Source organism: Cytobacillus sp., assembly GCF_032154635.1.
In the GTDB taxonomy this organism is placed as follows: Bacteria; Bacillota; Bacilli; order Bacillales; family Cytobacillaceae; genus Cytobacillus.
This window is the reverse complement of record NZ_JALDXW010000013.1, coordinates 57,672-115,342: the sequence shown is the minus strand read 5'-3', so window position 1 is coordinate 115,342 and position 57,671 is coordinate 57,672. Positions and strand designations below refer to the sequence as shown.

General features: G+C 37.0%; 49 protein-coding genes and 1 other annotated feature (2 of these 50 cut by a window edge). Of the genes, 38 read left to right on the top strand and 11 right to left on the bottom strand.

Translation table 11 applies throughout. The annotated features are described in order from the left end of the window. Positions 1-1,024: the 5' portion of a tRNA 2-selenouridine(34) synthase MnmH gene (gene mnmH, locus RUH74_RS11480; protein WP_313800442.1), read on the bottom strand. It extends 35 nt beyond the left edge of the window; 1,024 of the gene's 1,059 nt are visible here — the first part of the coding sequence; the start codon lies at positions 1,022-1,024; the stop codon falls past the left edge of the window. A gap of 187 nt (positions 1,025-1,211) precedes the next feature. Between mnmH and RUH74_RS11475 the strand changes: the two genes are divergently transcribed. From RUH74_RS11475 to RUH74_RS11440, 8 genes are all read left to right on the top strand, one after another. Beyond that, the gene (locus tag RUH74_RS11475) at positions 1,212-2,219 is read left to right on the top strand and encodes an ABC transporter substrate-binding protein (RefSeq protein ID WP_313800441.1); all 1,008 of its coding nucleotides are present in this window, start codon (positions 1,212-1,214) and stop codon (positions 2,217-2,219) included. Next, positions 2,219-4,309, top strand: a complete 2,091-nt coding sequence (locus RUH74_RS11470) for an ATP-binding protein (RefSeq protein WP_313800440.1) — start codon at positions 2,219-2,221, stop codon at positions 4,307-4,309. The genes RUH74_RS11475 and RUH74_RS11470 overlap by 1 nt, the downstream gene beginning before the upstream one ends. Then, positions 4,306-5,640 (top strand): sigma-54-dependent transcriptional regulator, encoded by a 1,335-nt coding sequence (locus tag RUH74_RS11465; protein WP_313800439.1) that lies wholly within the window; start codon positions 4,306-4,308, stop codon positions 5,638-5,640. Before RUH74_RS11470 ends, RUH74_RS11465 begins: the two co-directional genes overlap by 4 nt. Before the next feature lie 194 nt (positions 5,641-5,834). Beyond that, positions 5,835-6,041: a twin-arginine translocase TatA/TatE family subunit gene (gene tatA, locus RUH74_RS11460; RefSeq protein ID WP_313800438.1), complete on the top strand. Its 207-nt coding sequence runs from the start codon at positions 5,835-5,837 to the stop codon at positions 6,039-6,041. Positions 6,042-6,057: 16 nt separating this feature from the next. Then, positions 6,058-6,966, top strand: coding sequence for a 4Fe-4S dicluster domain-containing protein (locus tag RUH74_RS11455; protein ID WP_313800437.1), 909 nt, complete (start codon positions 6,058-6,060; stop codon positions 6,964-6,966). A gap of 39 nt (positions 6,967-7,005) precedes the next feature. Then, positions 7,006-8,286, top strand: a complete 1,281-nt coding sequence (gene nrfD / locus RUH74_RS11450; RefSeq protein WP_313800436.1) for an NrfD/PsrC family molybdoenzyme membrane anchor subunit — start codon at positions 7,006-7,008, stop codon at positions 8,284-8,286. A gap of 2 nt (positions 8,287-8,288) precedes the next feature. After that, positions 8,289-11,387, top strand: coding sequence for a molybdopterin-dependent oxidoreductase (locus RUH74_RS11445; protein WP_313800435.1), 3,099 nt, complete (start codon positions 8,289-8,291; stop codon positions 11,385-11,387). 24 nt (positions 11,388-11,411) lie between these two features. After that, positions 11,412-12,002: a molecular chaperone TorD family protein gene (locus RUH74_RS11440; protein ID WP_313800434.1), complete on the top strand. Its 591-nt coding sequence runs from the start codon at positions 11,412-11,414 to the stop codon at positions 12,000-12,002. A gap of 46 nt (positions 12,003-12,048) precedes the next feature. Here the strand turns inward: RUH74_RS11440 and RUH74_RS11435 are convergent, their stop codons facing one another. Then, positions 12,049-12,276 (bottom strand): DUF1128 domain-containing protein, encoded by a 228-nt coding sequence (locus RUH74_RS11435; RefSeq protein WP_053479034.1) that lies wholly within the window; start codon positions 12,274-12,276, stop codon positions 12,049-12,051. A 222-nt stretch (positions 12,277-12,498) separates the two neighbouring features. Here RUH74_RS11435 and RUH74_RS11430 point away from each other — a divergent pair, with 222 nt between their 5' ends. Genes RUH74_RS11430 through RUH74_RS11420 form a run of 3 tightly spaced genes read left to right on the top strand, consistent with a single transcriptional unit; the run spans position 12,499 to position 14,178 of the window. Continuing rightward, on the top strand, positions 12,499-12,969 hold the full coding sequence (locus RUH74_RS11430) for a low molecular weight protein-tyrosine-phosphatase (RefSeq protein WP_313800433.1): 471 nt from the start codon (positions 12,499-12,501) through the stop codon (positions 12,967-12,969). Between the two features lie 20 nt (positions 12,970-12,989). Then, the gene (locus RUH74_RS11425) at positions 12,990-13,325 is read left to right on the top strand and encodes a YtxH domain-containing protein (protein ID WP_313800432.1); all 336 of its coding nucleotides are present in this window, start codon (positions 12,990-12,992) and stop codon (positions 13,323-13,325) included. A gap of 28 nt (positions 13,326-13,353) precedes the next feature. Continuing rightward, entirely contained in the window at positions 13,354-14,178 is an 825-nt protein-coding gene (locus RUH74_RS11420) for a YihY/virulence factor BrkB family protein (RefSeq protein WP_313800431.1), read from the top strand. Positions 14,179-14,590: 412 nt separating this feature from the next. Here the strand turns inward: RUH74_RS11420 and RUH74_RS11415 are convergent, their stop codons facing one another. Both RUH74_RS11415 and RUH74_RS11410 read right to left on the bottom strand, forming a co-directional pair. Then, the gene (locus RUH74_RS11415) at positions 14,591-16,516 is read right to left on the bottom strand and encodes a heavy metal translocating P-type ATPase (protein ID WP_313800430.1); all 1,926 of its coding nucleotides are present in this window, start codon (positions 16,514-16,516) and stop codon (positions 14,591-14,593) included. 191 nt (positions 16,517-16,707) lie between these two features. After that, positions 16,708-17,889 carry an MFS transporter gene (locus tag RUH74_RS11410; protein ID WP_313800429.1) on the bottom strand — a complete coding sequence of 394 codons (1,182 nt, stop codon included), beginning with the start codon at positions 17,887-17,889 and terminating at the stop codon, positions 16,708-16,710. Between the two features lie 171 nt (positions 17,890-18,060). Here RUH74_RS11410 and cax point away from each other — a divergent pair, with 171 nt between their 5' ends. Both cax and RUH74_RS11400 read left to right on the top strand, forming a co-directional pair. Beyond that, on the top strand, positions 18,061-19,122 hold the full coding sequence (cax, locus tag RUH74_RS11405) for a calcium/proton exchanger (RefSeq protein ID WP_396230006.1): 1,062 nt from the start codon (positions 18,061-18,063) through the stop codon (positions 19,120-19,122). Positions 19,123-19,542: 420 nt separating this feature from the next. Continuing rightward, the gene (locus RUH74_RS11400; RefSeq protein WP_313800427.1) at positions 19,543-20,355 is read left to right on the top strand and encodes a YfkD famly protein; all 813 of its coding nucleotides are present in this window, start codon (positions 19,543-19,545) and stop codon (positions 20,353-20,355) included. A 91-nt stretch (positions 20,356-20,446) separates the two neighbouring features. On the opposite strand, the gene yfkAB is transcribed toward RUH74_RS11400, so the two are convergent. Then, positions 20,447-21,583 (bottom strand): radical SAM/CxCxxxxC motif protein YfkAB, encoded by a 1,137-nt coding sequence (gene yfkAB, locus RUH74_RS11395; RefSeq protein ID WP_313800448.1) that lies wholly within the window; start codon positions 21,581-21,583, stop codon positions 20,447-20,449. A gap of 225 nt (positions 21,584-21,808) precedes the next feature. On the opposite strand from yfkAB, the gene nhaC reads away from it, so the two are divergent. After that, entirely contained in the window at positions 21,809-23,230 is a 1,422-nt protein-coding gene (gene nhaC / locus RUH74_RS11390) for a Na+/H+ antiporter NhaC (protein WP_313800426.1), read from the top strand. Between the two features lie 45 nt (positions 23,231-23,275). On the opposite strand, the gene RUH74_RS11385 is transcribed toward nhaC, so the two are convergent. After that, complete coding sequence (locus tag RUH74_RS11385; RefSeq protein WP_313800425.1) at positions 23,276-24,544, bottom strand: HTH domain-containing protein; 1,269 nt, start codon at positions 24,542-24,544, stop codon at positions 23,276-23,278. 172 nt (positions 24,545-24,716) lie between these two features. On the opposite strand from RUH74_RS11385, the gene RUH74_RS11380 reads away from it, so the two are divergent. The 16 genes from RUH74_RS11380 to RUH74_RS11305 all read left to right on the top strand — a co-directional run bounded on the left by RUH74_RS11380 (position 24,717) and on the right by RUH74_RS11305 (position 43,725). Beyond that, positions 24,717-25,844, top strand: coding sequence for a mandelate racemase/muconate lactonizing enzyme family protein (locus tag RUH74_RS11380; protein WP_313800424.1), 1,128 nt, complete (start codon positions 24,717-24,719; stop codon positions 25,842-25,844). Then, entirely contained in the window at positions 25,841-26,572 is a 732-nt protein-coding gene (locus RUH74_RS11375) for a GNAT family N-acetyltransferase (RefSeq protein WP_313800423.1), read from the top strand. Before RUH74_RS11380 ends, RUH74_RS11375 begins: the two co-directional genes overlap by 4 nt. A 113-nt stretch (positions 26,573-26,685) precedes the next feature. Beyond that, positions 26,686-26,871 carry an SE1561 family protein gene (locus RUH74_RS11370; protein ID WP_313800422.1) on the top strand — a complete coding sequence of 62 codons (186 nt, stop codon included), beginning with the start codon at positions 26,686-26,688 and terminating at the stop codon, positions 26,869-26,871. A gap of 159 nt (positions 26,872-27,030) precedes the next feature. Then, on the top strand, positions 27,031-28,581 hold the full coding sequence (locus RUH74_RS11365; RefSeq protein ID WP_313800421.1) for a fumarate hydratase: 1,551 nt from the start codon (positions 27,031-27,033) through the stop codon (positions 28,579-28,581). A 223-nt stretch (positions 28,582-28,804) separates the two neighbouring features. Beyond that, positions 28,805-29,602, top strand: coding sequence for a delta-lactam-biosynthetic de-N-acetylase (gene pdaA / locus RUH74_RS11360; RefSeq protein ID WP_313800420.1), 798 nt, complete (start codon positions 28,805-28,807; stop codon positions 29,600-29,602). A 174-nt stretch (positions 29,603-29,776) separates the two neighbouring features. Then, positions 29,777-30,637, top strand: a complete 861-nt coding sequence (locus tag RUH74_RS11355; protein ID WP_313800419.1) for a DNA-3-methyladenine glycosylase family protein — start codon at positions 29,777-29,779, stop codon at positions 30,635-30,637. 19 nt (positions 30,638-30,656) lie between these two features. Beyond that, a complete protein-coding gene (gene rlmD, locus RUH74_RS11350) occupies positions 30,657-32,051 on the top strand; it encodes a 23S rRNA (uracil(1939)-C(5))-methyltransferase RlmD (RefSeq protein WP_313800418.1) in 1,395 nt (464 codons plus the stop codon). A 726-nt stretch (positions 32,052-32,777) separates the two neighbouring features. After that, positions 32,778-33,041, top strand: a binding site (T-box leader). Beyond that, entirely contained in the window at positions 33,026-34,333 is a 1,308-nt protein-coding gene (locus tag RUH74_RS11345; protein ID WP_313800417.1) for an MFS transporter, read from the top strand. (Overlaps the previous feature by 16 nt.) A gap of 372 nt (positions 34,334-34,705) precedes the next feature. Next, the gene (locus tag RUH74_RS11340; protein ID WP_313800416.1) at positions 34,706-35,095 is read left to right on the top strand and encodes a hypothetical protein; all 390 of its coding nucleotides are present in this window, start codon (positions 34,706-34,708) and stop codon (positions 35,093-35,095) included. Between the two features lie 335 nt (positions 35,096-35,430). Next, positions 35,431-35,907: a PH domain-containing protein gene (locus RUH74_RS11335; protein WP_313800415.1), complete on the top strand. Its 477-nt coding sequence runs from the start codon at positions 35,431-35,433 to the stop codon at positions 35,905-35,907. Further along, positions 35,891-36,853, top strand: a complete 963-nt coding sequence (locus RUH74_RS11330) for a PH domain-containing protein (RefSeq protein ID WP_313800414.1) — start codon at positions 35,891-35,893, stop codon at positions 36,851-36,853. Before RUH74_RS11335 ends, RUH74_RS11330 begins: the two co-directional genes overlap by 17 nt. Before the next feature lie 984 nt (positions 36,854-37,837). Further along, positions 37,838-38,359 (top strand): hypothetical protein, encoded by a 522-nt coding sequence (locus RUH74_RS11325; protein WP_313800413.1) that lies wholly within the window; start codon positions 37,838-37,840, stop codon positions 38,357-38,359. A gap of 340 nt (positions 38,360-38,699) precedes the next feature. Then, positions 38,700-38,930: a hypothetical protein gene (locus RUH74_RS11320; RefSeq protein ID WP_313800412.1), complete on the top strand. Its 231-nt coding sequence runs from the start codon at positions 38,700-38,702 to the stop codon at positions 38,928-38,930. A gap of 76 nt (positions 38,931-39,006) precedes the next feature. Further along, a complete protein-coding gene (locus RUH74_RS11315; RefSeq protein ID WP_313800411.1) occupies positions 39,007-40,320 on the top strand; it encodes a DUF262 domain-containing protein in 1,314 nt (437 codons plus the stop codon). Further along, entirely contained in the window at positions 40,317-42,113 is a 1,797-nt protein-coding gene (locus RUH74_RS11310) for a DUF262 domain-containing protein (RefSeq protein ID WP_313800410.1), read from the top strand. The genes RUH74_RS11315 and RUH74_RS11310 overlap by 4 nt, the downstream gene beginning before the upstream one ends. 619 nt (positions 42,114-42,732) lie before the next feature. Next, entirely contained in the window at positions 42,733-43,725 is a 993-nt protein-coding gene (locus RUH74_RS11305; protein ID WP_313800409.1) for a tRNA dihydrouridine synthase, read from the top strand. A gap of 107 nt (positions 43,726-43,832) precedes the next feature. Here the strand turns inward: RUH74_RS11305 and RUH74_RS11300 are convergent, their stop codons facing one another. The 5 genes from RUH74_RS11300 to RUH74_RS11280 are packed head-to-tail and all read right to left on the bottom strand — an operon-like array spanning position 43,833 to position 48,502. Next, a complete protein-coding gene (locus RUH74_RS11300) occupies positions 43,833-44,546 on the bottom strand; it encodes a GntR family transcriptional regulator (RefSeq protein WP_313800408.1) in 714 nt (237 codons plus the stop codon). 8 nt (positions 44,547-44,554) lie between these two features. Then, on the bottom strand, positions 44,555-45,571 hold the full coding sequence (locus RUH74_RS11295) for a sugar kinase (protein WP_313800447.1): 1,017 nt from the start codon (positions 45,569-45,571) through the stop codon (positions 44,555-44,557). After that, positions 45,564-46,319: a 2-dehydro-3-deoxy-phosphogluconate aldolase gene (dagF, locus tag RUH74_RS11290; protein ID WP_313800407.1), complete on the bottom strand. Its 756-nt coding sequence runs from the start codon at positions 46,317-46,319 to the stop codon at positions 45,564-45,566. Before dagF ends, RUH74_RS11295 begins: the two co-directional genes overlap by 8 nt. Before the next feature lies 1 nt (position 46,320). Continuing rightward, a complete protein-coding gene (locus RUH74_RS11285) occupies positions 46,321-47,364 on the bottom strand; it encodes a DgaE family pyridoxal phosphate-dependent ammonia lyase (protein WP_313800446.1) in 1,044 nt (347 codons plus the stop codon). A gap of 37 nt (positions 47,365-47,401) precedes the next feature. Continuing rightward, a complete protein-coding gene (locus RUH74_RS11280) occupies positions 47,402-48,502 on the bottom strand; it encodes an amidohydrolase/deacetylase family metallohydrolase (RefSeq protein WP_313800406.1) in 1,101 nt (366 codons plus the stop codon). Positions 48,503-48,880: 378 nt separating this feature from the next. On the opposite strand from RUH74_RS11280, the gene RUH74_RS11275 reads away from it, so the two are divergent. The 8 genes from RUH74_RS11275 to RUH74_RS11240 all read left to right on the top strand — a co-directional run. Further along, entirely contained in the window at positions 48,881-50,179 is a 1,299-nt protein-coding gene (locus tag RUH74_RS11275; RefSeq protein ID WP_313800405.1) for an ABC transporter substrate-binding protein, read from the top strand. Between the two features lie 100 nt (positions 50,180-50,279). Then, positions 50,280-51,143 carry a carbohydrate ABC transporter permease gene (locus RUH74_RS11270; RefSeq protein ID WP_313800404.1) on the top strand — a complete coding sequence of 288 codons (864 nt, stop codon included), beginning with the start codon at positions 50,280-50,282 and terminating at the stop codon, positions 51,141-51,143. A 22-nt stretch (positions 51,144-51,165) separates the two neighbouring features. After that, on the top strand, positions 51,166-52,050 hold the full coding sequence (locus tag RUH74_RS11265; RefSeq protein ID WP_313800403.1) for a carbohydrate ABC transporter permease: 885 nt from the start codon (positions 51,166-51,168) through the stop codon (positions 52,048-52,050). A 43-nt stretch (positions 52,051-52,093) separates the two neighbouring features. Then, on the top strand, positions 52,094-54,004 hold the full coding sequence (locus RUH74_RS11260; RefSeq protein WP_313800402.1) for a beta-N-acetylhexosaminidase: 1,911 nt from the start codon (positions 52,094-52,096) through the stop codon (positions 54,002-54,004). 17 nt (positions 54,005-54,021) lie between these two features. Then, positions 54,022-55,068 carry a lactonase family protein gene (locus RUH74_RS11255; RefSeq protein ID WP_313800401.1) on the top strand — a complete coding sequence of 349 codons (1,047 nt, stop codon included), beginning with the start codon at positions 54,022-54,024 and terminating at the stop codon, positions 55,066-55,068. A 152-nt stretch (positions 55,069-55,220) separates the two neighbouring features. After that, the gene (locus RUH74_RS11250) at positions 55,221-55,766 is read left to right on the top strand and encodes a GNAT family N-acetyltransferase (RefSeq protein WP_313800400.1); all 546 of its coding nucleotides are present in this window, start codon (positions 55,221-55,223) and stop codon (positions 55,764-55,766) included. Positions 55,767-55,784: 18 nt separating this feature from the next. Further along, entirely contained in the window at positions 55,785-56,156 is a 372-nt protein-coding gene (locus tag RUH74_RS11245; protein ID WP_313800399.1) for an MmcQ/YjbR family DNA-binding protein, read from the top strand. Between the two features lie 641 nt (positions 56,157-56,797). Further along, positions 56,798-57,671, top strand: partial view of a sensor histidine kinase gene (locus RUH74_RS11240; RefSeq protein WP_313800398.1) — the 5' portion only. 806 nt of this gene lie beyond the right edge of the window; 874 of the gene's 1,680 nt are visible here — the first part of the coding sequence; its start codon is at positions 56,798-56,800; the stop codon falls past the right edge of the window.

Below are 57,671 nucleotides of genomic sequence, written 5' to 3'. Positions count from 1 at the left end.
CCATAATGTCTAAAACTGCCGATTCCGTATTTTCAGCATCAATAAGATGAAAGGGTTCACTATATTCCATTTGTTTATGTGCGTAGCGGGGGTCATAATACTCTTTAAGAAGAATGAGGATGACAGATTTATATGCTCGCTTCGTAACTGCATCATCTAGAGAAGCATTAATTTCATGACTTTTTATGCGTTTTTTAATATATGAAAGACGTTCAATAACTTTCTCATGGAACCAATCCTCGTCCAAGTACGGCAAACAATAGTCATGATAAATTCGCTCTACCCGTGAGGTCATTGAAGCTTGTAAATAAATATTGGTACCGAGCTGCTTCTTCCTTAAAAGTTCGTCTGGCAACACAACTTTACCAATTCGTTTGCTTTCTGCTTCGATGATGAAGAAGGAAGAGTTGATTATTTCCGTTAATGATTTAAATAAAAGGGAATCAAATGTTTTTTGATTGTTTCCAGGGAACAAACCAAAAGTTCCGAAGATGGATCCTCGATGACCTGCCAATTCTTCTAAATCAATGACAGGCAAACCTTTAGCATGTAAGCCTTTTAACACATCAGTTTTACCAACACCGGTCATTCCATGAAGGGTAACTGCCTTTTCTGGCAGCATGAAAGGTATTTTCTCAAGAATATATTGACGATAAGCCCGATATCCGCCAATTAGCCGTGGAACAGAAATCCCCGCAAAAGCGATAAATGTAGCAACAGCCTTGCTGCGCATTCCACCTCTCCAGCAGTAAATAACTGGCTCAGCTCCTATTTCATGAAGAGCCTTTATATCCTTTAATAACGAAGGAATCTTCGGCGAGACTAATTCCATCGCTTTCCACTTTGCGATATTTGCTCCTTCTTGTTTATAAATAGTACCAATCCTCGCACGCTCTTCATCTGTGAATAATGGTATATTGACGGATCCAGGAATGTGAAATTCTTTAAATTCTCCCGGAGAGCGAACGTCAACTGCAGTTGCATTATTCAATTGGATGAATTGATCAACAGTAATTTCTCTCATAACTTATTCCTTTCGAATCTCCATATATAAAGATTATTTTATCCCTTAATGATACGAAAGAAAACCTCCTGTTAAAAATTGAATGCTTGTATAAAATGGAAGGTTCATAGAATTCTCCTTTTTAGCAAGGGATTAGACCAGTTTTTTCGATATAGTGAAGATGGATGTTCGTGCGAGGTGGTTTACTATGAAAACAAAATGGTATTTATTTTTATTAACGATTATGGCAATTTCTATTGTTACTTATACTTATATAAGCAATAAAGACCAAAAGCCATTGAATATAGGAATAATTATGATCGGAGATAGCAGATATGAAAAGCTAATCGGCCTTAAAAAAGGGATGCAGGAGTTAGGATATGATGATCGGTCAATTAAATATTCGGTAAAAAGCGGGAAAGATCAGGAAAAAACACTTGCCTCTCATATAGACGATTTAATAAATGAAAAGCCAGCGCTTATCGTTGCTTTAGGCGGGATTGAAACGTTGAAGTTGAAGGAAATAATGGAGAGTCAAAATATAAAAATTCCTGTTGTGTTTGCCGGAGTTGCCGCTCCGAAGGAAATGGGGCTAATTGAGGATTATCGTTCACCAGGTGGTCTCTTTACAGGGATTAATAATTACCATACAAGCTTATCAGGAAAAAGGCTGGAAATTTTTCATAATTTAGTTCCTTCCATTAGTAGATTTCATATTCTTTATGATGAAGAGATTAAGGTAAGTAAACTGAGCCTGGAGAATGTGGGTGCAGCAGCTGAAAGACTATCTTTAGAGATCATTTCCTGGAATGTAAGTGATTCAAATAATTTTTTTAGCGAAATGAAAAATGACATACAGGCGAATGATGCAATTTTAGTTATGCCGGGATTTAAGCTGGAGTCATTATCAAAAGAAATTGCTCAATTTTCAAAGGAGAACCATATACCTGTCATGGGGTTATATGAGAATGAAACAGAGGATGGGATTCTAGCGAGCTATGGTACTAGTTATTTTGACCAGGGTTACCAATCTGCAAGATTTGTTAGTTCAATTATTCAAGGAAACTCACCTGCAGACATTCCTGTTGAAATGCCTGACAATATCCGATTTATCGTTAATCAAAAAGTAAAATCTGAATTAGGTATTGAACTTAATAAGGATATTATCCATTTGGCAGAGTTAATTCATCTTAATGCAGAAGGGAAGAGCCAATAATGATGAAGTCAATCATCCATTGGCTTCATTCTCAGCCTATGCGAGTAAAAGTGTTGGTTTTCGGAATTATTATGTCAACCATTCCACTTTTATTAATCAGTTATTACTACTATAGCAATGTTAAGCCAGATCTTGAGGCAAGAATCATAAGTAAACAAGAATTGATGCTCAAAAATCTAACAGGTGAAATTGAATGGGAGTTCAACCAGATCTTTCAGCAAGCTCAATTTTATTCGAGTATAAGAGAAAAAGAAGATAGGCGGACAATATTTTATGATTTATTACTGAAGAATTCCTCAATAGAAGAAGTGGTCATTACGAATGAAAGTGGCAAAGTGGAGGAAAAGGTTTCTAGATATGAACTCAATATTCCAGACACAAATGAGCGCTGGTTTTCAGATGAAATGTGGGTTGCCTTTCGATCAGAAGACCGAATATATGGGAAAGTAGAATTTAATCAGTTTGGACAGCCTGTTATGAAGATTGCTGTAGTTTATTTGGAAAATGGCAGTAGAAATGCTGTTGGTATCACAATACAACTGCAAAAAATTATAGGCCAGATATCATCATTAAAACAAGACAATTTATCTTATATATATTTACTAGACCGTGAAGGGAAGGTAATTGCCCATCAGGACTATAGAAGATTATGGCATCAAATTCCAGATGTAGATAACAAAGAAATGTTAGGTGTAAGAGAAAAACTCACTGATCTAGGGTGGACAATTATAATGGAGCAACCTAAAACAACTGCCTATGAGCCAATCAATGAGATGTTTATGAAAGGCTTAATGGTTGCAGTGTTTGTTACACTTATTGTGAGTTTAATCAGTATTTATGCTGGTCTTTATTTTACAGCACCAATCATTGTTCTTGACAAAGAGATGAGGAAATTAAAGGCTGGATATGTAGTTTCCCCAATTATATTAAATAGAAATGATGAACTAGGACAGCTATCCCAGTCTTTCAATGAAATGAGTCAAGAGCTTCATGAGAAATCACTTCGTTTAAAACAGGAAAAGGAGCGCTTGGATATCGTCGTTAATGGAATTGGTGCGGGATTAGCACTTGTGACAAAAAATTTTCAGGTCACTTGGATGAATCCGTTGCTCGAAGGTTGGATAAATAAGGAGGAAATAAAATTACCCTGCTACACTTTAATTGGTGGAATGACTACTCCATGTGAAAATTGCCCCATTACTTGTCCTGAGCGTAATGAAAATGCCGATACAATCATGAGGATGCAAAAAGGGAAACGAGAGGAACGGCTGTTTAGGCATCGTGTATTTCCGCTTACCCATGCAATAAAGGGGGAAGGGGAGTATTTACTTTTCATTGAAGATGTTACTGAGGAAAAGCAAATGGAAGAAAAGATGATTCAAACAGATAAACTTAGTGCACTAGGCTTAATGGCATCAAGTTTTGCCCATGAGGTGAATAACCCGCTTGCGACGATTCATGTATATGCGGAGGATTTAATAGAACGGCTGGAGCAATCGGATGATGCATTGGATGAGGATGAAATGGCATTGTACTTAAGAAAAATTAAGGAGAATACAGATCGATGTAAGAGAATCACAGAAAATCTACTGAAGTTTTCTAGAAAGTCGAATTGGAATGTATCACATTTTGACATAAAAGAAACCATCCAAAACAGTATTAGTTTGGTTGAGTATTCCTTGAAGAAGAAGAAGATTCTTTTAGATGTATCCATACAAAAAGAAATGCCATGTATGGTTGGAGATAGTATAAAACTAATGCAGGTATTAGTAAATTTAATTAATAATTCAATTGATGCTATTAATCAAGAGGGAACTGTATCCATTTCTGCTGTTCAGCAAAATAGGAGATTTGTTTTTAAAATAAGTGATAATGGCTGTGGAATTCCTGATCAGGATATGCAGAAAATCTTTGACCCATTTTTTACAACAAAGCCAGTCGGAAAAGGGACAGGTTTAGGATTATCTGTTTGTTATGGGATTGTAGAGGAGTTTGGCGGAACGATAATGGTAGAGAGCAGAATAGGGAAAGGAACAACGGTAATAGTTAGCATTCCGGCTGAAACAAGATTTAAGGAGGACAAGCAATGAATTCAGCTCGATTATTAATTGTTGACGATGAAAAGGACTTATTGGAACTTCTAGTCAAAAGGCTTATTCGAAAAGGATATGAAGCAAAAGGTGCAGTAACAGCAGAAGATGCCCTCTTACTATTAAAAAAACATATATTTGATATAGCTATTTACGATATTCGTTTACCGAAAATGGATGGAATTGAACTTTTAAAAGAAACAAAAATCATTCAGCCAGAGACTGAAGTATTAATGTTAACTGGCCATGGAACGATTGAAACAGCGATAGAAGCCATGAAGTTTGGTGCTTTTGATTATTTGACTAAACCGTACAATCTATCAGAACTAGAAATCATCATACAAAAGGCAGAGGAAAGCAGGAAATTAAAGCATAAGAATGATAGTATGAAAGAAATTATTAGACAGCATAATGAGTTTCAAATTATCGGAGAAAGTCCAATATTTACTGAGGTTCTTGAGCTTACCCGCAGGATTGCTGATAGTAATGTGCCAGTTCTGATTGAAGGAGAGAGTGGAACAGGGAAAGAACTGTTTGCAAAAGCGCTTCATTATTGGAGCTGTCGTGCAGATGAACCGTTTGTGGCTGTTAATTCAGGTGCACTTCCTGAACAATTATTAGAAAGTGAATTGTTCGGACATGTGAAAGGTGCTTTTACTGGGGCGAATCATGATAAGAAAGGATTAGTAGAGGCGGCAGATGGTGGAACGTTGTTTTTGGATGAGTTAGGTGAAATGCCATTATTGCTGCAAGTTAAACTGCTGAGATTTCTCGAATCAGGTGAATTTAGGCGTGTGGGTGATGTAAGGGAAAGAAAAGTGACGGTTCGGGTCGTGGCTGCAACAAATAGAAACATGGAAAATGAAGTTGCTGAAGGTCATTTTCGAGAGGATTTATTTTATCGATTAAATGTTGTTAAATTAACAATTCCCCCACTAAGGGATCGAAAAGAAGATATTCCGCTCTTTATTGATTTTTTCATTAATAAAGGAAAAAACCAAGGGAAACGGCTGTCTTCTGAAGCGTTTTTCGAATTACAGAATTACGATTTTCAAGGAAATGTTAGAGAACTACAGCATATTATTGAAAGAGGCATTCTATTATCTAGAACAGAACAAATTGAAGCAGCTGATTTACTTTTGCCAACCCGGAAAATTTCGCCAATAGAAAAGCTGCAATCCACATGCTCCTTAGAGGAATTAGAAATAATGCATATTGAAGGTGTCTTACATAATGTAAATTGGAACAAAACGAAGGCGGCTGAAATTTTGGGTATCAGTGTAAGAAACCTATATCGGAAAATTGAACAATATAAATTAGTAAAAGAATGACAAAATGGCATAAAGCGATTGGTTATAATGTGACAAAAAGGCAATTTTCAAACGGCGGATAGAAAGAAAACTTCTTTCTATCCGTCTTTTTGTGTTTAGGAAAATAGGGGTTCGCTCGTATTTTATAAAAGGTATCATTTTTGGCATGATACTTGCAGGTGTATTAATGAACATAAATAAAAGGATGTGAGGAAATGTTATCAAACATTGGTATTCCAGGATTGATTCTTATTTTAGTTTTGGCACTGATTATTTTTGGTCCGAAAAAGCTCCCTGAAATTGGAAGGGCTGTTGGACAAACATTAAGGGAGTTTAAAAAGTCAGCTCGTGAACTGACAAGTGACATGACTGAGGATGTACAGAAAGATATGAAAGAAGCAAAAGATACAGCATCAAAATAGAAAGGAGCTTATTAATATGGCCATTCAATCGAAAAGTCATTTACAACCTGAAGATTATTCAAAGCTAGCAGATCACTTTGTTCCAAATTCTGATAAAGTATTGGCGACAAGCCCATATGATTCAGAGTTAGGAAAGAATATGGCAAGAGATGCTAGAAAAGTGATTAATGGGAAACTAAAAATTGAAGATTTTCATAGGGTGTATTCTGCATCGCTAATTAAAGAATTTGGTGATCAATATGCAAGCGGACCTAGCGAGTCTAGTCGGAACTCTACAACCTCAGCGGGAACGGGGCCTAAATGGGGGATGGTTATTGATTTAAAAAAATGTGTGGGATGTGATACATGTACTGTCTCCTGCAAAGCGGAAAATAGAACGCCGCCTGGTATGTCTTATAATGTTGTCCTAGAAACGATTAAAGGTGATTATCCGAACTTTTCAATCACTAATTTACCGAAGCCTTGTATGCAGTGTGACAATCCTCCATGTGTTCAAGTATGTCCGACGAGGGCGACATATAAAATGGAGAATGGAATCGTCATCATTGATAATGATCGCTGTATTGGCTGCAGGTATTGCATGGTAGCATGTCCATATGGATCAAGATCTTATGACTTCGGGAACAGTTATGAACAAGAAATGATCGGATATAATGACGTAACAAGCCCAGAATATGGAATAGAGCGCGGGAAACGCAAAAAAGGAGCTGTTCCTGAAGAAACGGTAAGGAAGTGCAGCTTTTGTTATCATCGCCTCCAGCGAGGAGAAGAGCCGGCATGTGTGGAGACTTGTATAGGAGACGCACGCTATTTTGGTGATATGAATGACCCGAATAGTGTGGTTTCAAAGCTTGCCGCAAGTCCTAGAGCATTTCGTTTAAAGGAAGAGCTAGGAACAAAGCCAAGAGTTGTGTATTTAAGATAAGGGAGTATTTTATGACTTTCTAAATGAGGAGTGAATTTTGTGAATACGAAGGCAAACTTAGCTAACAATATGCTCACCCCTGAACATAAGAAAGGGAAGCTTGAAAAAATATACTGGCTTTTCTTATTCATTGTATTTGGTGTAGGGGTGTATTCAATTATTACTGGCTATTTTATGCAAGGAATGGAATCTACTTATCTATCTAATATTGTGCCATGGGGCGGATGGATTGCCTTTTATATATATTTTATTGGCTTAAGTGCTGGTTCGTTTTTATTATCTACATTAGTTTATGGATTTGGCATGGAGAAATTCGAAAAAATCGGTAGAGCTGCTTTGCTTTCAGCGATTGTCTGTATGATTACTGGTATTCTTTTTGTATTTTTGGATATCGGTCGTCCAGATCATGTCATGAATGCTGTAATCTATTGGAATGTAACGAGCACCATGTCGTGGGAAATCCATTTCTATATTGTTTATTTACTTTTACTAGTAGTTGAATTGTATTTTTCTATGAGAAGTGACCTTATTAAAATAGCAAAAAATAATGATTTTAAAGGAAAATTATCACGATACCTCATTTTTAACAAAAGGGAATATTCTGAGACAGATAAGGAGAAGGATAAAAAGCGCTTAAAGATAATGGGGATTATTGGAATCCCGCTTGCGATTTTCGGTGTTCATGGAGGAACAGGCTCCATCTTTGCAGTTCTAAAAGCACAGCCCTATTTAAATTCTGCACTGTTCCCATTAATTTTTATTATATCTGCGTTAGTATCTGGTACAGCCTTATCCATCGCGATCTATGTAATTAAATGTAAAGTGAAAAAACAGCAAGCAGATCATTCAATGATTCGTTCTTTAGGAAGTATGCTTGTCCTATTTATCGGTATTGAAATCATTATGGTATGGTATGAATTTTTAGTTGGATTTTATGGGTTAGAGCATGAGGAACTCGGCACGCTTCAATTAATAATGGGCAGTCCTTACTCATGGTCATTCTGGCTCTTTCAAATGGGATTTGCCTTGTTTTTTCCGCTTATCCTATTAGTCATCAAAAAAACACGAGAATCCATTAATTGGATTCTAGCTGCTTCTGTCATGGTGCTAATTGGTGTGATTGGGGTGCGCTTCAATATGGTGATTCCAACATTAATCATGCCAAAAATGGAAGGAATGCCATATGGAAATTATTATATGAATCTCTCTGAATGGTTAACATCTTTTGGAGTCATTGCCATGTGTCTCATTCTTTATACAATTGGCGAAAAACTATTTCCAATAGATGAATTAGACACTCACAAAAAGGGGAGTGAGTAATTATGAGTAAGGATAAAATGAATCGAAGAGGTTTTCTAAAAGCACTTGGATCAATTGGCGCGGTTGCGATTATTGGTCCTGCATTTATTGGCCCAGTAAAACAGGTCATTAACGGAGTATGGGTAGATGAAGAACATGGAGTTGGCACTGATTATCAAGATTATACAGCAGAGAATGTCATTTTTACATCGTGTCAGCAATGTAATTCCACTTGCACGATTAAAGCTTATATTGTAGCTGGAAGTACTGGAGGAGCATACACATCGATTATTAGAAAAATTGCTGGAAATCAATACAGTCCAATTAATATGGTTCCTTATGGCCATATAAACTATGATACTCCTCTTGAACAAGCGGTAAAAGGAACTGGAGATGTAGCTAGAAGCGGCAGAGGGTTCCGTGGGGGACGTACTTGTTTAAAAGGACAAGCTGGAATACAAACTGCATATGATACATTTCGTGTACAGCATCCATTAAAAAGAGTGGGTGAACGAGGAAGTGGAATATGGAAAACACTAACTTGGGAAGAAGCCTACAAAGAAATTCTAGAAGGCAGCAAGGATTTAAAAACTCCATCCTTAAAAGACTTATGGGCATTTGCTCCAGAGGAAAAAGTCATGGCTGACTGGGATAAAGTAAAAACAGGGGAAATGGAAAAATCAGCTTTTGATCAAAAATATCAAGATCTATTAATCGATACAAATCATCCTGATTTAGGACCAAAATCGAATCAAATTGCAATTATGGCTGGGCATCGAAGGGACTTCATTGAACGTTTAGCAACGAAAAGCTTAGGTACAGCTAATTACTATGACCATGGCGGTTATTGCGGAATCACGAGTGTGATGGGCAACGTTCGTTCTTTCGATGCAACAAAACAGAAAAAACGGATGATCCCAGACTATGAGAAAGTAGAATATGTATTAGTATGGGGTACCAATCCTATGACAGCAAACCGTGGCCCTACTACATTTGCACCACAAATTACAAATGCAATTGAACGTGGGATGAAAATGGTTGTTATTGATCCCCGCTATAGTAAGACAGCTGAAAAAGCAGATGTATGGGTTCCGGTAAAACCAGGTGGTGATGGTGCACTAGCAATGGCCATGTGCAGATGGGTTATTGAGAATAAACGCTATGATGAAATATACTTGCGAAACCCGAATGAAGGAGCTGCACATTTAGATAATGAACCGACATGGAGTGATGCCTCTTATCTTGTTAATGTTGGAGATCCGAAGAGACCGTTTTTAAGAGCGAAGGATTTAGGTTTAGGTGAAGACGAATTTGTTGTTCTTGAGAAAGGAAATCCTGTTCCACATACAAAAGCGACAGATGGTGATTTAGAGGTAAATACCATGATCAATGGAATGAAGGTGAAATCTACTTTTACCATTTTCAAGGAGAAGGCGTTTGAAAAAACATTAGAGGAATATTCGGCCCAGTGTGATGTATCTGTAGAGGTAATTACCCAAATAGCGAAAGAGTTTACTTCACATGGCAAGAAAGTAGGCATTCACTCCTATCGTGGACCAGCCATGCATACGAATGGATATTACAGCAGTCGTGCGATAAATATGTTAAACCATTTAGTGGGCAATCATGATTGGGTTGGAGGCGACACGGCATTAGGTGCAAAATATAAAACAACTGAAGGGCGATATGATTTAGCCTCTGTACCAAATCCAAACATTTCTTGGGGAATACCAGTTACTCGTCATAAAACACCGTATGAAAAAACAACATTATTCGAAAAAGATGGCTATCCGGCTAAAAGACCTTGGTATCCTTTAGGGAACAAACTTATTCAAGATGTTCTCCCGAGTGCTGCAGAGGGTTATCCGTATAAGATTAGAGCGCTTTTCATGAATAGGACATCTCCAATCATGTCTGGCCCAAGGTCAGATATGCAGGAGAAATTCTTAAAAGATACAAAAGTAGTCGAACTTGTAGTATCCTCCGATATTGTAATTGGTGAATCAACAAAATATGCTGATTTTATTTTGCCTGATTTATCCTACCTGGAGAGCTGGAATACAGAGGCAATTTTCCCTATATTGAAATATAAATTTGCAAGTGTTATTCAGCCTGTAACTAGAGTTGTACCAAATGCAAGACAGACTGAACAAGTATATATCGATCTCTTGAAAGAAATGGGATTGCCAGGTGTTGGGGATAATGCGCTTGCTGATGGATCTCCAATTAATTGTCCTGAAGATTATTATTTAAAAATGATTGCGAATATTGCCTTCGATGGAAAGCAGGCTGTAAAGGATGCAAGTCAAGAAGAAATGGAGATTTTCGAGAAAGCTAGGAAACTTGCATTGGGAAAATATTTTGATATAAATAGGCTGAAAAGTTCTGTTAAACCAGATGAATGGAAAAAGGTTGTATATGTCCTAAATCGTGGTGGAAGATATGAGGCTCAGGGAGATGAACATATTGGGCCGCATATTAAATATCAATGGGCGAATCTAGTACATTTTTATGATGAAAAGGCAGCGGGATTTAAAAGCTCCTATACAGGTAAGTTTTTTGAGGGAGTGGCTTTTTCAGATGAAATTAGGAAATATAATGGTGAGGTATATAAATCCAATAAGTCATTTCAGTTTATTAACTGGAAATCAAGGAACATGGGAACACATCGAAATGAAAGTAACGCGTGGCTACGTGAAGTTCGAGATGAGAATTATTTATGGATGAACCCGATAGATGCAAAGAGAAAAGGCATTGAAACAGCTGATTTTGTTCATATCATTTCCAACAATACGAAAGAAAAAGCAAGGGTACTCGTCACACCAGGAATTAAACCAGGAGTTGTAGGTGCAAACTTTAGCTTTGGTCACTATGCATACGGTTCAAGTGAGGAAAAAATTGATGGGAAAACAATAAAACCGGCAGAGAAGTATGGCCACCTCCCATTTAATACGAATACACCAATGCATGAAGAATCAGGATATACGAGAGGACGAGGCCAAGGATTCTCTGTAAATGCATTAGCTGATAAGGATGATAGTTATTTCGAAGGATATTTAGCGGACCTATTAATTGGAGGGCCTGCCCAGCAGGATGTTTTTGTTGACATTGAAAAAGTCTAAATACAAAAGGTGATCATGATGAATATGTCGAAAGAGGAACAATATGGCCAACTTGTTTTAACCAATATTTTGTCTTGTGTTTGGCTAGGAGAATGGGATCGGTATGAAGAAACTTTTTCAAATATGGATGAAGAATTAATAAAGAACTTCCCATTCCACTTTTATTATGAGCGAGAAGAAGTAAATTTATGGCATGAGAATCACTTTTTAATTCCTGGTGACTATTTTGTCTCGCCTTACTTTTCTTCTTATATTAAAAAGGGGCATGATGAACACGAGGAACGGAAGAAAGATTTACTTTGCCTAATTGGATTATACGAGAAGATCGGTTTCCTTTATCCTCTTGAAAAGGAGATTTATCCAGATCATTTTGGATGCCTTACAGCTTTTCTAGGTTCTGTAATTCAAGAAAGCATAGAATCTGATGATGAAAAGGATGAAGAGTATAAATACAAGCTTATTGAATTAAATCAATATATAATTGGACGTTATATTTTCCCGGTTCTGCAAGTACTGAGGAAAAATGCAGAACCAAAGATTAGGCATCCATTTTTTAAAGAATTTCTGAATTTTTATATTCAGATTATGACAGAAGAAAAAGATAATGCTGCTTGAGAAAAAAGATGGTAGTAAAAAATACAGCCTTTAAAGGCTGTATTTTTTACTTGTTTTTTCTTAGACTGCCGAGTTCCTCAACTAAAGCCTGCATTTCGTTCGGACTAAAGGAGTTCTTTTTCATGACAAGGTCATAAATATCCTTTAATTCCTCGTACATTTCCTCATCGAAATGCGATGGTTTTATCGCTCCTAAATTTAAAACCTTAAGCTTATTCTTAATCTCTTCAATCATGTATTCCACATTTTCAGTTGACTTTATAGTAAGATTCACCTAGACATCCCCTCCCAGAATTATCATATTCTACTTGCTGAAAAAAAATTATTTTTATTTCAATAAATTTAACGACAATGTTTGTTCGTAATGATGAGTGTGGAGTTTCCACTTTTCGTATTCCATCTTTCCATGTTCATTACTAAATGTCAACAGTATTATTGATATGGGTTGCAGAAGGCAGCAATTTGAAAGAAAATGATGACAAGGAGGAATTGAAACATGATTAACGTTTTATTTGTATGTTTAGGAAATATTTGCCGGTCGCCGATGGCGGAAGCAATGTTTCGAGACCTTGTAAAGAGGGAAGGATTGGAACATAAAGTCCATATAGATTCAGCGGGTACTGGAGACTGGCATGTTGGCAGTCAGCCGCATGAAGGAACGAGAGGCATTTTGGCAAAATACAATATTCACGCAGAGGGCCTCCGTGCTCGGCAAATGCGAGAAAGTGACTTACAAGATTTTCAATACATAGTGGCGATGGATGCTTCTAATGTTCAAAATATCAGAAAGCTTGTCAAGGAAAACTCTCATGCGCATATTGTAAGACTTCTTGATTATGTTGATGAAAAACAAGACAAGGATATTCCCGATCCTTATTTTACGGGGGATTTTGAGGAAACATATGAGCTTGTGAAAATAGGATGTACAAATTTATTAAAAGAAGTGCGCAGGAACCATAATATATAAGAAAGTGAGTGTGTAAAAAAATGGGGAAATCATTATTTTGGAAAGGTGTATTTTTAGGTGCAATAGCAGGCGGTGCATTAAGTTTATTTGATAAGGATACAAGACAAGCCGTCGCAGCAAATTGTAAAAAGACAACAGGTGAGATTTCACATTATATAAAGCATCCTAACGAGGCGATTAGTCAAGTGAAGGAAATGACCAATAAGGTGAAATCAACGATTGAGCAAGTTACTTCTGATGTCTCTTTTATTGCTAGCAAAGTGGAAGAATTAAAGGAAGGGACGTCAGAAAATACTGGACTAGATGATGATTTTGATGAGTCATACAAAGAGTGGCCTATTGAAGATAAGAATTAAGCGGAAATGAAAGGAGGGAGGTGTTGAAATGGGACAAGCATTCTCGGCTCTTTTTTCGAGATTAATAAGAAGAATATTTAAAAATGATCTATTCGGTCTTGCTGCTCAATTGGCCTATTTCTTCCTGCTATCTCTCTTTCCGTTGCTTTTATTTTTAGTAACTCTCTTGCCCTACTTGCCAATCACTCAGGAGGATATCCTTGGAGTCATCCGTGATTTTGCACCAGGAGATAGTATGCAATTAATTGAAACAAATATTAATGAACTGTCACAAAAAAATGGAAAGCTACTCTCTTTTGGAATTATTGCAACAATCTGGTCTGCCTCGAATGGCATTAATGCCATTGTTAAAGCGCTGAATTCAGCTTATGAAGTAGAGGAAAGCCGTCCATTCCTTATTGCTAGAGGGATGGCCATTTTATTTACCTTTGCGATGCTATTTGTTTTTGTTGTTGCCTTGCTTCTTCCGGTATTTGGAAAGTTGATTGGGATCTATTTATTTGCTAAGTTTGGCCTTTCTGATGAGTTTATGTCGATATGGAATACGCTTAGATGGCTCGTTAGTTCACTCATATTATTTATTGTGTTTACGGGGCTTTATTGGATTGCCCCTAATAAAAAATTAAAGTGTCTAACTGTTGTTCCAGGAGCTATATTTGCTACAGTCGGATGGATTTTATCCTCCTTAGCATTTTCCTATTATGTAACGAATTTTGGCAACTATTCTGCAACCTATGGAAGTATTGGTGCAATCATTGTATTAATGATTTGGTTTTATCTAACAGGGATCATCATCATTATTGGGGGAGAAATCAATGCCATTTTCAGTAAATATAAAAGCGATGATTGTTAAAAAGATGCTATAAGTTTCCTTTGATAAAAACTTGCTTCTGTTAAAGAATAAGATAGGGGAAATGATACATTATTAAAGGAGGCAGCCGAATTGACAAAGCAAACGAAAAAAGATGGCGGAACAAAGCAGAAGGGCAAGAACAAGCCGAAACAAAAAACATCCGGTTCTGCAAACGGACAAAATGGATATCATTAAAGAAAAGCGCAAGCGCCTTGATCATCGCCGTACAAACTGGAAGGACCGCGACTGAAATAAAGGAGACACCAAGAGTGATAGCGAATGGATGTCGACTTATTGCAAGGAGGGGACCTGAAGTTTGATAGGCGATAGGCGCTGGAGCTAGACATTTCTTTAACTCCAAAGTGATAAATACTGGCATCATTAGAAAAGCCCGGGGAATCCCGGGCTGCTTTTATGACTTTAATAATCTTAAGCTATTGAGAATAACTAAAATGGTACTTCCCTCATGAGCGATAACACCGAAAGGAAGATCTACAAATTGAAGAAAGTTGGATGCAATTAAGAACATAATGATGGTGATGGAAAAGACGACATTTTGCTTAATAATGCGATTCATTCGTCTAGAAAGTTCGATGGCATCAGAAATGCGCGGCAAATCGTTTTTCATGAGAACGACATCTGCGGTTTCAAGTGCAACATCAGAGCCTTCCCCCATGGCAATTCCAACATTAGCAGTGGCAAGTGCAGGTGCATCATTAATGCCATCCCCAACCATTGCCACATGGTTATGGGATTCCTTAAGCTTTTTTAAATGCTCCACCTTGTTTTCTGGTAAACATTCGGCAATAAAGTCATCTAAGTGGGCCTCTTTTGCAATGGCTTTCCCTGTTTTTTTGCTGTCACCAGTTAGCATAATTGTATAAATCCCCTTGGCTTTTAATTGATCAATTGCTTTTTTGGTCTCTTCACGGACAACATCCTGCAGAGCGATAAGCGCAGCTATTTCATCATTTTTTTGAACAAAAACAACAGTTTTCCCTTCACTGGCCATTCGTTCCAAGGCACCATTAGAAAAGCTCTCAGCTGCTTCAAGCCCAACAAATGATGCTTTGCCAACTTTCCACTCAGCCTCAAGCAAGAAAGCCTTTACTCCCCAGCCTGGAACATCCTCCATCCTTTCAGGTGTAAGCAATGCCTTATCCAAGGTCTTCTTTGCATAATGAACAATGGCGTTCGCTAATGGATGAGTAGAGTGACTTTCGATGGAGGCAGCGATTAATAAAACTTCATCACTAGAAACGCCATCGGCCGCAAGAATATCGGTTACTTCAGGCTTTCCTTTTGTTAATGTGCCTGTTTTATCAAATGCAATTGCTTTGATGTGACTTAAGTTTTCTAAATGGACGCCTCCTTTAAAAAGAATCCCATGCCTTGCCCCATTTGAAATCGCAGATAAGGTAGCAGGCATAATCGATGCTACTAAAGCACAAGGGGAGGCAACAACTAGTAAAATCATCGCCCGGTAAAAGGTTTCCATCCAGCTCCATCCTAACAGGAAGTGGGGAAGAAACATCATCAATACAACAACTGTTAAGATGACTTTGACATATGTCCCTTCAAATCTTTCAATAAATAATTGTGAAGGGGATTTTTCACTTTGTGCTGATTGAACAAGCTGAATGATCTTTTGGAATAAGGTTTCGCTGTTTGGCTTGGTGATTTCAACCGTAATGGCGCCATTCAAATTAACCGTTCCAGCGAAAACTGGATCCTCTTTATCTTTGGACACGGGGATGGATTCCCCAGTAATTGCCGCCTCATCAATCGTTGTATGTCCTTTGGCTATTTTACCGTCAGATGGAATGCGTTCACCAGGTTTCACTAGTATGAAATCCCCGATGACTAATTCGGAAACATGGATTTTTTCTTCATATCCATCTGTGATTCGTAATGCTTGCTCGGGCTGGAGCTCCATTAATGCCGATATCTCTTTATGACTTTTGTTCATCGTATATGTTTCCATGGCACCGCTGACGGCAAAGATGAAAATGAGAATGGCGCCTTCTGTCCAGTAGCCAATTATGCATGAGCCAATTGCTGCAAAAATCATAAGCATTTCTACATTTAATTCTTTATTAGCAATGGTTTCCTCGATGCCTTCCTTTGCTTTAGCAAAACCGCCAATGATAAAGGCAACTATATAAGTGATGATTGAAGCAGTTGTAAGGCCATTTTTGTCTAGAAGCCATCCAGCTGCTATGAGAATACCGCTTAATAGTGCAGCAATTAATTCAGCATGTGGTTTAGCTTTTTCGAATACGCTTTTATTTTCGGCTAATGTTGTGCCTTGGCTTAAGGCTTTTACTTCAGTACTCATGATTTTTCCTCCTTTGTATGTGAATGTAGGTTCTTGTTGAGAAATAGAATCAACGTCAATTGCCCTATAAAACGACGAAAGCTGCCACCCGCAGGCGACAGCAAAAAAACATTGTAGACACATTTTTATTTAATGATATTAATTTTAGTTTACTATATAAGGAATGTAATGAACAGAAAAATGTTACCGTATTAACTATTAAAATATGATTTTTTTACAGCAGCTTGCTTTTGCCCAAATAAAACGACAATCAAGCAGATGAATAAAAGCATCATGCTAATAATATTGAAAAAGCTAATTGATTTGAAGTATTGAATAAAGACGCCACCGATATATGGCCCAATTAAACTGCCAACACTAAAGGCAACCCCACAAAGAAGATTTCCTGTCGGAAGCAAATTCTTTGGCATTAAGTCGGTCATGTAACTGATGCCAAGAGAGAAGGTTGAACCGACAACCATTCCTGCAATAAATAGGCAGATCATTAAAGCAATTATGCTTTCCTCCATGAAACTAGCTGCTGAAAAGCTTGAAAATCCAGCAAATAAAATAATCATCAATATGTTTCTTCTTCCATATTTATCACTAAGAATTCCCAATGGCAATTGAAAAACAATCGCCCCAATCGCAAAGGAGGTGAGCAGGATCGATACACTGGATACCTCAAGCCCAATCCTAAGCCCATAGACAGGAAAGCTCCCATTTAATGAAGCTTCAAGAAATCCGTAGCCTAAAGGAGGCAGAAATGCGACCCAGCCATATTTTGTTGCTTTTTTAAAACGCTTGATAGTTTCTTTAAATGAATTGACCTCGATTGTTTGCTCAGGAAAATCATTTTTTAATGTAAAAATAAATACCCACGCAATAAGGCAAAGAGCAGATGAAATGATAAACGGCAAAGCCTCATTTATTTTGACAAGCGGAGCCATTAATGGCCCAATTGCAAATCCGACGCCAAAAAATAACCCATATAAAGAAATATTCCTCCCTCTCTTATGCTCAGGGGATGAGGAAGTAATCCATGTTTGTGTCCCAAAGTGAAGGGCATGATCACCGATTCCAATTAACAATCTTAGGATGAACCAAAACCAAAAGGATTTCCACAAAGGAAAGAGAACCAATGAGAGTACAACCAGCAAGCCACCAAGAATAATGACCGGTTTATAGCCATATTTTCTTAAAGGATATTCCATAAAAGGGGAAATGAGCAAGATGCCTATATATAAGCCAGTCGCATTTAGTCCGTTTAAGCTGGAGGATATTCCCTCATTTTCAAAAATGATAGCGATAAGAGGGAGCAGCATTCCTTGGCTAAATCCGGAAATCGCAACAATACTAACTAAAATCCAAAACCTTGTATTTTCTTTATTCATTATGAATCCCTCTATTTCTGTTATTCGCTCACTACTGATGGTACTCGAGAATAATGGGGAATGGCAAGAAAAATAATGTTTTTAAATCGAATGTCAGGGAAGAATAACAAGACATATAAAGATGAAAACAAGCTGAAAGGAATGTGAATTTGGTTTAGAAGGGATGATGGAATAATGAATAAAATTTTTACTGTATTAGTATTTGCTGGGGTTCCGCTATCTGTCATCGGAACATGGATGCATTGGTCAAGTATTATCCTATTTATTATTTATTGTTTAACGATTATTGCATTAGCAAGTTTTATGGGGAGAGCAACTGAAAGCCTGGCAATTGTAGCGGGGCCAAGGATTGGCGGGTTATTGAATGCTACATTTGGAAATGCGGTTGAACTAATTATTTCAATTTTTGCGCTGAAAGAGGGCTTAATCGGCGTTGTCCTAGCTTCCTTAACCGGGTCTGTATTAGGAAATTTACTATTGGTTGCTGGTCTATCCTTTTTTATCGGTGGGCTTAAATATAAACGTCAAACCTTTAATGTGTTTGATGCTAGACATAATTCTGGGCTGCTCATGTTTGGTGTCATTGTTGCTTTTGTCATTCCTGAGATTTTTTCGCAGACGATGTCCGAAAGTAAAACATTAAGTTTTAGTGTAGGGATCTCTATTATTTTGATTGTTTTATACTTAGCAGCTTTACTTTTCAAGCTTGTTACCCATCGAGGAGTATATCAGACGGATGACGTTAGTGAAGGGCGGCATAAAGAGGAAGAGCCTGAATGGGGGAAAGGCAAAGCCATTACAGTTCTTCTTTTGGCAACGGTAGCAGTCGCATATGTTTCAGAAAATTTAGTGCATACGTTTCAATCTGTTGGAGAAACATTTGGCTGGTCAGAGCTGTTTATCGGGGTTGTTATTGTTGCCATTGTAGGGAATGCAGCAGAGCATGCATCAGCAATCATTATGGCGTATAAGAATAAAATGGATATTGCTGTTGAAATTGCCATTGGCTCAACCTTGCAAGTAGCGATGTTTGTCGCACCTCTTCTTGTTTTAATATCTTTAATGTTTCCTACTGCAATGCCATTAGTATTCACACTTCCAGAGCTCATAACAATGGTCACAGCAGCCTTACTTATGATTATCCTTTCTAATGATGGGGAAACGAATTGGTTTGAAGGAGCAACATTGCTTGCAGCTTATTTAATAATGGGAATAGGATTTTATCTATTGTAGAAATGCCCACTTTGAAGAATGGTTTTTGCGAATAAAAAACGACTCTGCAACAGTCGCAGAGTCGTGTCTATTCATCCGTTTAGAAAAGGAATGTTAATCTACTCGCTTGAAAAGGCATTGATCACCAACTTTCATGCTGTTATTTAACCATAAAAGCTATATTGGAACGATGATTTCTTTGCAATAAAAATGTCATCCTCCTTTATTAGTAAGCGAATCGACTACGGCCCTCCTTTACCTTTTAAGTAAATTTATTATACTTTAATTATTGATATTTGTAAATATTCTGATTTTTACAAATGTATTACAAAATATGTGAAATAGAGTTTATTTTATTTCTATGAATGGATAAGATTACACAACTCCGAAAAAACTATAAGCAAACCTAAATAGTTTGTGATTTGAAAGGAGTTTATCAGCATGAAAAAGTACTTGTCCATTTTCTTATTAGGTCTCATTCTTATATTTACACTTCAACATCCTGCTGGAGCAGATAAAGAGCAGAAAAAGGATGAGCCAAAGGGAGTAACAATTCCGAATTCGGTTTTGCAAATTACTAAAGAAAATACGTATCCGAATCCGGCTCAAGATATGCCGACTTTACAGCCTAGTGAACTAGCACAAAAGTTAATTGATTCGGCAAAGGTGAAGATTGAGAACCCTGATCTGATTCGTATGCTTAATGAAACGACGGTAAATAGCACACCATTTGCTATAGGGTATCGAGCCATCATTTATTTAGGGCAATGGCCGCTGAATTATGAGTCATCAGAAACATCACCAAACTGGGAGTATCAAAAGATTAATACTAATTATTTTGATAACCGAGGTGGAAAGGCCCCCTATCAAATTCATTATGTTCAAGAAGCTCAAAAAATTGTAAGAGGAGGACTTACAGCCAAAGTTCCAAGTACTGAGGATGTCAAAAAAATGATGCTTGTAAAAGCGATGGAGAAGTCAGGACTGCCGCTAGACTTCGAAACGATTATTGGTGCAGGAACGAAAAAGGATCATAAGTACAATATTCCGCCAAAGCGTTTAGGTTATTTATATGCCTATGCTCCCGCAGTCAACGAAAAAGGAAAAGTAACCTATGGAGAAGTATATATCATGCTAAAAGGAAACAAAAAAATGATTATCATCAAAAATATTACCTCACAAGGTGTGGGGGCTTGGATTCCAATCCAAGATCATGTTTCATTCGGCTTTATGGCATCCGAACACCCAAGATAATGTCCACGAACGGTGCCTGGCACCGCTCGTGGACAAAATGGTAGGGGTTGTTCTTTTCAGATGGACAGTTAATAAAACAACCAGCTGCTTTCTAGAGGCTGGTTGTTTTGTTTGTTAGCTGTGCTTTTCTATTTAAGAAATTAATATCCTTATAGTAGCTATTTTTCACTAATACATTCGGACCGAGGCAGCGAGCTTGTGGGCAATGGCAGTTCAATGATCCTGCAAGGTCAGACCCCATCCACTTTTGAAAAACATCTTCAAGTCCATCCGTCTGAATATTGCCTAGTGCAGGAGTGTCACCAAAGTCTGTCACAATCACATCGCCTGTAAAAATATTTACATTTAAACGGGAGCGCCCATCAGGATCATTTCGTACCGTTACATTTTTTGCAGCATAAAGCCGTTTTAATAATTCTAAATCCTCAGCATTCGAGCTGCACGCATAAAATGGAAGGGTGCCGAACAGCATCCATGTATCTTCATTTCGTATATCCAGTAAATGATGAATGGCTGAACGCATCTCCTCCAAAGAAAGTGTTTCTAATGTAGAGGCAAAATCGGAAGGATACATTGGGTGTATTTCATGACGTCCACAGTTCATTTCATCCACGATTTGCTTATGGATTTTTTCAAGGTATGGCAAGGTACGTTTATTAAGCATCGTTTCTGCAGAAACCATTACACCAGCCTTTGCCAACTCACGGCTATTCTCAATCATCCGATTGAACAGCTTCATCCTTTGCTCAACCGTTGGTTTGCGCTCCATCATCGCAAAGCCGCCTTCGACAAAATCCTCCTCTGTCCCCCAGTTATGGGAAATATGCAGCACATCAAGATATGGAATAATTGCCTCATAACGGCTCAGCTCGACTGTTAAGTTTGAATTAATCTGTGTCCGGACACCGCGATTATGCGCATAACGCAGTAAGGGAACAACATACTCTTCTACAGACTTTTTCGATAGCATAGGTTCTCCGCCTGTAATGCTCAAAGATCTCAAGTGTGGAACTTCCTCTAGCCTTTTAAGCAAGAAATCAACGGGCAATGCATTCGGATCCTTCGGCTGCAGCGTATAGCCAACAGCACAATGCTCACATCTCATATTACATAAAACAGTAGTCGTAAACTCAATATTAGATAAGGTGAGATTTCCATACTCCTCCATATCCATATATGCTTCCCATGGATCATACTTTGGGCTTATTTGCTTTTGTGTCTCTAACATCATTTTCTTCCTTTCTATTAACAACTGATATTATTCATTTTACAAACCATATTGTCAATAGATACTCATTAGCCAAAGGAAAAATAACTTCTCGACAGCCTATGCCAAAAAACCAATTGACTAGTAAGTGCATGAAAGTTTATTATATCTCTATTAGCGACTATTTAACGACAATTTTAAATTGTCTAATAACTGTTGTGTTTTTAGGGGTGGGGGAATGTTTATATGAAGAAAGAGATGTCGTTTAAGGTTGCCATCATACCGCTTGTTGTCATGATTATAGTAATGGCTCTTACGGTTGTCTTACTAGAACAGGGACCGCATATTCCTTTAATTGTCGGGACATCTGTTGCAGCCCTTGTTGCTTGGCGTTCGGGTTATAAGTGGAAGGAAATTGAAGAGGCCATGTATAAGGGGATACGCCTCGCTTTGCCAGCTGTTATTATTATCATGCTTGTTGGACTAACAATTGGTTCATGGATCGGCGGTGGAATTGTTGCCACCATGATCTTTTACGGCTTAAAGATCATCACACCTTCACTATTTCTTGTTACGATTTGTATCATATGCGCCATTGTATCTTTAGCGATTGGCAGTTCATGGTCAACGATGGGAACGATTGGTGTTGCTGGCATGGGAATCGGACTAAGCATGGGGATACCGGCTCCGATGGTGGCGGGAGCCATCATTTCCGGTGCTTATTTTGGGGATAAAATGTCACCGCTTTCAGATACGACAAACTTAGCGTCAGGGCTGACAAATACAGATTTATTTGTTCATATTAAACATATGTTTTATACAACCATTCCAGGGTTACTGATCGCATTAGTTACCTACGCATTTTTAGGAAGAAACTTTGGAAAAGGGAATGTGGATACAGGTAATATTGATCATATTATTGCCGTTCTGCAGGATCGTTTTGTGATCTCACCTTGGTTGTTAGTCATACCATTAATTGTCATTATTTTAGTAGCAAAAAAAGTTCCTGCTGTACCTGCCTTGGTCATAGGAATATTGCTTGGTTTCCTATCACAAATAGTCATCCAAGAAGGAAGTGTGGCAGACGCGGTTGCGACATTGCAAAGCGGATTTGTCATTAATACGGGAAATGAAATGGTCGACAAATTATTTAATGGTGGAGGATTAGACTCCATGATGTACACAGTTTCAATGACCATTGTCGCAATGACTTTTGGGGGAATACTTGAACATACAGGCATGCTTAACGCCATTGTTGCACAAATATTGAAGCTGGCTAAAACAGCAAAGAGCCTGGTAATTTCTACGATCGCCTCCTGTTTTGCGACAAATGCAGCTTGTTCTGAGCAATACATTTCCATTGTTATTCCATCACGTATGTTTGCAAAAGCTTATCGTGAGAAGGGGCTGCATTCGAAAAACCTATCGAGAGCACTCGAAGATGGGGGGACGCTAACATCTGTCTTCATTCCTTGGAATACATGTGGAGTTTTCATTTTTGGAACACTTGGGGTATCCGCATTTCAATATGCACCTTATGCGATAGTAAATTTTATTGTTCCAGTCATTTCGATCATCTTCGCTATAACTGGATTTTCAATTGTTAAATTAACAGAGTCAGAAAAGCTGGCACTGCAAAAAGAAGAAGAAGCTGCACTTAAGGGATAAGGAAAAAGGAAAGTTCATTTTCGAATGAGCTTTCCTTTTCCTGCATTATTGGTAAATAGGAAGATTCAAAATATATACTGCACGCGGACGGCCTTGCTGGTAAGTCATTTCCTCGCCAATTATGCGGATATATCCGTGATCAGCCAGTTTTTTGATGATTCTTTCCGTCGTTCTTCGTGATACTTGTAAATATTCACTAAGGTCTGCAGCAGTAAAATGATGGGTCTGTCTTTCCTTCCCAAACTGGATAAGCTTTGAAAGATTCGCGGGGCTTATTTTTGCCTTTTGAGCGATTTGAAGCAATTGCGGATGATCATTGACTAAACGCTGCTGCTTTTTCTCTCGAGGATAAGGACCTAATAACTTCTTGTCATTCGTCAAAATAAACATGCAGCATTCTTTCGCTTCTTTTTCTGCAAAGCGCAGAGCAACTAAGGCATTCTTATCTGCTTCCATAATCGTTGAACCAAAGCCAAAACCAATGGATACACCAGGAAAACCAGTAAAGTACTGTAGAAGGATATCCTGCTCCATTAAACCTTCGATATCCCCTCTAGTACTGTATAATGAATAACTAGAAGGGCTGATTTGTTGAATAGAGGCATGGATTGCACGTGCGATTGCCTCAATGAGGTTTTGAATTTCATTTTCTTGCAATTTTGTAGATATATAACCAACTGCCACTTGAGACGATTGACTTTTTTTATACATGGCTAACGATTTAGACTCTTTCAAACCCCGGATTAGGGCAATTTTGGGATCAGACGTACGCATAGAAGGGATCCCATGAACCACTAATTGATCATAAACAGCATGAATGCTTGTGATGGCTAAATCAATTTTTCCTTTTTCCCATAAGTTTTGATGGAAAGAAATGATCTCTTGTAAATTGAACTTGTCTGTATGAAGCATTTCTTCATAATCTATAACATACTTAGGGATTGTTTCGATATCTACAGAAGCAAGTACATTCTTAACGATGGCAGAGTCAAATAAATCCATAGAAATACGCTCCAAGGAAACTTGCTTATGATAGATTGCAGCAAGTAAAGAGGATGAAATCGTTAATTCATCCTGGGCTAAATAAAGAGTGGGAACTGGCAACTGCTCTCGTTCCTTTTTTGAAAAATAGTAGGGCAGCGAACCCGAAAAGAACACAATATCACAAGGTTTAAGATGACGAATCAAACTAGGTGCCTGTTGAGGATCCTGATAAATGTAACTGTCTAATTCGATGTCATTAATTGATGAAGCAACAGAATCGATGCGTTCGAAAAATTCAGCAGAGCTTATTACTGCAATTCTTGTTTTCATTCGTTCACCTCTTTATTATGGAACTGTCTTGCGCAAGCATCCTATCGCGTAACAAACTTCAGATTTCCTCTGTGATCGAAGGCTTTCGCTTTTCTTAATTAGCGACTATTTACCGACAACTATATCAAATAAATAGAATATTTGTAAATTAAAAGATAAAGGAGTTTTACATATGAAAATAACAGCTATTCATCTTTACGCAATTCACTTGCCGCTTCATGTGCCATTTGTTGTCAGTTACCATTCTTACGATTATATGCCATCTGTTATAGTGAAAATTGAAACAGATGAAGGCATTATTGGCTATGGGGAAGCGGTAGCGGATGAGCATGTAACGGGAGAGTCTTGGGAAGGCGTCTTCCAGATTCTCAAAAATACTCTTGCACCTGTTGTAATGGGGAAGAATCCGATGGAGATTGAAAAACTTCATGATGATATGAACCAAGCCATTTTTGGTGCACCGACTGCTAAAGCAGCCATAGATATTGCCTGTTTTGATATTATAGGCAAGAAACTGCAGCAGCCCGTTTATCAGCTAATCGGCGGCAGATACCATGATGAATTTCCGATCACACATGTATTGAGTATTGCAGAGCCTGAAGATATGGCTGTTGAAGCTGCAGCAATGGTTGAACAGGGATATCGCTCTTTTAAAATGAAGGTTGGAACAAATGTAAGTTTAGATGTTAAACGCATTCAAGCCGTCCGGTCAAGGGTAGGAGAAGAGATCGCCATTCGTGTAGACGTCAATCAAGGCTGGAAAAATAGCGCAACAACGTTAACCGCACTTAAACAATTGCAGGATTGTCATCTAGATTGGGTTGAGCAGCCGGTTGTAGCAGATGATATTGATGGCATGGTTGAAATAAAAGCGAAATCTGTCTTTCCGTTAATGATTGACGAAGGATTAAAGGGGCCGCGTGAGATGCTTGAGATTATCCAAAAGCGCGCTGCTGATAAAGTAAACATTAAATTAATGAAATGCGGGGGGATTTATCCAGCAGTCAAGCTGGCACATCAAGCCGAGCTTGCAGGAATGGAGTGCCAAATTGGATCTATGGTAGAATCCTCTATTGGTTCTGCGGCAGGTTTTCATGTTGCCTTTTCTAAAAAAGTGATTACGAGTGTAGAGCTGACTGGTCCGCTGAAATTCTCAAAGGATGTTGGCAATCTTCATTATGATGTGCCATTTATCCGGTTAACAGAAAGGCCAGGGCTTGGTGTGGACGTGAATGATGGAATGATTAGAGAATTAACGGTCTTTCAAGAGAGTGTTCATTTAAAGGAGGAGAATGTGTGAGTCACATTTACGAAGGAATGCTAAAAAATCAGCAGCTCCCCTTTGTTGTAAGAAAATTAACAATAGGAGATTTGCCAGAGATATTGAATGTGCAAAACCAAGTAATCCTTCAGCTGGAAAATAAGGAGCGGCTTCAGCCGCTAACGAATGAAGAATTTCAATTCATCTTAGAAGAAAATGGGTGGATGATTGGTGCATTTGTTGAGAGCCAGCTAATTGCCTTTCGTGCATTGTTAGTGCCTCCGATGGATGAGGAGCATTTAGGATGGGATATTGGTTTATCTGAAACGGAATTGCCCCAGGTCATTTACCAGGAAATTTCAAATGTGCTCCCGGCATTCCGCGGAAATCAATTGCAAAAAATATTGGCGGGCCTTATCATGCAGGAGTTAGCAAAGGAACAGCATTCATACCGTTATGTCTGCTGTACCGTTGCCCCTTTTAATATTCCAAGTCTTAAGGATAAATTTTCTCAAGGAATGAGGATTGCAGCCTTAAAAGAAAAATATGGCGGCAGTTTGCGCTATATTTTTGTGAAAGATTTGGGGGAAACAAGAGAACCTAAATATGAGGAAACTGTTTTTATTCCAATGAAGGAAATTAGTTTACAACAAGCAAAACTAGCTGAAGGCTGGCAAGCCATACAAATGGAAGAACGAGCAGGAGAATGGTGGCTGCAATACACAGTGTCCACCGCCGGTGCCTGGCACCGCTCGTGGACAAATTAGGTGGTTTTGTCCATGTGAGGTAGACAGTAGTATTGTCGCAGCATACGAAAAATATATTTGCGCAGAAATCGATTTTTCGATAGGATGGTAACGTAACGAAAGGAGAGAACGATTTGGGTAGTCCGATAAATGATAAAAATAGCCAGGTTTCTTTCTTGAAACAGCGGTTAAATATGTTTCTTGATGTATTGGATGCGATTGAGCCGGAAGAAACGGAGCTTGAGGATATTGATCGTTTAATTGAAATGATTGATGATTTGGAATCTAAATGCCGTGAATTTAATAATCGTGAAGAATAAGAGCCGCTTTGGCTCTTTTTTACGTTTAGTCTATAAGGAGCTGCCAAACCTTGGTCTTTCCATCCTATTATGATAGGGGTATAATAAGATACGTTAAATAATTATAATTTTCATAATAGATATATATAAGGGAACAAAGGGAAAGGGGACTAGCAAGTCATGAATATCGAAAAATTTCAGGATAGTATGTACAAGCTAATTGTTGAGACTTCTACAAAGCTTCCTAAGGATGTACGCCGCGCTATTAAAGCAGCAAAGGAAAGGGAAAGCGCCGGTACAAGGTCAGCGATGAGCTTAGCAACGATTACGAATAATATTAAGATGGCTGATGATAATGTTTCGCCGATTTGTCAGGATACTGGTCTGCCGACGTTTAAAATTAAAACTCCGGTTGGTGCTAATCAGCTTGTGATGAAAGAAGCAATCAAAAATGCCATTGCCCAAGCAACAAAGGATGGAAAGCTGCGTCCCAATTCAGTTGACTCGCTTACAGGGGAAAATAGCGGGGATAATCTTGGCGGAGGAACACCAGTTATTAAGTTTGAACAATGGGAGAAAGATTATATCGATGCACGCCTCATTTTAAAAGGCGGCGGCTGTGAAAATAAAAACATTCAATATAGCCTGCCTTGTGAGCTTGATGGGTTAGGACGTGCAGGACGCGACCTTGATGGGATTCGCAAATGCATCATGCATTCTGTTTATCAAGCACAAGGACAAGGATGCAGCGCTGGTTTTATCGGAGTAGGAATTGGAGGAGACCGTTCTTCCGGATACGATCTTGCTAAAGAACAGCTTTTCCGTTCGGTTGAAGATGTGAATCCAAACGAAGATCTTCGTAAATTAGAAGAGTATGTCATGGATCATGCGAACGAGCTTGGAATCGGCACAATGGGCTTTGGTGGAGAAACGACTCTTCTTGGCTGTAAAGTAGGCGTTATGAACCGTATACCTGCCAGCTTCTTTGTATCAGTTGCGTATAATTGCTGGGCATTCCGCCGTCTTGGTGTTGCTGTCAATCCAGAAACGGGAGAAATCAATGAGTGGATGTATCAAGAGGGAGAAAACATTGATTTTGGAGCTGCAACAGAAGCAGAGAAGGAAACAGCTGCAGCAACAGAAACAACAAGTGAAGTCATTACTTTACAAGCACCAATTACGGAAGAGCAAATTCGCAGTCTAAAAGTAGGAGATGTCGTTCAAATTAACGGCAGAATGTACACTGGTCGTGATGCGATCCATCATCACTTAATGGAGCATGATGCGCCAGTTGATCTAAATGGCCAAGTTATTTACCACTGTGGTCCTGTTATGCTAAAAGATGGTGAAGGGAACTGGCATGTAAAAGCAGCTGGCCCGACGACTAGTATTCGTGAAGAGCCTTATCAAGGCGACATCATGAAAAAGTTTGGCATTCGTGCAGTCATTGGAAAAGGCGGTATGGGACCGAAAACATTAGCTGCGCTTAAAGAGCATGGCGGTGTGTACTTGAATGCGATCGGTGGAGCGGCGCAATACTATGCTGATTGTATTAAAGCGGTTGAAGGCGTAGATTTAATGGAATTCGGTATTCCAGAAGCAATGTGGCATCTAAAGGTAGAAGGCTTTACAGCAGTAGTTACAATGGACTCACATGGTAACAGCCTTCATGCAGATGTAGACAAATCTTCATTAGAGAAATTAGCTAAGTTTAAAGAGCGAGTATTTTAATAAAACTGTCAAAGAGAGATCTTTATTCGATCTCTCTTTTCTGTGTAAAAATAAATAGTCAGTCTGATTAAATGAGTACGCTTTTATACCCAGACTAACATTTACATACAGGATTGTGCGCAGATACTCAAAGATGTGATCTATGGAGATTTTTGGAATTGGCATTGGTGAATGTTTTCATCCCATACACAAACAATAAGAAAAAAATAGAGGAGGAGCGCAGATGAAACGATTTAAACATCTGATCGTTCTAAGTGCAATATTCATGTTTTTTTCTACAACAGCTTATGCTGATTATGCCAATTCCCCCATACATTGGGGATTTAAAAAGGGAACAAATGAGGAGCAGGCAGATGCCGGAAAGCCTTTAGACGAGATGCTGAAGCGATTGGGAGCTTTTTACAAAGGCGATCCAGCGAAAAAGGACATCTACCTTACATTTGATAACGGCTATGAGAATGGATATACAGCTCAAATATTAGATATTTTGAAAAAAGAAAAAGTTCCTGCCGCCTTTTTTATTACAGGACATTATATAAATACTGCCCCTGATTTAGTGAAGCGAATGGCTGCTGAAGGACATATTATTGGCAATCATTCATGGAGCCATCCAGATATGACAAGAATCAGCAGTGAACGGCTTGCAGAGGAGCTGGAAAAAGTCCGTGAAGGAACAGAAAAGCTGACTGGGATCAAGCAAATGTCATATTTGCGCCCTCCAAGAGGAATCTTCAGCGAGCGGACGATTCACTTGGCCAATCAGGCAGGCTACACACATATCTTCTGGTCACTTGCATTTAAAGATTGGCTGACCGATCAGCAAAAGGGCTGGCAATATTCGTATGACAATATCATGCGGCAAATTCATCCCGGTGCCATTCTTTTGCTGCACACGGTTTCTAAAGACAATGCCGATGCACTTGAAAAGGCGATTCAGGATTTAAAAGCTAGAGGCTATACATTTAAAAGTCTGGATGACTTAATGATGAGCCAGGCATTTGGGGAGAGCATGCTGTATTGACATCGGCAGTTTAGCGATAAGTGGCTCGTAAATCCGATAAAGCTGCCCGTAAATCAGCAAAAGTGGCCTGTAAATCACCCGAATTTCTTGTGAATTCGGGTTAATTCTTGCTTAAAAAGACGTGAACAGTGAAAAATGGTATAATACGAGAAAATGTCAAAGGACGGATCATGATTGGAAACAATAAAAATTGATGGACCTTATAATTTTGACCTCGTACTCGACAGACTTTCACTTGACCCGCTTAATCAGGTGGATGTAGAAAATAGAAGCGTATCAGTGCCTCTTATGCTCGGAAATACACCAGTTGTTGCACATGTTAAGGCAGCCGGAACAACAGCTTCACCTGAATTTATTATTTCAGGAATAGAAGAATCATTACAGGAAAAAGCAATAGATAGGCTAGGAGAAATTTTTCAATGGAATACACCGTTAGAGACCATCCATCAGCATTTTCAACATACAGATCTTAAAGGGATATTTGATCAGCATTACGGGACCCCGATCGTTCTTGATTTTGATCCGTATAGTTGCTTGCTTAAATGTATTATTCATCAGCAGTTGAATCTTTCCTTTGCCCATACATTAACAGAGAGATTTGTTAAAACCTTCGGATTTCAAAAGGACGGAGTTTGGTTTTACCCACTCCCTGAGACCGTTGCAGAATTACGGGTCGAAGACTTAAGAGAACTGCAATTTAGCGGGCGGAAAGCAGAATATACGAATGGAATTGCAAAAGAAATAACATCAGGTAATCTTAACTTTGAGGAATTGAAATATAAATCCGATGAAGAAGTGTTTGATCAATTAATTAAGCTGCGCGGAGTAGGTCCATGGACGGTACAAAACTTTCTGATGTTCGGCTTTGGCAGGCAGAATCTATTTCCAATGGCAGATATCGGCATACAAAATGCGTTGAAAAAGCAATATCAATTAAAAGCAAAACCTACCTTGCAGGAAATGGAGTCATTTTCAAAAGGCTGGGATCCTTACCTAAGCTATGCCTCTCTTTATTTATGGAGAAGCATTGAATAATATGGAGTGATTTAGCAACATGAACCAAGAGCAATCAACTAAATTGAAACTCAATCAAACATTTCCACTGACAATTAAAAGACTCGGAATCAATGGCGAGGGTGTCGGCTATTTTAAAAAGCAGGTGGTTTTTGTACCTGGAGCGCTGCCTGGTGAAGAGGTTGTCGTTGAAGCGACAAAGGTTCATCCAAAGTTTTCGGAGGCAAAGATAAAAAAGATTCGAAAACCATCAGAGTTCCGCATGAAGCCGCCCTGTCCAATCTATGAAGAGTGCGGAGGCTGCCAGCTTCAGCATCTTCGCTATGACCAGCAGCTCAAAGAAAAACGAGATATCGTCATTCAGGCATTAGAAAGACATACGAAACTAGACCCTTCTAAGTTAGAGATTAAAGAAACGATTGGAATGGAGGATCCATGGAATTATCGCAACAAAAGCCAATTCCAGGTCGGATTCAGAGACGGAAAAGTCTTAGCTGGCTTATACGGAATGAACTCCCACCGTCTAATCAATATTGAACAATGTGCTGTCCAGCATCCGCAAACGAACAAAGCTACAAAAACAGTCAAAAGAATTCTTCAGGACCTTAAAATTCCTATCTATCATGAGAAATCAAAAAAAGGACTTGTACGGACTATTGTTGCAAGAGTAGGCATTCAAACAGGAGAGCTTCAAATTGTTCTTATTACAACGAAAAAAGAACTGCCAAAAAAAGATCTCATCATCCAAGAAATCAAAAAGAGATTGCCTGAAGTCAAATCGATTATTCAAAATATCAATGGACAGAAAACATCTCTAATTTTTGGGGATGAAACTGTGAATCTTGAAGGAAGTGACTTCATTCAAGAGACACTTGGAGACCTTCAATTTGAGCTTTCCGCACGAACATTCTTCCAATTGAATCCTGAACAAACCGTAAAGCTATATAATGAAGTAAAAAAAGCTGCCGCACTTACAGGAACAGAAAAAGTAGCAGATGCCTATTGCGGCGTTGGCACAATCGGCCTATGGGTTGCAGATGGAGCAGCTGAAATTAGGGGAATGGATATTATTCCTGAATCCATTGAAGATGCCAAGAAAAATGCGGCACGTCACGGAATCAAGCATGCGCAATATGTAACTGGCAAAGCAGAAGTCTTACTGCCAAAATGGGTTAAAGAGGGCTGGAAGCCAGATGTCATCATTGTTGATCCGCCTAGAACGGGGCTTGATGAGCAGCTGTTGAAAACCATTTTGAAGGTGAAGCCAAAGAAGCTTGTTTATGTGTCTTGCAACCCTTCCACATTGGCGAAGGATATTCATGTATTGAACAGGAGCTATAAAGTAGAGATGATGCAGCCTGTGGATATGTTTCCGCAGACGAGTCACGTGGAGTGCGTCTCGCAGATGATTTTAAAGGAAGTAGCAAGCCGATAAGGGAAAGCCTGCTGCTATTCTAATATCGGTTTGGCATTTTTGGTAATGATTAACTGGTATAAGTTCGTTTACTATATAATGATTAGATGTAAAATTTAAGGTAGTAATTATAAAAATTAAAAGAATGAAGAAGCTTTTTTAGTTTATATATAATAATAATTACTAAAGTGAAGAATTCTAATTTGTTGTAGATTTGAAAGAAAGTCATACCGTTTTAAAGAAAGATATACTGTTTTGAAGAAAGTTATACCGTTTATAAAAAAGTTGTACCGAAATGTTATTATTTCTGTTTTTCTTATTCCACTAACGGCGCTTTTCCTTACAATATGGAGGTAAGTGTTCGTACAGACAAACAGACCTACCTATTCTATTGTGAGGATGACCAATGTTCTAAAATGAAAAACGAATGGTGGACGGCTTCCATCTATCAAGACGAAAAATCACGGATTCCATAAAAAAATAGAGAAAGGACAGCTAAGTTGTTAGGAGCTAACAGGTGCTAGAGCTTAAGAGCAAGGCTGTTAATGAGCGGTCTTTTTGTTATGGAACAAACGGGGCAGATTAGTTGAATAATAAAGAGCTGTGGTATGCATGAAGTAAATAATTTCTGTAACACCAATACTATAAATGCAAATAATTCTATATTTGTCATAGAACTAATTAGTAGTCTTCTTTTTTGTATTGATTTTTAGTTTGAAATAGTATAAAATTTCACAAAATTGTATATAAAAAGCTATGAAAAGAAGAGTAAACATATGTATTATCTACAGAGACCTCTGGTAGCTGAAAAAGAGGGATAGGAAATGTGTTGAATCAAGGCTTGGAGCTGTGCATTGGATTTGTTTGTTGGAACAATGATGATGCAACGTATTCTCACGTTAACGAGATAGAGTATCGCAGGTGATTTATTCACAAAGCCGTACTCGATAAGGTTTCTGCAGTAATGTAGAAATGAACTGGGGTGGCACCGCGATATGACTCGCCCCCAAGGTAAATATCTTGGGGGTGAGTTTTTTTATTTTGTTTTACAAAAAAATAAAATAGGAGTGGTGATTATGTCCAGATGGAAGTATCCTTTATTACTATTAGGGGGAATAGGCATTTCAAATGTGGGTGCATGGGTTTACCTAATCGCACTAAATTTAATTATATTGAATGAAACAGGTTCCCCACTTGCAATTGCTTTATTATATATACTAGGTCCAATTGCAACTATATGTTCGAATGCTTGGGCTGGTAGTTTAATTGATCGGGTAAATACACGGCGACTTATGATGGGATTAGACATTTTCCGAGCAATATGTATTGCGTTAATTCCATTTTTACCTTCACTTATTTATGTTTATGTACTAGCGTTTATCATTAATATGGGAAGTGCTATTTTTCAGCCTACATCTATGGTTTATATGACTAAACTAATACCTGAAAAAGATCGGCAACGCTTTAATGCACTACGTAGTTTTATCAACTCTTGTGGTTCACTAATAGGTCCTGCCATTGCTGGGATATTATTTTGGATGGGTACTCCTTATACCGCCATCCATGTGAATGCAGTGGCTTTATTTTTTTCGGTACTTATTATAATGATCCTACCTAATGTTGATTCAAGACTCAAAGAGACAGAGGGGCAAAGATTTACATGGGATTTGATAAAAAATGATTTTCGGGTTGTTTTTAATTTCAGTAAAGACGATAGCTATGTCACAAAGATATATTTATTATTTAGTGGTACTACCATATTCATGACTGCAATAGATTCTCTCGAGGCATCATTTGCTAAAGAAGTACTTTCAATATCAGACACCAATTATGGGTTTTTATTAAGTGTCTTTGGAGCTGGAATAATAATAGGATCAATTATTAATTCAGTATTTTCAAAACAACTTGCAGTCAATCTTTTAATAGGTATTGGTACCATTTTTACCTCAATAGGTTATATAGTACTTTATAGCTCGAGTGGCTTTTTTGGTGCAGCGCCTGGTGTATTTTTAATAGGGTTTGCTGTAACGTTTGCAAATACAGGGTATTTGACTTTCTACCAAAATCATGTTCCTGTGAAGATGATGGGAAGATTCGGAAGCATCTTTAGTGTTATTGAAGCAGGTTTCATTGTTGCTTTAACGGTTTTAATAGGTTTAGCTGCAGAATTAACTTCGATCCGTCCTGTGGGGTTAATAGGTGCATTTGCCTTTTTCTTATTAGGGTTATTGGCATTGAAAGCTGTAACAGGTGTAAAACGGCAGGAATATTTTAAAAAAGGTGTTTCTTCTTTAAACAGTTAAATAGTAAAAGGCTTGACCAATAAAGTAATCGGCAAGCCTTTTACTGCACCTGATTTATAGTTATTGAACTAACCAGCTAATTATTTGTGAAAATTATACTTAAACGGAGGCTTTAGTGGAATAAGGAGTATTAAAATAATCAAACTTTTTTATAAAAATCTCATACTTAGTTAAAAAGAGAAACTTCATTTTGATCACTCTTTTTTCAAAATGGAGTTTTACATTTGCTTTTAAATAAGGATTAAAAATCCTGTGTTGATCTATACATGATTTTTTCGTATTCCACAATCGGCCAGATTGCAGAATACGATTATTAACTCATATGGTATAATTTGGGTAAGAGTTGAGACTGAAGAGTAGGAAGGAGTTAGTATGGAATATTCTGAAATTTTAGTAATGCTGCTAGTTTATAGTGGACTTATGACATTTTTTTTAGTCCCTTTTCAAAATCAAGTAAACTCAAAAGATTACCAACAGAATCAAGGGTTCTTTAAAGAAATTTTTAAAGATAATTTAATTAACTTGGTATTTCATAAAAAAGCTATTTTAGCTTTAATCTTAATAGGATTTACGTTACTAAGCATTTGGTTGGGATATTCCGGTATAGAAGAACACTATAATTCTCATAGTGGTTATCCTCCAATAAGCACAAATTTAAAAGCTTTATATTCTATTTGCGGTGTACTTGTATATACAGTAGTTCTCTTATTGTTCCTCGGATATGTGAGGACATTAAAGATCGTAAATAGTGCATGCCAGTAAAAATTGAAAATAAAATCTTATTCAAGAATCGGGCGTGATTGTGGAGTAACACCATTATGAAATGATCAAACTTTTTTATAAAAATAAATCTTAGATTTTCTGAAAAGAAACCAGTTTGATCAATCTTTATTTTAAAATGGTTTCTTTAGTTATTATAAAATACCAGTTTGTTAGGTGTTTTTGATCAAACTTTATTTTAAAGCAACATTTGTGGCTTTTTTGGTATTTTTAGTAATAATTGATTAAAAGATTGATACCTACCTTTGATTGGAGCAAGTATGGAATAGTGTCAATCTTTCAAGTGAAAAGGATAAGATTCTGTTGAGGTGTTTATTTTGAAAAATGTTGATAAAAGAACTATTGCGATTTGGAATTTACAAACGGTCATTAAAATGGTTTTATTTATCGCTGTTACTGCAATGATTTTCTATTTTTTTCATGAGTATCAATTTGTTAGGAAGATATATTTTTGTTCTAATATATTGGTAATATTATATTTTGTTTGGGATATATTGTTAAACCCTTTTTATTATAATAACTCCAAATATCAACTTGAAGAATATGTGCTATATATCAAAATGGGTGCGCTTACAATACAAGAAACAACAATCCCATTAAGAAAAATACAACATGTAGATATTGGGCAATCATTTTTTTCTAGAATATTCAATCTTTATAGTATCACTATTTATACTGCAGGAGACACACATTCCATATCTTATGTTATGAAAAAGGAAGCGGATCTACTAAAAACGGAAATCATTAATTATTTGATACATGATGGAGTTGTCATTGATGAAGAGGAGAGATAATCTAATACAATTTATTTACTATACCTTCGACAATATTAGAATGAATATTTTACCTATTCTGGGATTAATCATTGCTGCCATCGGTTCCAGCAATCGGTTTGTTCCTATAATTAAGGTAGCTTTTTATATCCTCATTGCTTTTATCATTATTTATTCATTTTTAAAATGGTATAACAAAATATTTGAGTTTGATGATAAAATGATAAAAATCTCAGAAGGAGTTTATAAAAAGATTTACAATGATATCCCTTTAAGTAAAGTAAAATCAATAAATACCTCAGACTCTATTTTGAAACGATTATTTGATATATCTGATCTTTCCGTGGAGTTGATAGGTGGGAGTAATACTGTTTTTGTTTTAAAGAATAAAGATATTATCCATTTAAAATCCCATTTATTTCGAGGTACTAATGAAGTCATAGAGAAAAAAGAAAAAAAGTATTTTTCTCTTTTTGAATACTGGTTACTTTCATTTTTAAATCTGAAACTGTACATTTCAGCTTTGTCTATTTGCTCTACTACTTTTTTGTTACTAGGGAAACTAATAATTTCTGAGGAAAATAAAAAAAATGATAAGAATATCATAGAATTATTAATTGAAGTAAAAGAAGCAATAAATGAACCTAACTTCGTTATCACATTTTTTTTTGTAATAATCATTTTAATTATTAGTTCACATATTATAGTGCTCGGATATATTATCTTAATATTCGGGAATTTCAACATTGTCAGGAGTAAGACAAATATTAGGGTTTGGTATGGTATTAAAAATAAAAGAGAGTACTTTATTCCTAGTAATCAAATCAGATCCCTTCTAATCGTCGAACCACTGTTATTAAGAATTTTTGGATATGCCCAAATAAAAATCGAAACTATTGGACTAGATAATAGCCATTCTTCCACTGTAGTATTGACTCCTGTCATTAAAAAGGTTAAAAATTCATGATTTTTTGAAAGAAAATTTACCTGAATTTATAATACAAGACTTTATGTTAAAGCCTGAAAAGAAGTTTTTAGTGCATTTTATTGTATTATCTAGCTATAAGCTGTTCCTTTTCGTACTTTTAGTAACACTTTTGCTTAATTTTAAATTTTTGATTTTATTAATCTTTTTACCTATATGTATCATATATGGTTATATGCATTGGAAGTATTCTGCACTTGCATATAATGAACGATATATTTCTAATAGAAGGGCAAATAAATTAAAAATTATCACAATGGTAACATTAAAAAAATATACTCAAACTACAGGGATTAGTCAATCTTATTTCATGAGAAATACTAATGTGATTCATTACGATTTTTCTTTATATTCCGAGGAAATTGAGGATATATATATTTGCAGATATCTAAAAGATACGTATAAAAAGGAATTCCTCGATTACTTAATTTGTAATAACCCCAATAATTAATAATAATTATAGAATTAGTAAGGTTTCATCGGAAGAGACTACTGCTCATTTTATATGTCTGCAGTAACTATTCAAACCACGTTGAGTGCTGTGTGTCGCTCGAAAGAAAGTAGCATGTTTGAGAGCTGCATTTACCTACTTGTAGAAGCCCGAGCGTCTTTAGCGCTTGGGCTTTTTGTATTTTAGAGCTAGGTCCATATTGACGGGGCAATTAAAGCTGATATAAAGGAATCGATTTGAGAATAAGTAGAATGATAGGTTTGAGCAAAGATCACATATATAGAGCATGACATTTTGCGCGACAATCAAGAAATGTCCCTCCTGTCATACGCAATTTTTGGCGTATTTTGTAAAAATTTATCCAAAAAGCTGGTAATTTAGTGGTGAATACCGTACTATAGTAGGAGGCTATTTTTTAGGGGAATTTCCATAATTAGGTTATTTAATATGGGAATATTCAGGTATTAGCAGCGTTGAAATTTCTTAATAAATCAAAGGGAGAGACTCAATTAACAATGAAAAAGATATTAATATTTGTATTAGCTATTTTTATGGTTGCTATCCTTGGGGCATGTAGTGAGAAAGACAAATTAACAGTTTTTAAGAGTGAAGACAACAAGTTTCAGGTAAGTGCCTCTAGTAGTTGGAAAGATACGAATGGCGAGCTGCATCCAGAAAGTAACCTTGAAATCTATAATCCTCAAAAAGAGAAATATTTCGTGGCACTACTTGAATCAAAAGAGGATTTTGACGATTCTTCTCTACAAACGTATTATGATATAGTTACCGAAACATTCATTTCTTCATTAGACAATCCAAACCAAGGGGATGTAAAAGAAGTGACGATTAATGGTAATAAGGCGTTACAATATTCGCTTGAAGGTACTGTAGACAATATAAAAATTGCTTATTTAGTCACCGTTATCGAAACACCTACACATTATGGTCAATTGATGGCTTGGACGACTAAGAGCAAATGGGATAAATATAAAGAAGAATATACGAATTTGATCAACAGTTTTAAAGAAGAAAATTAATTCCTGACCTCTTGACCAGTATGGTTTTGAAAAATACCCCATTAGCATGATGCTTAAATAATAGCCTTTATTTAGGGGCTGTCCAATACGTCACTAAAAAGTAAAAGCAGATGGAGATAAACGGACGTTTGAACTCCTGATCTGATCCAATAAAGTTAGACAAATATTTTATGCAAATTCTAAGTGTTTACTACAAAATAAAAGTGCAGAGCTTTGCAATAGAAAAATGCAGAGTTCTGCACTTATTTAATTAGTGCAAAAAAACTTGCCAGCCACCCCAAGCCCCACTACATTAATTGTGTCGAGCAATTTGGTAGTGAGGCAGAGAGGATGCCTAGCAATGTCTGATATTAATCGTTTCAAACACTTACGTAACAAAAAAGGATTATCAATAACAAAAATTAAGGAATCTTTAGGAATGAATGGAAGTGCGAAGAAGAAGGCAACTAACCTATATGGGAGTTGCCTTTTTGTAACGGGGATTAACGTTTATAATGAATGTGAATACCTCCAAAGTATTTGCGGTGCTAAATCACGATGTTTAACTATCTTAAAATTACATCTTCAGTAAATAGATGATTAGTAGTCCAATCAATTTAAATAGGATAATGATTGTGCAAGTGGACAACTATATAGAAGGAATGAAAATGATGGGGTTAATTAAAGAAGAACTTTCAATTGTTTCGTTGGATAGTTTACTAGATTTGAAGCTATTTATTCCAGAGTATCAAAGACCTTACCGCTGGCAAGTAAGTTCAACGAATACTTTATTTATGGATACTTATGAAGCTTATCGAAAAGGGGTAGCTGAATATAGACTTGGCTCTGTCATTCTACATAAGAAAAAGGACCATTATTATATTGTTGATGGCCAGCAGCGAATGACTACATTGTCTATTTTATTGTATTGTCTCGGAAAAACTAATGCTGGTCTATTAAATGAACAATATAGCTCGCTTTCAACAAACGCGATTATTTATAATTTGGAATTGCTATCTAAAAAAGTATCCGAGCTTCAGCCGGAAGAGTGTTTAGCATATAAATCATATTTACTTGAAATGTGTACAGTTGTAAAAATTGTCACGGATGATGAACAAGAAGCATTTCAATTTTTTGATTCTCAAAATTCAAGGGGGAAGGAATTAGCGCCTCACGATTTATTGAAATCCTATCATTTAAGAGAAATGAACTTAGAGGATGAGCATACAAAAATAAAAATCATTAATAGTTGGGAAAATAAAAATCAGCAAGCATTAGAAGATTTATTTAGAAATTATTTATTTCCGGTGACACAATGGTATAAGAAGAAAGATGGTTTAGGGTATTCTAGCGATAAAATCGCCACATTTAAGGGAATTAAACTGCGTAATTCATATAATTACGCAATTTATCAAAAGGCATCTAATCTTTTCATTGAGCAAACGAATACGAATGGAAGTATAGAACTGTTAGCAAACGAGCCGCTAAATCAATTTCAATTAACACAGCCTGTTTTAGCGGGTAAACGTTTTTTTAACTATACGCTGCATTACGCTGAATTGCTCGAAAAGGTTCAAAATAAAATAAAGGATTTTCATAAGAAGGGTCAAATACCGGATGTCCGATCTGGAGACATTTATATTAAGCAACTTTATGAAAATGCATTATTATTTTTTGCTGACCGATTTGGTCTGAAATTTGTTACAGATGCAGTAATGAAACAATTATATACATGGTGTTATACGCTTCGATTAGTAATGACGGCAGTATATCCACAAACCATTAACAAATATGCTTGCGGCAAGCACGAAAGAATAAATTATGGATTAGACTTATTTGCAAAAATCAGTGAAATGAATGAATCAGAAGAATTGTCCCTTGTAATTTTTGAAAGTGTAAATCAAGAGGATGGTAGGATTAATCGTAAGAAATACTCGGAAGTATGGGAATTTTTGTACGGGCGAATGGATGGTGAACGATGAGAACTCAACCAGATATTTTACAAGTTTCAAAATTATTTAGTCAGGTAAATTATGAAATTCCTAGTTATCAGCGGAATTATGCGTGGAGAGAAGAACAAATTCAGCAATTATTGGATGATATACATACGTCTTCACAAAATTATTTCTTAGGAACTTTAATTGTTAATCAAAAAAGCATTGATTCGTATGAAGTAATAGATGGTCAGCAGCGTTTAACTACCTTATTTTTGCTTCAAAAATATTTGAAAATGAGCGTCGTACAAGGTTCCTTGTATTTTGAAGCGAGGGAAAAATCAAATCACACACTTGCTGCTTTAGGAAAAAATGATGTACTGGAAGAATTGTTGTCCCATGAAATTATGCAAGGCTATAAAATAATTGAAACATATTTTTATAATAAAGAAATCAAAAAAGATAAATTTATTGAAAAGCTAGATAACGTACAGTTAATTCGTATACAAGTTCCTTCTAAAATTGACTTGAATCACTACTTTGAAATTATGAATACACGAGGTGAGCAATTAGAATTTCATGAAATAGCTAAAGCGAAATTACTAAGTCCATTGTCTACTGCCGAAGATAAAAAAGTAGGTGCGCTTATTTGGGAAGCCTGCTCAAAAATGGATACGTATGTTCAAATGAATTTTAATATACATAGCAGAAAAAGGATCTTTTCAAGTGATTGGAGTCAATTACGCTCAGATGTAAATAATTTTAATGAGTTCAAAGAAAAAATAACAGTCCTTACACAAAACGAAGAAGATACCGTTTCGAAAACATTATTAGCTATATTAAAGGAAAGGAAAAAGGTAAACATAGAGACACGTGCTGAAATGGAAGAAAATGAAAGATTCGAGTCAATCATATCTTTTCCTAATTTCATTTTACAAGTGAATAAGGCCCTATCTCATCCCAATGAAAATGAGTCAATGCTAGACGATAAAAACTTTTTACGAAATATACAGCACCACTGGGAAAGCGAAGAAAGCTGCAAAAAATTCTTATTTAACTTATTAAAAAGTAGAGTGCTGTTCGATCAATATATTTTAAAAAGAGAGTTTGCAAAAGATTATAAGGAAACTGGAAAATGGTCTTTACAGCGTATGGAAGCATACGAAGATAAGAAAAAAGGAAACTTAAAACCAAAGTATGTTGGAACTTATGGTGATGGCAATGACACAAATGATAACAAGACATTGAGAACACTGCAATCCTGTTTGCGTATTACGTATACATCGCCCAAAACAATGCATTGGATTTCAATGGTTTTAAAGTATTTATTGGAGAATGAAGATGTTAGAGTTTTACCTATTTTAGAGGACTATTGCAAAGAAAAAGTGAAACAATCAAAATTCTTAGATGCACAAGGATTTGCTTTCGAGCGTATTGTTTTTACGTATCTCGATTATATCTTATATAGAGATGGCTATCAGTATAATCAACAGCCTATTATCCCCTCGTTGAAAGATGATTGGCAATTTCAATTTAGAAACTCAATCGAGCATTTTTATCCACAGAATCCTTCTAATAGTGAAATGCTAAAAAAATGGGCAGACAAGGACTTGAATAGCTTTGGCAATTTAGCACTAATAACGGTTTCCGGGAATTCTAAATTTTCGAATTTGCCACCTAACGGAAAAGTAAGTTCCTATCAGAGTATCATTGAACAAAGTTTAAAATTACTCATTATGAACGCGTTAATCAATTATAATGGCGGGATTTGGAATGAAGCCATTGCCAATACGCATAAAGAAGAAATGTTTGAGTTATTAAAAAAAGAATGCGGCTTATAAATGAATAGCTATTAATGAAATATAGTTGACCTTTCAACGGTGTCTACTAGCAGCAACAATAGATTAGTAGGTAAATAGTACATTAAAATGCGGAAATGGATTTACTCATTTTTTGTTTAATTATCAATATGGGAATTTAAGGAATTTGAAATTTTCATATGAAGAAAATGACTACATAATACTCTGGTTCATCATTTATTACAGAAAGTTGCAAAGGTTCAAGATTTTGCAAAGAAAGGAATATTACCGTTCTAATAGTAACCCATGACAATCATATTGCCTCTTATTCCGATGAGGTAAAAAGAATTAATATTTATGGGAGCATTGACTCATGATATTGTGAATTCAATGACAATAACTGGAAGCAGACACCGATTTTCTCAAAATTATAAATGGCAAAATGTACTTGTGTTTGAAAATAAGTTGTTAAGCATGATATAAGTATAAAAGAAGCGGAACGTTTGGCTTTATCGCTGTAAGACCCCTACTTCAAAAAGTTGAGGGAATATACTCATCCTAAGTGGGGGATGAAAGAAACCCCCACTTAGGATGAGTTTCACTTTATATATTTTTACGGGAGTTTGAAGTTGTATTCATAGTGAGAGGAATGGAGTTTGAAATGATAGATAATTTTTGGCGTGATTTGCCGCGGCCATTTTTTGTACTTGCACCAATGGAAGATGTGACAGATGTCGTTTTTCGTCACGTTGTAAGCGAAGCGGGCCGGCCGGATGTATTTTTTACAGAGTTTACGAATTCGGATAGCTACTGTCATCCAGATGGTATAAAAAGTGTGCGTGGCCGTTTACTTTTTACAGAAGATGAGCAGCCAATGGTTGCACATATTTGGGGAGATAATCCCGATTATTTCCGCCAAATGAGTATTGGCATGGCAGAGCTAGGATTTAAAGGCATTGATATTAATATGGGCTGTCCTGTACCGAATGTGGCATCGAGAGGGAAAGGCAGTGGTCTTATTCTGCGTCCAGACGTTGCGGCAGAACTAATTCAAGCAGCGAAAGCGGGCGGACTGCCTGTCAGCGTGAAAACACGACTTGGCTATAAGGAGGTTCAGGAGTGGGAAGAGTGGCTGACGCATATTTTTAAGCAGGATATTGCTAACCTTTCTATTCATTTACGTACAAGGGAAGAAATGAGCCAAGTAGCGGCGCACTGGGAGTTAATTCCCGAAATCAAAAAATTACGCGACCGTATCGCACCAAATACGCTTCTCACCATCAATGGAGACATTCCTGACCGTCAAACCGGGCTGCAGCTTGCTGAAAAATATGGGATTGATGGCGTTATGATCGGACGGGGGATCTTTAAAAATCCGTTTGCTTTTGAAAAAGAGCCAAGAGAGCATAGCAGTAAAGAACACCTAGATCTTTTAAGGCTGCAGCTTGATCTTCAAGATCATTATGCGGACGAATTGCCGCGTTCGATCACAGGGCTTCATCGCTTTTTCAAAATTTATGTCAAAGGATTCCCTGGAGCTGCTGAACTAAGAAATCAATTGATGAGCACGAAATCAACAAATGAAGTGCGTACATTGCTTGATAAATTTGAAAAGAATATTGATGGGCAGGACAGTGTCCTTCAAAAAGAGTAAATCTTAACCATTTTTACTTTCAGTTACTGTAATTTTTTCAACGAAACATAATGATAAAGCTCGCTAGCGTGCGAGCTTTATATCATTGTTTTTAATTGTAGTTCGAGCTATTTTTCATAATTCACCACATACTCCTGCAATTCAGTATTGTAATAGCCCACACTATATTCAATCAAATTATTCATTACATCAAATGAGTAACGTATTCGTTTAAGTAGAGATGTTTCTTTTTTGAGACCGAGTGCTTCTGCAATATGAGAGGGAGCTGCAGAGACTGCAAAAAAATCTTGAAATCGCTCTAACAAATATTCTTGTTTCTCAATAAGCTCATATAAAGAGCGATCCTCTAAAATTGTATGATTAATATTGGTGATTTTTGGTGATATATAATGAGTAAAATGGATATAAGGCTGATTATTTAGATAATAAATACGTTTAATACAAGTACAGTAATTTCCAAATAATCCATATTCCTTCGTGTTTTCCTCATTTTGCAACATCTCGATTTGGAGTAGTTTTTTCTGAATCTGATGTCCTTCTTCTATTAGAAACTCTGAAAATAGCTTTCCCTTTGAAAGCATGGAAGTGGCAGTATTCCGAATAACTTTTGTGCCTATGCCGCTTTTAGCTTCAAGGTATCCTTCTTGAACAAGCTCCTGTACGGCTTTACGGACGGTGATTTTACTAACATGAAATTCCTTCTCTAATTGAGGCTCTGCCGGTAAATTGGAATGGATTGGATAAACGCCATGCAAAATTCTATCTTTTAATATCTGCTTTATTTGTAAGTATAAAGGTCCTTTTTTTCGTGATATATTCATTATTTTCACTACCTTTCAACATCTCTTGCAGCATATGTCATCGCTTGGATAATGTCCATTTTTGTTGACATTGGTGTATCACCTTTTGTTGTATGTGCTAACATACAGGCAGCAGCTGCAAAGTCTACTGTCTTTTTGATTGAAAACCCTTCTAAAATGCCATAAATGATGCCGCTAGTGAAGGCATCGCCTGAACCAATTCTGTCAAGAACAGGGAATGTGTGTGAGTTTGAAAATGTCAACGTATTGCTTTTATACATATATCCGCGCAAGGAATGTGTATGATCTTGTTTAATTGTGCGCTGTGTTCCAGCAATGAGTGAAATGTTGTATTTTTTGGATATAATCGGAATTAGTTCAGTCAATTGATCTTCGCGATTTATTTTTTCTGATTTCATATCTAAAATAAACATAGCATCTTTTTCATTCATCATCACGACATCAGCTAAATGCAGCATATCCTCATAATGTGATTTTGCTTCTTTGTAGCCCTTTTCACCCCAAAGTGCCGGGCGATAGTTGCAGTCAAAGACAACCGTCCCGCCATTCCTTTTCACAGCACTAGCAAAAGTGATCATTTGCTTACGAACTGAATCGTTCATGGCAAGTGTAATCCCGCAAAAATGAACAATATCCATTATTTTGGCTATATGTTCAAACTCATATAATTCATTAACAGCTGTATTAAAGCTGCTTTCACGTCGATTAGAATAGGTTACTCGGCTTGGCCTCCAGCCAAAGCCATTCTCCAAAAAGTACATGCCTATGTAACTTCCAGCACGAGCAATGAATTGATGAGAAATTCCTAGTTTTTGAAGATGCGCTATCGCTGCATCTCCAATTGAATTATCCGGCAATGTGGAAACTAGGTAGCTAGAGTAGCCAAACCGAGACAGAGCAGCAGTGATATTAGTCCCGGTACCTGAGAAGGAATAGTTTAACGTGTTTGCCTGAGATAGAAGCTCATAATTAGGCACCTCTAAACGCATCATAACCTCACCAAACGCAGCAATATTTTTATTCATACTCATCTACCAATCTCTTTATTATCTTATATAATTCTCGAATATCGTTTAGATTTGTTTCGCCTGTATCTCTATTGATAATAGAGGAGTACACATGTGGAATAATCTGTCTTACATTTGCCTCTAAAGCAATCCGCAAAATGGATTCGAAATTTTCTTTATTTATTCCTCCTGTTGGTTCTAATGAAAACCTTTCTTCGCCACATGCCTGCGCGACCATTCGAAACTCTTCTACACAGCTTAGCCCATCCATTGGGAAGTACTTTAATGCATTTCCGCCCATATCCCGTACAAGTGAGATAGCTGCTTTAATTGGTACGATTGCTTTTTCTTTATTCGTACTGCTAATAGGCCCAGTCGAAATATTGACAAACCCCGCTTTGCCCGTCGGGGAAACTAAACTGTTAATCCAGCTCTTTTTATTTTCAAGATTAGCTCGTGTGATCCCTACATAGGGAAAAACCTGGTTAATATGAGAAACAGGGGCGAGTTTAGCGATATTCGCGACCATTTTTGCCTGACGATTATCTCCATTGCCTAAACCAATCGAAATCGCATGATCTATCTCTTTTCCATATTCTTCAATTACTTTAGCTGCTGTTTCTGCGGAGGGAAAGGTAGATGCTGTCATCCCAATTAGAACATGGCCATCCATTTCTTGAAATATATTTTTTGCATTTTGAATGCTGTTTGCTAGAACATTTAAGGACACACGTCCCTTGTATAATCGATTATCAATGATCGTCATTTTAAACTCCTCCTACTATTTGAAGCAGTTTTTTCTTTATTATGTGGATATCATCTTCTTTAAGCGGGCGTGGATCGATTTCAAAATAACCTTGTTTAGCTCCATAATCTCGCGTGTAAATGGCAATATTGCCTTCCCGCAGTTTGGAAGTCATGTTTTGAGCCGTTAAATTTGTTATGTTCGGATCAATATTGATTCTAGCACGGTATATTTTTCGGCCGGATTCATCTTCGACTATAGAGACGTTAATCCCATTTATTTCGTTTAATGATAATAAGGAATGCAAACGTTCCTTTTCCAGCTCGTTCGTATTTTTTTTCAGCATATATTCTTCCAGCGCTTGCAATAGCCCAAAACAGTTTTCTTTTCCTATCTTCATACTTCTTCCAATTCCACTAAATTGAACGCATAACCATTCAATATACTTCCGTTTGCCTGCAACAATTCCCGAAGTTGGACCTTCGAGCGCTTTAGAACCACTGAAAATAATTAGATCAGTATAATGGATATACTTATGGATGTCCTCTTCGGCAGCCGCATCAACGATAAATGGAATGTGATTTTTTTTGGCAATCTCCCAGGCTTCCTCTAAGGAAAGCATATTTTTTTGGACCGTATGATGGGATTGAATATAAAGGATCCCAGCTGTTTTATCTGTAATAGCATCCTCAATATGTTCCGCACGTCCTTCATTGGCATAGCCGGCTTCAACAAGACGGCCTCCTCCTAAATAAATCATTGTTTCAATTGGTGCTCCATATTGAACATTATGGCCCTTTAACATGATGATTTCATTAAAGGGATTCCTATCTTGATGAAGCCGTTCACTCATTCGGCGGTTTCCCTTCGTTACAAGTGCTGCAATTGATAAAGCGATCCCGCTTGATGCCGAATTGACAATTGCTGCTGCTTCTGAACCAAGCATTTTTGCAATTATTTCTCCTGACTTTTCCATGAATTCAGCCATATCGATATAAATTTGACCGCCTTGCTTTACTGCTTCCATAACCGTATCAGAAGGTGTTGAAACACCTAGGATGCTCATACGTCCACTCGCATTAATTATTTGCTTTAAACCATATTTAGCATGTAAGGAATTCACCGTTTATCACTACTCCTTTTGGAATGATTACTTTTTGGGCTTTGCGTGTATCTCCTTCTGAATCAATGAGGTTGATTTGAGAAGACTGAACTTTAAATAGTGTTAGATTCGCAATATCTCCAACCTGTATTCGGCCTAGATGAGGTTTTCTCAGCCAGTTTGCTGCATTAATGGTGACAGCGTCTATAATTTCGTTTAATGGATATCCAAGATAAAGGAACTTAGAAAGAACGCTTGCTAAGCTAAAAACAGGGCCATTCAAACGATTGCTGCGGTAAATATCCGTACTAATTGTATGTAAACCAATCTTGTGTGTTTTTGCCATTTCAGCCACCCTAAAGGAAAAGCTCTCAGTACCATGCCCAACATTCAGATGAACTCCGCGATCAATGGCATCTAAAAATACTTGAATTGGATTGCCTTCAGAATCAAAAAGATTATTAGGTTTATCATTGAGGTAGTGTGTTAAAATGTCATTTTCTTCTAAGAGAGGGATTACTTCTTCAATGGGCGGTGGACTCGAGCCGATATGTACCATTAACGGCATGGATGTTTTTTTTGATAAGTTTCGTGCGATTCTTAATGGTTCAACCCCATTATTGCCGACGACACTTTTGCTTATCCGAACCTTTAGACCCACTATGGATTCATGAAAACGCTGAAGTGAGTTCAAAATTCCTTCCTCATTTATCCAATTTAAGTTAGATAGCTCATCCGTTCTGCTCAGTCCAATTCGTGAAATGTTTAAAAATGCGAATAAATTTGTTTTAAAGGAATCTTTATTAGCAATTAAATCAGCTATTCGATCCGACCCGCAGCTTCCAGCATCTACGACAGTCGTTACACCTTGCTTAATGCCGATTTCTTCTAGTTGATCCCCATAAGGTTCAAGTTCAGGGAAAGCATGGACATGCAAATCGATCCAGCCGCTTGAAATATAAAGGCCAGAACAATCAATCCCATAGGCGCCTACCCCATTCCAAGCATTTGTAATCTCAGTTATTCTCTTATCTTCGACCACTATATCTACTGAATGTCCGGTAACAAATTGTGCATTTTGCAAAACATATCGCTCATCCATACAACCAGCCCTTTCAAATTTTAAAGTAATTATGTCAATGTAAATTTGTATTATTCTAAAAATTTAAATATTTATTATGTATTTTACCACAAAAGATGATATAATTGTCTATAACATTATAATGTTATGAATTTAAAATTTGTTTTACCGCTCCTAATGAATACATGTAAGTCATTCTTCTTAGATATGAATCTTTTTTCTTCTACTTTATGAATAACTAGCCATGCTCTTTTATCTCCCTTAGATGAAACATTCATTCCATTTCACCATTGCTGCTGCAGATTGGCATTTTGCTTCCATCCTTTGTTGTACATAAAATCGGTATTGACAGCTGGTTATTTTCGGCTGTTTACAAATAAAAAATAAAGGGGAATCTTCATGAAAGGTAAAAAAATTGGTTTAGTGTTGTTTCTCTTGGTAGTCTCTTTATTTTTGCTGGCAGCATGCAGCAGCAAAAATAGCAGCAATGAACAAACCGAATCAAAACCACAGGCAACTGAAAATAATGAGGGGAAAGAAAAAGAAAAAGTAGAATTACGTGTTGTTACGACGATGGCTGGAACCGATCCAGCTGGTGAGGTGTTTCAGAAGGTCTTAAATGATTATATGGAGAAAAACCAGCATATCAAAATAATCAACGATTCACAATCGGCAGATGCAGGTACCATTCGTACAAAGATCAATACGGATTTTTCTTCCAATAATGAACCTGAACTAATGTTTTTCTTTAACACGATAGATGCGGAAGGAATTATTAATGCAGGGAAGGTTGTAAATCTGGAGAAGGCAGAGGGGGTAGATCTCTCAGGATATAATTCAATGCTGGAACAGCAGAGAAATAAAGATGGAAATATTTATGCGGCACCGCAATCAGGCTTTTATGAAGGGCTTTTTGTTAATAAAAAGCTTTTTGAAGAGCATAGCATAAAAATCCCAACGACTTGGGAGGAGTATGAATTGGCAATTGAACAATTTGCCAAAACCGATATCATTCCAGTAGCAGCGTCAACAGTGGACTCTTATTATGTTGTTGAACACTATGCTTTAGCAGCTGGTGGAATTGATCATTACAGTGCAAAGTTAGCCGATCAAGATTCAACATGGGCTGAAGGGTTAGATAATATTGCGAAGCATGCAAAAATGGGGGCTTTCCCTGCTGATGCCGCAACACTCGATCTTGCTATGGTTCAGGATTTATTTAAACAAGAACAAGCAGCAATGATATTTGAAGGCTCATGGTTCTGGGGTCAGCTGGTTGAAGCGGGAATGGCAGAAAATGTAACCGTTATTCCAATGCCTGTTTATGGCAGCGGCGGACAGACTGGAGATATTGTCGGTGGATCTACTCAAGGATGGTTTATTAGTACGAAAGCATATGAAGATGAAAGTAAGCGGGAAGCAGTGGTAGATTTATTCAATTATATTACTTCAGAAGAAATTCTATTGGAAATTGTCGCAGCTACTGGCCAGCCTCCTGCAAAGGGCCAATTATCTGATCTACCAGAGTATATTGCGGCCGGCCATAAGTTAGTAGCAGATGCACCTGCCGTGGATCTTCCTATTAACGACCGGATATTGCCTGAAGCATTTACGTATATTCGCGAAAGTGTTCCTTCTATTGTGAATGGAACAAAGACAGGCGAACAAGTTCTTAAAGAAGCTGCTGCACTCGAGTAGTTCATGAATAAATAGGTGACCCACCAGTGGGAGAACTCCACTGGTGGGGAAATATAATCTACCAAGTAGGACGATAACGATTAAGTAAAAGGAGTAGCTAATGAAGGGTGATAAATTTTATATCTTTCTTTTTTTAACACCAGCATTTTTGATTTCAGGCATTTTTTTATACTACCCTTTTTTTGAAAACTTTAAACTAAGTTTTTATAAGACAGACGGATTTTTTAACTCAACTTTTATCGGTTTTGATAACTATATAAGATTATTTAACGATGAAATCGCTCGAGGTTCGACGCTTAATTCCTTTGAACTAATGCTTTATGTGGCCATTTTTCAGGTAGGGATTGCCTTAGTTCTCGCGATAATGGTTAATTCTATTAAACGGGGTGCCGCTTTTTATCGAATTACATTCTTCTTTCCAATTGTTATTTCTGGGGCAGCAATCGGTTTACTATTTACGCTTATTTACAACTATAGAAATGGATTATTAAATGAAATATTAGTAAATTTAGGATTTGAACGAGTCCTATGGCTAACTGAACAATCTGCATTATATATGGTAGCGATACCAACAATATGGAACTATGTAGGATTTTATTTTGTTATTTTTTTGACAGCTATACAGAAAATCCCTCAGGACTATTATGATGCAGCGGCACTTGAGGGGATCACAGGGTTTCAAAAAATGACGAAGATCACCATTCCATTAATTCTTGCTGACCTGAAAACATGTTTAGTTTTAGCCATTACTGGAGCACTGAAAATTTTTGAGCTTGTCTATATTATCACTAAAGGCGGACCGGCAAGGTCGTCGGAAGTATTAGGCACTTATATGTATCAAAAAGCATTTGTTGATTCTGCCATGGGCTATGGGGCAACACTCGCTGTTTTTATGGTAGTCATTGGATTAACATTAGCATTTATTACAAATAAATTTATTAAAAATGACAAATTAACTTATTAATCGAAGAAAAGTGGTGATACATTTGGCTGAAAAAGGTGTGCAACGGCTTACTTTTTGGGAAAAGTTTCAAAGTAGATATTTTTCTAAATCAAAATATGGAAAACTGTTTATCTATTTATGCTTAACATTATGGTCGATGACAACAATTTTCCCTTTAGTTTGGGTAGTGTTAAACTCCTTCAAAAATTCTAGGGAGATTATAACGGACACTTTTAGTTTTCCTGCTGATCCTACCTTTCAAAATTATTTAAAGGCATTTGATACCGTTAATATAGGGAAGAGTTATTTAAATAGCCTAATTATGTCAGGTTCTGTTGTGTTTTTTGTCCTTCTATTTGGCGGAATTGCTGCGTTTGCAATGGCGAGAATGCAATTTCGCTTAAGAGGCGCTCTGCAAATGCTTTTGATTGGGAGCCTGCTCATCCCAGCATTCGCTACGATCGTACCTGTATACAAAATGATGATCAAAATGGACCTTGTGAATACATATTGGGCACTTATTATTCCGCAAACGGCAGGGAATTTACCCTTTGCCATTCTTGTTATTAGTGCTTATATGGCAACGATTCCAAAGGAACTGGAGGAAGCTTCGGTTATGGATGGCTGCAGCCGCTGGAAGATGTTTACCAAAGTATTCCTGCCTATTTCTTTGCCCTCCTTTGCAACTGTTGGGACATTTGTTTTTCTTTGGTCCTATAACGATCTTTTCTCGTCATTAGTCCTTGTATCTCAAGAGAAAGTAGCGCCAATTGTTGTGCTGCTATCAAATGTTAGCTCGCAATACGGGACTGATTATGGATTGATGACAGCATCCATTGCAATGACTGTTATCCCAGTTTTAATTGTTTATTTACTTGCCCAAAAGACATTTGAAAAGGGGGCAACAACCGGAGCGGTAAAAGGATAATTCTAGAATAATAGCTTTCTACTATAATGCGAGGGTGATTCTGATGAAAATACACTTGCAAGGTGACTTTTCGTCCCTTATAGCAGGGATTCAAGCATTGCAAGAGGAGCTTGCTTTTTCCTTAGGTGAAGAGGGCGTGCCCTTAATAATCAGGCAGAGGGAGGGGAGATCGTTACAAGTTTCCTTTGAAAATGGAAGTGGACAAATTGTTTATGGGGATAAAGTTTGTTTCTATCGAGCGTTCGGAATATTTATCAAAAACTTCCAAGCAAAACAGTCGAATTTTCACATAGTGGAAGAATTGCAATTTTCTACAATTGGGCCGATGTTTGATCTGTCGCGAAATGCGGTTATGAATATATCTAGCTTTCAATTGATGATTAGAAAATTAGCCCTAATGGGACTTAATTCAGCATTGCTGTATATGGAGGATACTTATGAAATTAAGGAAGAGCCCTATTTTGGTTATATGCGGGGAAGGTATTCACAAGAAGAGTTAAAAAAGCTAGACGACTATGCATATGAATTTGGCATTGAGCTAATTCCCTGTATACAAACGCTTGCCCATTTAGAAGAATTTCTAAAATGGAGTGCGGCATCCCACCTTAAAGATACAAGAGGTGTCCTGCTTGTTGAAAGCGAAGAGACATACAGTCTAATTGATCAAATGATTTCTTCTGTATCAAAACCTTTTAGAACAAAGCGAATTCATATTGGTATGGACGAAGCGGAGGAATTAGGAAGGGGGGTTTATTTAAATACATTCGGCTATAAAGATCGATTGGAGTTGATGACAAGTCACCTTACCCGCGTGCTTGCCATTGTAAAAAAACATGGGCTATCACCAATGATGTGGAGCGATATGTTTATTAAATTAGCATCCTCTACAGGTGAAGAACATTACAATATGTCCACAGCTATCCCTCGTCATATCGTTGAAAAAATGCCTGCAGACGTGCAGCTTGTGTATTGGGATTATATTCATGTGAATGAAGACGACTACGAACGAATGATTATGAAACATAAAGCCTTCGGCAAAACACCTGCATTTGCCGGGGGGATATGGGTTTGGAATTCGTTTGGTACGAACTATGGCTTATCACTTCGAACGACTGATGCTGCTTTAAAAGCATGCAAAAAAGAAGGGATTCAGGATGTTTTTGCAACACTGTGGGGTGATGATGGCTTCGAAAATAACAGTTTTACTGCATTATTAGGATTACAAATGTATGCGGAACATGCCTACTGTAGAGAGCTTGAAAAAGATAAACTTCGTGACCGAGTGAAATTTTGTACGGGAATAGGGGAAGATTCTTTTCTATACATGAATGAATTAGATGAGATTCCAGGGGTTTCACCAGGTAACAATGTGCAAACAAATCCTTCTAAATTTCTATTATGGCAGGATGTTTTATTAGGGTTATTCGATAAGCATATTGAAGGGCTGGATATAAGACCCCACTATTTAAATTTAGAAAGTAAATTCAAGAAAATTAGAAATGCCAATTGTTCACTTGATTTTATTTTTGATGTCCCTGAAAAACTGTCCGCTGTTTTAAGTATGAAGGCAGATATTGGTTTAAGATTAAAAAAGGCATATGATGAAAAAAATGTAGTCGCTTTAGAAGAAATTTCTACAATAGTTTTGCCGAATTTAATGAAAAAAGTTGAGGACTTAAGAAGGGCCCATCGTGACCAATGGTTTAGGATCAATAAACCTTTTGGGTGGGAAGTTTTAGATATTCGTTATGGTGGATTATTACAGCGCATCGACACAGCATGTAAAAGAATCAACGATTTCATTGACGGAGAAATTGACCGCATTGAAGAACTTGAAGAGGAACGTTTATATTTCAATGAAAGTGTGAAAGAATCAACAGGTTTAGGATGGTGCAGCTATTATTATCGGATTGCGTCCCCAAATGTATTCTTTCATGTTCTGCCTCTATATTAAACTAGGAGGTAACAGGAATGACGGGTAATCATGGTTATTACTATGTGTTTGTAGGAACTTATGGGAGTAAAGATGATGAGTCTATTCAATTACTTTTATTTGATTCCAAGTCTGGACACTTGAGAAAAGTAGGTTCGACCTCCGGAGTTGTGAATCCCTCTTTTTTAACAGTAAATAAGAACAAAACTCGACTTTATTCTATTAGTGAAGAGGATCATGGAGAAATTGTGAGTTTTTCTATTGAACTAGGTAGCGGCAGACTTTCTGAAATCAATCGTCAGCCAACTGTAGGTTCCTCCCCATGCTTTGTGAGTCTTGATCCAAATGATCAATTTTTGTTTACCGCCAATTATGGGGGAGGAAGTATTACTGTATTTCCATTAAATACGGATGGAGCTATTTCTCCCTTTTCCGACTTTATCAGGTATTCTGATATAGCGCTAAAGAAGTTGTCGCATCCACATCAAATAAAAAATATACCGAATACGAATAAATATTTAATTACCGACTTAGGGCTGAACCGAATATACTTGTATCACTTTGATTATATGAATTCTCAGCTTGAATTAGTCAATGAGCTAATGGCCGTGCCTGGAACGGGCCCAAGACATTTGACTCTGCATCAAAAACGGAGGATCTTTTATGTAGCAAATGAATATAATTCAAGTATCTCTGCTTATACATACGATGAAACAGTTGAAACATTTGAGCTAATTCAAGAGATTAACACAATCCCTAGTCATTTTAAAACCGAGAATTATTGCGCAGATATTCATATATCTCCATGTCATTCATACTTGTATGTTTCCAACCGCGGTCATAACAGTTTAGCAGCCTATCAAATTTTAGATGATGGGAAATTGAAGCTGTTAGAACACTCATCAATAATGGGCGAGTGGCCAAGGAACTTTGCACTCGTGCCAGATGGAAAGCATATCCTTGTTGCTAATCAGCATTCTGATTCAATTGTCGTGATGAAGATTGGAAGCAATGGCATTCCACATACTACGAGTCAGCACTATTCGGTTAAAAGCCCTGCGTGTCTATATATAAGAAATGCTTAGCAATTGGAATTATGGAAGCACGGAGATGTCCTCGTGCTTCTTATTCATTAGGAAGCAATTGTTTATTACGATGGAGTTAAACAATAATAGACAGGAGTATGTATAATATATAAGAAAAGAATGCAAAGCTTTATTTCAGGGGAGCTGTTCAGATGAATCATCGTTTATTTCATTCACTAGAAGGGGAAAATATCTATTTTAAAGCATTAAGTACAGACGATAGGCAAGAAATACATAGTTACGCGTCAGATGTAGATGTTTCGCGGTTCATTGGCTGGAATTTAATGAATGATTTAAAAGAAACTCGCAGCTTTATTGAAGTCATGTTAAAGCGGGAGTTGGAAGGAACGCATTTTTATGCGTCCATTGTTCAAAGGTCAACACAAGCCATTGTAGGCACAGCGATGATTTTCAATTTTGACCATGAAGCAAACAAAGCAGAAATTGGTTATGTTTTGCATAAAGATCATTGGGGGAAGGGATTTGGCACTGAGTGTGTAGGTCTAATGAATGATTTTGCTTTTAAATCACTGAATCTTCACAAAATCTATGCGAGTGTTGTCGATGCTAATGTTGGCTCGGCGCGGATACTTGAAAAAAACAATTTTGAGTTAGAAGGACGATTAAGAGATCATTATTTTATAGAGAATAAATATTATGATGCTCTGCTATTTGGGAAAATCACAATAGACAGCTAAGAAAAGGAGAGTAAATAAATGAAATTACAAGACCATGCTGTCATGCTGGATCATGTACGAAAAATCTGTCTGTCATTGCCAGAAGCTGTCGAAATAATCGATGGCTTCGGTCATAATACGTTTAAAGTTAATGGAAAATCCTTTGTTATTTCGGGTGAAAGCGAAGGAGGATTTAGGCTGTCGTTCAAGTCCGATCGGGAAACGCAAGAAATTTTGCTGCAGATAGAGTATTTTTACAAAACTCCGTATATAGGACATCACGGCTGGGTGTCGATCCAAAATCCAGCTGGGGATCACTGGGATGAGTTGAATGATCTTATTCAAGAAGCCTATTTGCGTGCGGCACCGAAGCGGCTCGTTAAGAACTGGCTGGAGCTGCATAAAAAATAAGGAAAGGGGGAATAAATCTGCCTTTCTTTTTTTTAATATCTTTGTGGAATTTGCTGTATATTGTACTCATAAAAAAACAATTTCTTAGCGAATCGGTAACTGTAAAAAATCAGCTGCAGCGTAAAAAAATACGATAAGCCATTTTTCGTTTTGTTTCCCCTCCCTCTGCCCTTATTTGCGAAACTCCCTTTCATACCTCTAGATATCCGTTTTTATCTAATAACCTGAAAAAAGGTAATTTAATGTATGCAGCAGTTTTAAATTATTAATTTAATTGACACATAGAGAACGAATAATATAATCTTCTATTAAGTTTGACTTTAGATAATTTTATAAATAGTCTGAGTGGTATCGCTAAGGCGGAAATTAAAAAGACAAGTCTTGACCTGCCAGGCACGGAAACAAGAATTGTCATTCAAAGAGTATACCATACTCAATCTTACCCAACTTATATGAAATTGCTTATTATGATAAATTAAGATTCCTCTTGAATTGTAATGTAACAAAACCCTCTCCTTTTAAATGTGGCAAATCTTTTGAAACGGTCTTTTATGTCAATATTCCAGGTCCTGAACTAAATGTATTAAACTTCATTAATGGTTTTTTGTTTGTAAAAAATGGTATACGGATAGGGGGCACATATGAAATTTACCAACATTCTTAGTACACAGAAGAAACTTTTCTTTATGTTTTTAATTGTAGCGTTGCTCCCGTTATTAACCTTAGGTGTAATTTCTTATATGCAGTCAACAAAAGTGGTGAATGGAAAATTATCAAATTACAACCAGTTTTCTGGTGAAAAAATTAAAACAGAGCTTAATCAAATTTTAGTAGATATGTATTATGGGACTGCTGCAATCCAGCAGTATTTGGCGGATAATACATCGATTAATTTAAAGCATCAGAAACCAGAAACGTATTGGGATTTCAAAGTCGCAAATAATTTAGAAAGACTTTTACAAGCACATGAAAAATCAAATATACGAGGGATATATGTTATCACATCGTCTGGCTATTATTATGGGAACTATGGTTTTAAAGTAGATCAGTTTAAAAAGCTTGATCTATGGAAGCGTGGCTTTAGGAGCGGAAATACAGAAATAGGAATTTATAAACCGAATCATTATCGATACAATAATCTAAAACATGCCCTTGGGTTGCTTGTTCCGTTAAAATTTTCATATGGCGTGTTAAACGATAGTTTTCTTTTTATTGAGACCGATTTAGATAGTTTATTTGATTCAATGAATTTATTAGAGGAAGATTTACATTCAAGAATATCAATACGGGATGAAACTGGGAAACTTTTATATCAAACGAAAAGTGATAAACAGGATTTGAAAGATGACGTGGTCTGGAAAGAATATACTCATATTAATAATTGGGAATTGGAAATTCGTGTACCAAGAGATGCTTTTTATCAATCGTCTAATGTTATATTTAAGATTGTTTTAATAGGAATTCTAGTTGCATTTTTTTTAGCACTTATTCTTTCGTATATTTTTTCAAATCAAT

Bases quoted from the DNA above. Each gene is read 5' to 3' on its own strand.
- RUH74_RS11475 (WP_313800441.1), top strand. From the start codon at position 1,212: ATGAAAACAAAATGGTATTTATTTTTATTAACGATTATGGCAATTTCT.
- RUH74_RS11470 (WP_313800440.1), top strand. From the start codon at position 2,219: ATGATGAAGTCAATCATCCATTGGCTTCATTCTCAGCCTATGCGAGTA.
- RUH74_RS11465 (WP_313800439.1), top strand. From the start codon at position 4,306: ATGAATTCAGCTCGATTATTAATTGTTGACGATGAAAAGGACTTATTG.
- tatA (WP_313800438.1), top strand. From the start codon at position 5,835: ATGTTATCAAACATTGGTATTCCAGGATTGATTCTTATTTTAGTTTTG.
- RUH74_RS11455 (WP_313800437.1), top strand. From the start codon at position 6,058: ATGGCCATTCAATCGAAAAGTCATTTACAACCTGAAGATTATTCAAAG.
- RUH74_RS11445 (WP_313800435.1), top strand. From the start codon at position 8,289: ATGAGTAAGGATAAAATGAATCGAAGAGGTTTTCTAAAAGCACTTGGA.
- RUH74_RS11440 (WP_313800434.1), top strand. From the start codon at position 11,412: ATGTCGAAAGAGGAACAATATGGCCAACTTGTTTTAACCAATATTTTG.
- RUH74_RS11430 (WP_313800433.1), top strand. From the start codon at position 12,499: ATGATTAACGTTTTATTTGTATGTTTAGGAAATATTTGCCGGTCGCCG.
- RUH74_RS11425 (WP_313800432.1), top strand. From the start codon at position 12,990: ATGGGGAAATCATTATTTTGGAAAGGTGTATTTTTAGGTGCAATAGCA.
- RUH74_RS11420 (WP_313800431.1), top strand. From the start codon at position 13,354: ATGGGACAAGCATTCTCGGCTCTTTTTTCGAGATTAATAAGAAGAATA.
- RUH74_RS11415 (WP_313800430.1), bottom strand. From the start codon at position 16,516: ATGAGTACTGAAGTAAAAGCCTTAAGCCAAGGCACAACATTAGCCGAA.
- RUH74_RS11410 (WP_313800429.1), bottom strand. From the start codon at position 17,889: ATGAATAAAGAAAATACAAGGTTTTGGATTTTAGTTAGTATTGTTGCG.
- RUH74_RS11400 (WP_313800427.1), top strand. From the start codon at position 19,543: ATGAAAAAGTACTTGTCCATTTTCTTATTAGGTCTCATTCTTATATTT.
- yfkAB (WP_313800448.1), bottom strand. From the start codon at position 21,583: ATGTTAGAGACACAAAAGCAAATAAGCCCAAAGTATGATCCATGGGAA.
- nhaC (WP_313800426.1), top strand. From the start codon at position 21,809: ATGAAGAAAGAGATGTCGTTTAAGGTTGCCATCATACCGCTTGTTGTC.
- RUH74_RS11385 (WP_313800425.1), bottom strand. From the start codon at position 24,544: ATGAAAACAAGAATTGCAGTAATAAGCTCTGCTGAATTTTTCGAACGC.
- RUH74_RS11380 (WP_313800424.1), top strand. From the start codon at position 24,717: ATGAAAATAACAGCTATTCATCTTTACGCAATTCACTTGCCGCTTCAT.
- RUH74_RS11365 (WP_313800421.1), top strand. From the start codon at position 27,031: ATGAATATCGAAAAATTTCAGGATAGTATGTACAAGCTAATTGTTGAG.
- pdaA (WP_313800420.1), top strand. From the start codon at position 28,805: ATGAAACGATTTAAACATCTGATCGTTCTAAGTGCAATATTCATGTTT.
- rlmD (WP_313800418.1), top strand. From the start codon at position 30,657: ATGAACCAAGAGCAATCAACTAAATTGAAACTCAATCAAACATTTCCA.
- RUH74_RS11345 (WP_313800417.1), top strand. From the start codon at position 33,026: ATGACTCGCCCCCAAGGTAAATATCTTGGGGGTGAGTTTTTTTATTTT.
- RUH74_RS11340 (WP_313800416.1), top strand. From the start codon at position 34,706: ATGGAATATTCTGAAATTTTAGTAATGCTGCTAGTTTATAGTGGACTT.
- RUH74_RS11330 (WP_313800414.1), top strand. From the start codon at position 35,891: ATGAAGAGGAGAGATAATCTAATACAATTTATTTACTATACCTTCGAC.
- RUH74_RS11325 (WP_313800413.1), top strand. From the start codon at position 37,838: ATGAAAAAGATATTAATATTTGTATTAGCTATTTTTATGGTTGCTATC.
- RUH74_RS11320 (WP_313800412.1), top strand. From the start codon at position 38,700: ATGTCTGATATTAATCGTTTCAAACACTTACGTAACAAAAAAGGATTA.
- RUH74_RS11315 (WP_313800411.1), top strand. From the start codon at position 39,007: ATGATGGGGTTAATTAAAGAAGAACTTTCAATTGTTTCGTTGGATAGT.
- RUH74_RS11310 (WP_313800410.1), top strand. From the start codon at position 40,317: ATGAGAACTCAACCAGATATTTTACAAGTTTCAAAATTATTTAGTCAG.
- RUH74_RS11305 (WP_313800409.1), top strand. From the start codon at position 42,733: ATGATAGATAATTTTTGGCGTGATTTGCCGCGGCCATTTTTTGTACTT.
- RUH74_RS11300 (WP_313800408.1), bottom strand. From the start codon at position 44,546: ATGAATATATCACGAAAAAAAGGACCTTTATACTTACAAATAAAGCAG.
- RUH74_RS11295 (WP_313800447.1), bottom strand. From the start codon at position 45,571: ATGAATAAAAATATTGCTGCGTTTGGTGAGGTTATGATGCGTTTAGAG.
- dagF (WP_313800407.1), bottom strand. From the start codon at position 46,319: ATGACGATCATTGATAATCGATTATACAAGGGACGTGTGTCCTTAAAT.
- RUH74_RS11285 (WP_313800446.1), bottom strand. From the start codon at position 47,364: ATGAGCATCCTAGGTGTTTCAACACCTTCTGATACGGTTATGGAAGCA.
- RUH74_RS11280 (WP_313800406.1), bottom strand. From the start codon at position 48,502: ATGGATGAGCGATATGTTTTGCAAAATGCACAATTTGTTACCGGACAT.
- RUH74_RS11275 (WP_313800405.1), top strand. From the start codon at position 48,881: ATGAAAGGTAAAAAAATTGGTTTAGTGTTGTTTCTCTTGGTAGTCTCT.
- RUH74_RS11270 (WP_313800404.1), top strand. From the start codon at position 50,280: ATGAAGGGTGATAAATTTTATATCTTTCTTTTTTTAACACCAGCATTT.
- RUH74_RS11260 (WP_313800402.1), top strand. From the start codon at position 52,094: ATGAAAATACACTTGCAAGGTGACTTTTCGTCCCTTATAGCAGGGATT.
- RUH74_RS11255 (WP_313800401.1), top strand. From the start codon at position 54,022: ATGACGGGTAATCATGGTTATTACTATGTGTTTGTAGGAACTTATGGG.
- RUH74_RS11250 (WP_313800400.1), top strand. From the start codon at position 55,221: ATGAATCATCGTTTATTTCATTCACTAGAAGGGGAAAATATCTATTTT.
- RUH74_RS11245 (WP_313800399.1), top strand. From the start codon at position 55,785: ATGAAATTACAAGACCATGCTGTCATGCTGGATCATGTACGAAAAATC.